The organism is Maridesulfovibrio spiralis (SeqCode), from assembly GCF_048571135.1.
Taxonomy (GTDB): domain Bacteria; phylum Desulfobacterota; class Desulfovibrionia; order Desulfovibrionales; family Desulfovibrionaceae; genus Maridesulfovibrio; species Maridesulfovibrio spiralis.
In genome coordinates this window covers 1-57,671 of record NZ_CP182344.1, presented here as the reverse complement: position 1 = coordinate 57,671, position 57,671 = coordinate 1, and the positions used below count along the sequence as shown (strand labels likewise).

Annotated in this window: 51 protein-coding genes and 9 tRNA genes (1 of these 60 running past the window's edge); 34 read left to right on the top strand and 26 right to left on the bottom strand. The window is 46.9% G+C overall.

Annotated elements, in window-relative coordinates; translation table 11 throughout:
* Window positions 1–502: the end of a TraI/MobA(P) family conjugative relaxase gene (traI, locus tag ACNI29_RS00300; RefSeq protein WP_419780202.1), read on the top strand. 1,112 nt of this gene lie to the left of the window's left edge; the window shows 502 of its 1,614 coding nt (coding positions 1,113–1,614); its start codon lies beyond the left edge, outside the window; its stop codon occupies window positions 500–502.
* A 48-nt stretch (window positions 503–550) separates the two neighbouring features.
* Here traI and ACNI29_RS00295 read toward each other — a convergent pair whose 3' ends face one another.
* From ACNI29_RS00295 to ACNI29_RS00240, 12 genes are all read right to left on the bottom strand, one after another.
* Window positions 551–721 (bottom strand): hypothetical protein, encoded by a 171-nt coding sequence (locus ACNI29_RS00295; RefSeq protein ID WP_419780201.1) that lies wholly within the window; start codon window positions 719–721, stop codon window positions 551–553.
* Between the two features lie 119 nt (window positions 722–840).
* A complete protein-coding gene (locus ACNI29_RS00290; protein WP_419780200.1) occupies window positions 841–4,830 on the bottom strand; it encodes a hypothetical protein in 3,990 nt (1,329 codons plus the stop codon).
* 4 nt (window positions 4,831–4,834) lie between these two features.
* Complete coding sequence (locus tag ACNI29_RS00285) at window positions 4,835–7,525, bottom strand: hypothetical protein (protein ID WP_419780199.1); 2,691 nt, start codon at window positions 7,523–7,525, stop codon at window positions 4,835–4,837.
* 117 nt (window positions 7,526–7,642) lie between these two features.
* Window positions 7,643–8,008, bottom strand: coding sequence for a hypothetical protein (locus ACNI29_RS00280; RefSeq protein ID WP_419780198.1), 366 nt, complete (start codon window positions 8,006–8,008; stop codon window positions 7,643–7,645).
* 305 nt (window positions 8,009–8,313) lie between these two features.
* Window positions 8,314–10,614 (bottom strand): zincin-like metallopeptidase domain-containing protein, encoded by a 2,301-nt coding sequence (locus ACNI29_RS00275; protein WP_419780197.1) that lies wholly within the window; start codon window positions 10,612–10,614, stop codon window positions 8,314–8,316.
* Between the two features lie 4 nt (window positions 10,615–10,618).
* Window positions 10,619–10,828, bottom strand: coding sequence for a hypothetical protein (locus ACNI29_RS00270; protein ID WP_419780196.1), 210 nt, complete (start codon window positions 10,826–10,828; stop codon window positions 10,619–10,621).
* Window positions 10,794–13,010: a DNA topoisomerase gene (locus tag ACNI29_RS00265; protein WP_419780195.1), complete on the bottom strand. Its 2,217-nt coding sequence runs from the start codon at window positions 13,008–13,010 to the stop codon at window positions 10,794–10,796. The genes ACNI29_RS00270 and ACNI29_RS00265 overlap by 35 nt, the downstream gene beginning before the upstream one ends.
* Window positions 13,011–13,030: 20 nt before the next feature.
* On the bottom strand, window positions 13,031–13,405 hold the full coding sequence (gene lepB / locus ACNI29_RS00260; protein WP_419782127.1) for a signal peptidase I: 375 nt from the start codon (window positions 13,403–13,405) through the stop codon (window positions 13,031–13,033).
* Between the two features lie 248 nt (window positions 13,406–13,653).
* Window positions 13,654–14,157, bottom strand: coding sequence for a conjugative transfer signal peptidase TraF (gene traF, locus ACNI29_RS00255; protein ID WP_419780194.1), 504 nt, complete (start codon window positions 14,155–14,157; stop codon window positions 13,654–13,656).
* On the bottom strand, window positions 14,154–15,683 hold the full coding sequence (locus ACNI29_RS00250) for a hypothetical protein (protein ID WP_419780193.1): 1,530 nt from the start codon (window positions 15,681–15,683) through the stop codon (window positions 14,154–14,156). Before ACNI29_RS00250 ends, traF begins: the two co-directional genes overlap by 4 nt.
* A 233-nt stretch (window positions 15,684–15,916) precedes the next feature.
* A tRNA-Leu gene (locus tag ACNI29_RS00245) sits at window positions 15,917–16,003 on the bottom strand.
* Window positions 16,004–16,062: 59 nt separating this feature from the next.
* Window positions 16,063–17,760, bottom strand: coding sequence for a YcaO-like family protein (locus ACNI29_RS00240; protein ID WP_419780192.1), 1,698 nt, complete (start codon window positions 17,758–17,760; stop codon window positions 16,063–16,065).
* Between the two features lie 157 nt (window positions 17,761–17,917).
* Here ACNI29_RS00240 and ACNI29_RS00235 point away from each other — a divergent pair, with 157 nt between their 5' ends.
* Entirely contained in the window at window positions 17,918–18,616 is a 699-nt protein-coding gene (locus ACNI29_RS00235) for a TVP38/TMEM64 family protein (protein ID WP_419780191.1), read from the top strand.
* Window positions 18,617–18,696: 80 nt separating this feature from the next.
* Entirely contained in the window at window positions 18,697–20,754 is a 2,058-nt protein-coding gene (locus ACNI29_RS00230) for a PAS domain-containing sensor histidine kinase (protein WP_419780190.1), read from the top strand.
* Here the strand turns inward: ACNI29_RS00230 and ACNI29_RS00225 are convergent.
* The 5 genes from ACNI29_RS00225 to rdgC all read right to left on the bottom strand — a co-directional run bounded on the left by ACNI29_RS00225 (window position 20,751) and on the right by rdgC (window position 24,950).
* Window positions 20,751–21,968, bottom strand: a complete 1,218-nt coding sequence (locus ACNI29_RS00225; RefSeq protein ID WP_419780189.1) for an ABC transporter substrate-binding protein — start codon at window positions 21,966–21,968, stop codon at window positions 20,751–20,753. The two genes, ACNI29_RS00230 and ACNI29_RS00225, sit on opposite strands and share 4 nt — an antisense overlap.
* A complete protein-coding gene (locus ACNI29_RS00220; protein WP_419780188.1) occupies window positions 21,965–23,119 on the bottom strand; it encodes a patatin-like phospholipase family protein in 1,155 nt (384 codons plus the stop codon). The genes ACNI29_RS00225 and ACNI29_RS00220 overlap by 4 nt, the downstream gene beginning before the upstream one ends.
* A gap of 80 nt (window positions 23,120–23,199) precedes the next feature.
* Entirely contained in the window at window positions 23,200–23,763 is a 564-nt protein-coding gene (locus ACNI29_RS00215; protein ID WP_419780187.1) for an arylesterase, read from the bottom strand.
* Window positions 23,764–23,765: 2 nt separating this feature from the next.
* Window positions 23,766–24,299, bottom strand: coding sequence for a hypothetical protein (locus ACNI29_RS00210; protein ID WP_419780186.1), 534 nt, complete (start codon window positions 24,297–24,299; stop codon window positions 23,766–23,768).
* 33 nt (window positions 24,300–24,332) lie between these two features.
* Complete coding sequence (gene rdgC, locus ACNI29_RS00205) at window positions 24,333–24,950, bottom strand: recombination-associated protein RdgC (RefSeq protein WP_419780185.1); 618 nt, start codon at window positions 24,948–24,950, stop codon at window positions 24,333–24,335.
* Between the two features lie 241 nt (window positions 24,951–25,191).
* On the opposite strand from rdgC, the gene ACNI29_RS00200 reads away from it, so the two are divergent.
* From ACNI29_RS00200 to ACNI29_RS00190, 3 genes are all read left to right on the top strand, one after another.
* Window positions 25,192–25,395 carry a hypothetical protein gene (locus tag ACNI29_RS00200; RefSeq protein ID WP_419780184.1) on the top strand — a complete coding sequence of 68 codons (204 nt, stop codon included), beginning with the start codon at window positions 25,192–25,194 and terminating at the stop codon, window positions 25,393–25,395.
* A gap of 92 nt (window positions 25,396–25,487) precedes the next feature.
* Window positions 25,488–25,865, top strand: a complete 378-nt coding sequence (locus ACNI29_RS00195; RefSeq protein ID WP_419780183.1) for a hypothetical protein — start codon at window positions 25,488–25,490, stop codon at window positions 25,863–25,865.
* A gap of 154 nt (window positions 25,866–26,019) precedes the next feature.
* Entirely contained in the window at window positions 26,020–26,460 is a 441-nt protein-coding gene (locus ACNI29_RS00190) for a response regulator (RefSeq protein WP_419780182.1), read from the top strand.
* Window positions 26,461–26,551: 91 nt separating this feature from the next.
* On the opposite strand, the gene ACNI29_RS00185 is transcribed toward ACNI29_RS00190, so the two are convergent.
* Window positions 26,552–27,514, bottom strand: coding sequence for a D-2-hydroxyacid dehydrogenase (locus tag ACNI29_RS00185; protein ID WP_419780181.1), 963 nt, complete (start codon window positions 27,512–27,514; stop codon window positions 26,552–26,554).
* A 42-nt stretch (window positions 27,515–27,556) separates the two neighbouring features.
* Window positions 27,557–28,102, bottom strand: coding sequence for a PilZ domain-containing protein (locus ACNI29_RS00180; protein WP_419780180.1), 546 nt, complete (start codon window positions 28,100–28,102; stop codon window positions 27,557–27,559).
* 225 nt (window positions 28,103–28,327) lie between these two features.
* On the opposite strand from ACNI29_RS00180, the gene ACNI29_RS00175 reads away from it, so the two are divergent.
* Window positions 28,328–28,471: a hypothetical protein gene (locus ACNI29_RS00175; protein WP_203544513.1), complete on the top strand. Its 144-nt coding sequence runs from the start codon at window positions 28,328–28,330 to the stop codon at window positions 28,469–28,471.
* A 110-nt stretch (window positions 28,472–28,581) separates the two neighbouring features.
* On the opposite strand, the gene ACNI29_RS00170 is transcribed toward ACNI29_RS00175, so the two are convergent.
* Together ACNI29_RS00170 and rfbA are read right to left on the bottom strand one after the other, a co-directional pair.
* Window positions 28,582–29,067, bottom strand: a complete 486-nt coding sequence (locus ACNI29_RS00170; RefSeq protein ID WP_419780179.1) for a hypothetical protein — start codon at window positions 29,065–29,067, stop codon at window positions 28,582–28,584.
* The gene (gene rfbA / locus ACNI29_RS00165; RefSeq protein ID WP_419780178.1) at window positions 29,067–29,948 is read right to left on the bottom strand and encodes a glucose-1-phosphate thymidylyltransferase RfbA; all 882 of its coding nucleotides are present in this window, start codon (window positions 29,946–29,948) and stop codon (window positions 29,067–29,069) included. The genes ACNI29_RS00170 and rfbA overlap by 1 nt, the downstream gene beginning before the upstream one ends.
* Before the next feature lie 134 nt (window positions 29,949–30,082).
* Between rfbA and ACNI29_RS00160 the strand changes: the two genes are divergently transcribed.
* From ACNI29_RS00160 to ACNI29_RS00140, 5 genes are all read left to right on the top strand, one after another.
* Window positions 30,083–30,787 (top strand): DUF1614 domain-containing protein, encoded by a 705-nt coding sequence (locus ACNI29_RS00160; protein ID WP_419780177.1) that lies wholly within the window; start codon window positions 30,083–30,085, stop codon window positions 30,785–30,787.
* Window positions 30,788–30,812: 25 nt separating this feature from the next.
* On the top strand, window positions 30,813–31,589 hold the full coding sequence (locus ACNI29_RS00155) for a MogA/MoaB family molybdenum cofactor biosynthesis protein (RefSeq protein WP_419780176.1): 777 nt from the start codon (window positions 30,813–30,815) through the stop codon (window positions 31,587–31,589).
* Window positions 31,590–31,700: 111 nt separating this feature from the next.
* Window positions 31,701–33,125: a TolC family protein gene (locus ACNI29_RS00150; RefSeq protein WP_419780175.1), complete on the top strand. Its 1,425-nt coding sequence runs from the start codon at window positions 31,701–31,703 to the stop codon at window positions 33,123–33,125.
* Between the two features lie 126 nt (window positions 33,126–33,251).
* Window positions 33,252–33,479 carry a dual CXXC motif small (seleno)protein gene (locus ACNI29_RS00145; protein WP_419780174.1) on the top strand — a complete coding sequence of 76 codons (228 nt, stop codon included), beginning with the start codon at window positions 33,252–33,254 and terminating at the stop codon, window positions 33,477–33,479.
* 16 nt (window positions 33,480–33,495) lie between these two features.
* Window positions 33,496–34,407, top strand: a complete 912-nt coding sequence (locus tag ACNI29_RS00140; protein ID WP_419780173.1) for a lytic murein transglycosylase — start codon at window positions 33,496–33,498, stop codon at window positions 34,405–34,407.
* A gap of 244 nt (window positions 34,408–34,651) precedes the next feature.
* Here ACNI29_RS00140 and ACNI29_RS00135 read toward each other — a convergent pair whose 3' ends face one another.
* Window positions 34,652–35,758 carry a glycosyltransferase gene (locus ACNI29_RS00135; RefSeq protein WP_419780172.1) on the bottom strand — a complete coding sequence of 369 codons (1,107 nt, stop codon included), beginning with the start codon at window positions 35,756–35,758 and terminating at the stop codon, window positions 34,652–34,654.
* A 174-nt stretch (window positions 35,759–35,932) separates the two neighbouring features.
* On the opposite strand from ACNI29_RS00135, the gene ACNI29_RS00130 reads away from it, so the two are divergent.
* Entirely contained in the window at window positions 35,933–36,829 is an 897-nt protein-coding gene (locus tag ACNI29_RS00130) for a glycosyltransferase family 2 protein (protein ID WP_419780171.1), read from the top strand.
* A gap of 27 nt (window positions 36,830–36,856) precedes the next feature.
* On the opposite strand, the gene ACNI29_RS00125 is transcribed toward ACNI29_RS00130, so the two are convergent.
* On the bottom strand, window positions 36,857–37,219 hold the full coding sequence (locus ACNI29_RS00125) for a molybdenum cofactor biosynthesis protein MoaE (RefSeq protein ID WP_419780170.1): 363 nt from the start codon (window positions 37,217–37,219) through the stop codon (window positions 36,857–36,859).
* 29 nt (window positions 37,220–37,248) lie between these two features.
* Between ACNI29_RS00125 and ACNI29_RS00120 the strand changes: the two genes are divergently transcribed.
* Window positions 37,249–39,891 carry a tetratricopeptide repeat protein gene (locus ACNI29_RS00120; RefSeq protein WP_419780169.1) on the top strand — a complete coding sequence of 881 codons (2,643 nt, stop codon included), beginning with the start codon at window positions 37,249–37,251 and terminating at the stop codon, window positions 39,889–39,891.
* A gap of 142 nt (window positions 39,892–40,033) precedes the next feature.
* Window positions 40,034–41,020, top strand: a complete 987-nt coding sequence (locus ACNI29_RS00115) for a VgrG-related protein (protein ID WP_419780168.1) — start codon at window positions 40,034–40,036, stop codon at window positions 41,018–41,020.
* A 283-nt stretch (window positions 41,021–41,303) separates the two neighbouring features.
* Here ACNI29_RS00115 and ACNI29_RS00110 read toward each other — a convergent pair whose 3' ends face one another.
* Window positions 41,304–42,815, bottom strand: a complete 1,512-nt coding sequence (locus tag ACNI29_RS00110) for an NFACT RNA binding domain-containing protein (protein ID WP_419780167.1) — start codon at window positions 42,813–42,815, stop codon at window positions 41,304–41,306.
* A 15-nt stretch (window positions 42,816–42,830) separates the two neighbouring features.
* Complete coding sequence (gene dksA, locus ACNI29_RS00105; RefSeq protein ID WP_015852483.1) at window positions 42,831–43,193, bottom strand: RNA polymerase-binding protein DksA; 363 nt, start codon at window positions 43,191–43,193, stop codon at window positions 42,831–42,833.
* A 368-nt stretch (window positions 43,194–43,561) separates the two neighbouring features.
* Between dksA and ACNI29_RS00100 the strand changes: the two genes are divergently transcribed.
* From ACNI29_RS00100 to ACNI29_RS00010, 19 genes are all read left to right on the top strand, one after another.
* Window positions 43,562–43,636, top strand: a tRNA-Gly gene (locus tag ACNI29_RS00100).
* Window positions 43,637–43,644: 8 nt separating this feature from the next.
* Window positions 43,645–43,719, top strand: a tRNA-Cys gene (locus tag ACNI29_RS00095).
* 4 nt (window positions 43,720–43,723) lie between these two features.
* Window positions 43,724–43,798 (top strand) — tRNA-Gly (locus tag ACNI29_RS00090).
* 67 nt (window positions 43,799–43,865) lie between these two features.
* Window positions 43,866–43,940 (top strand) — tRNA-Gly (locus ACNI29_RS00085).
* A 62-nt stretch (window positions 43,941–44,002) separates the two neighbouring features.
* Window positions 44,003–44,077, top strand: a tRNA-Gly gene (locus tag ACNI29_RS00080).
* Window positions 44,078–44,147: 70 nt separating this feature from the next.
* Window positions 44,148–44,222, top strand: a tRNA-Cys gene (locus ACNI29_RS00075).
* Window positions 44,223–44,226: 4 nt separating this feature from the next.
* Window positions 44,227–44,301, top strand: a tRNA-Gly gene (locus ACNI29_RS00070).
* Window positions 44,302–44,365: 64 nt separating this feature from the next.
* Window positions 44,366–44,440: transfer RNA gene (locus tag ACNI29_RS00065), tRNA-Gly, on the top strand.
* A gap of 261 nt (window positions 44,441–44,701) precedes the next feature.
* Complete coding sequence (locus ACNI29_RS00060) at window positions 44,702–45,103, top strand: hypothetical protein (protein ID WP_419780166.1); 402 nt, start codon at window positions 44,702–44,704, stop codon at window positions 45,101–45,103.
* A gap of 138 nt (window positions 45,104–45,241) precedes the next feature.
* Window positions 45,242–46,300 carry a glycosyltransferase family protein gene (locus ACNI29_RS00055; protein ID WP_419780165.1) on the top strand — a complete coding sequence of 353 codons (1,059 nt, stop codon included), beginning with the start codon at window positions 45,242–45,244 and terminating at the stop codon, window positions 46,298–46,300.
* Window positions 46,301–46,495: 195 nt separating this feature from the next.
* Entirely contained in the window at window positions 46,496–47,215 is a 720-nt protein-coding gene (locus ACNI29_RS00050) for a class I SAM-dependent methyltransferase (protein ID WP_419780164.1), read from the top strand.
* Window positions 47,215–48,942 carry a YcaO-like family protein gene (locus ACNI29_RS00045; protein WP_419780163.1) on the top strand — a complete coding sequence of 576 codons (1,728 nt, stop codon included), beginning with the start codon at window positions 47,215–47,217 and terminating at the stop codon, window positions 48,940–48,942. The genes ACNI29_RS00050 and ACNI29_RS00045 overlap by 1 nt, the downstream gene beginning before the upstream one ends.
* A gap of 199 nt (window positions 48,943–49,141) precedes the next feature.
* Window positions 49,142–49,459, top strand: a complete 318-nt coding sequence (locus ACNI29_RS00040; RefSeq protein ID WP_163349165.1) for a TusE/DsrC/DsvC family sulfur relay protein — start codon at window positions 49,142–49,144, stop codon at window positions 49,457–49,459.
* 310 nt (window positions 49,460–49,769) lie between these two features.
* The gene (gene rpmE / locus ACNI29_RS00035) at window positions 49,770–50,000 is read left to right on the top strand and encodes a 50S ribosomal protein L31 (protein WP_419780162.1); all 231 of its coding nucleotides are present in this window, start codon (window positions 49,770–49,772) and stop codon (window positions 49,998–50,000) included.
* Between the two features lie 260 nt (window positions 50,001–50,260).
* Window positions 50,261–51,196, top strand: a complete 936-nt coding sequence (locus tag ACNI29_RS00030) for a DUF1385 domain-containing protein (RefSeq protein ID WP_419782126.1) — start codon at window positions 50,261–50,263, stop codon at window positions 51,194–51,196.
* Complete coding sequence (gene prfA, locus ACNI29_RS00025) at window positions 51,196–52,266, top strand: peptide chain release factor 1 (RefSeq protein ID WP_419780161.1); 1,071 nt, start codon at window positions 51,196–51,198, stop codon at window positions 52,264–52,266. Before ACNI29_RS00030 ends, prfA begins: the two co-directional genes overlap by 1 nt.
* Before the next feature lie 112 nt (window positions 52,267–52,378).
* Window positions 52,379–53,242: a peptide chain release factor N(5)-glutamine methyltransferase gene (gene prmC / locus ACNI29_RS00020; RefSeq protein WP_419780160.1), complete on the top strand. Its 864-nt coding sequence runs from the start codon at window positions 52,379–52,381 to the stop codon at window positions 53,240–53,242.
* A 173-nt stretch (window positions 53,243–53,415) separates the two neighbouring features.
* Window positions 53,416–54,342, top strand: coding sequence for a UDP-3-O-acyl-N-acetylglucosamine deacetylase (gene lpxC / locus ACNI29_RS00015; protein WP_419780159.1), 927 nt, complete (start codon window positions 53,416–53,418; stop codon window positions 54,340–54,342).
* 165 nt (window positions 54,343–54,507) lie between these two features.
* Entirely contained in the window at window positions 54,508–56,640 is a 2,133-nt protein-coding gene (locus ACNI29_RS00010; protein ID WP_419780158.1) for a methyl-accepting chemotaxis protein, read from the top strand.
* A 55-nt stretch (window positions 56,641–56,695) separates the two neighbouring features.
* Here the strand turns inward: ACNI29_RS00010 and ACNI29_RS00005 are convergent, their stop codons facing one another.
* Entirely contained in the window at window positions 56,696–57,526 is an 831-nt protein-coding gene (locus tag ACNI29_RS00005) for a hypothetical protein (protein ID WP_419780157.1), read from the bottom strand.
* Window positions 57,527–57,671 lie beyond the last annotated feature (145 nt).

Genomic DNA, 57,671 nt, shown 5'->3' with positions numbered 1-57,671 from the left:
CCCGTTTAACCGTTGGAATGACTTTTTGAAATGGAAGGCTGAGAGAGGCGATGAAATAGCCCTGAAGGTTCTGCGGTCGAAAAAAGAACCGATTCAGAGTAATCTAGCTCCTATTATCGATAGCCAGGCAACAAAAGTATCTGATATGAAGATTAAGCAAAGTCAGTTTAGGTCTGACTCAAGCTTGGCGTGGAAGGATAAGCGTAAGCTGTTGTCCATTTCCAAGATGCTCCAGTTGCAGGCTGAAGAAGCTAAGCGCACTGCCGACCCCAGAAAGCGCAATCTTGATAATCTGACTTGGCGCGTCGATTCGTCCGGAAACGTACTTTATACCTTGAAGAATGGTTCCATGGTCAAAGATAATGGAGATAAAATTTTCTTCAGCGTGAATGATCCTGCGGCCGCGCAAGTGGCGCATGGTTTTGCGCGGATGATGTTTGGGCGGAATGTTAAGGTTTCGGGGAATGAGATTGGTAGGAAGCAAAGAGGTGTTGCGCGATAAATTTTTAATTAGGACCTATATAGCCAGCTATGTAAGTCCGAATTCTTCTTAGGGGCGTTCCATAAATAGTATGATGATTTGAATTAAGACGCCTATTCCAGCCATTGCTCCTTTAGGGCAATTTGAAATATAAAAATAGATTGGGTAGAGTATTGATGCAAAAAAGAGAAGAAGAATAATATTAATCAATTGGGCAAATAAACAACCGATAATAGCCATTGCGAATATCACTCCAAACATCAATTTCGTATTTAAAGACAAGATTTATCAAATTATTAAATATTTTTAAGCTGAGCATTAGTTAGTATTGTGCAGAGTTAAGATTTAGCCTTCTGAAGTTAAAAATGTATTATCTCTTCAATATTTAATTGCATGCTGTTTATTTTGTCACCGCAACTGGTAATAAGTTTTTGTACTAATTCAGAGATGCTATTGAATGACGTTTCGTCTGTGAAGACTATTCTGATATCCATTTTTCCATGTAAACTGGACAGTTCTTTTATGGATAATGCGAAATGCTTTTTTAGGCTGGATTTAACTTTGTTCAAACTGCGCGAAAGGTCTCGGCTTTGGCGGATTTGCAGGCAAAGAACTAACTTGAAATTTGAATTAGAAGAAGCCTGACTAATCAATGCTGCTCCAGGCATAGTTTCTACTACTGAAGTTTGATAATCATCAAAAAGAATATCTTTAAGTCTAAATACGTCATTAATTCGACTTGATGGGGTTCCCCTGATTTCAAAAAAAAGATCATTTGATCCATCAGAAAGGTATATTCTATCTGTGTTTTTTAAGCAGCTTGCAATATCAAGGTCACATGGGATTGCATTCAAGTTGTTTAAGTCTGTATTACAAGTTATATTATTGTTTAAATGTATGTAAGATTTTAATATTCGTAGAAGAAAATGGAGTCTCCAAGTGCTGCGGTTCATTCTTATGCATATAAGTGCAATTGTTTCTGTTTCTTGATTGTTGTTTGATTTTATGTCGATATTGGATATTAATATGGGGATTACAGTTTCTCTGCGTATAAAAAAGGGAAACGATTTATTTCTAAAAAGGTTAAGAGTATTTATGCGTACTGGAGAGGGGAAATTGTCCGGAGTAATGGACATAAAGTCGTATTTTCCAAGTACAGGAGTCAATTTCATGAGTGAACTTTCAGTGTCGATATCATTGTAATTATCAAGTTCAATTTTATTTAAGTGCGCAGTTGTTATTTTATTTAAAGTCCAAATATTCGCTCCACCGGAAATTTTTCCTGCATCTAGATTCAGCCCTAATTCCGTTTCTCTGCAAAGGTCTTGTGACATAGCTCTACATAAAATATCGTCACCTAACTCTTCATTTTCATACAGGCAAGATAAGAAAGAGTGTAGTTGGCTTATTTCTATGTGCCATTCTTTATCAATGTGTTGCGAGATAAGGCTTGCTATTTGTTCAGTTATAGCAAATTCTTCTGTTGTAGAGTAGCTTTCTATGTTGTTTTTAATGCATTTTTCTATTTTATGTTGCGCACCATCTTCTTCTGTTTGTAAGGTTATACACTTGTAGTCGCAGCCTATGGATTCTATAATGTCTTTTGCAACATCTTGTGCAAAGGAGTCTGTTCTGTGCTCTGTGAGAAGTGCATAAAGAAAGTTGGCGAGAATAGTGTTTCGGTATTTTTTCCAGTTAGTGGGTGTGTTGGCTGTCAAAAAAGAAAGTTCAGCTTTGATCCGAAAGAGACGCACGTCTACGGATTTATCCAAAGTCCTGAATATATTTTTAAGAATCGCCCTAGTCGTATTTAATATAGTTTGTTGAGCTTTAAATATTTTGTCATTATCCACCAGATAGTATTTGGTATCTAGTTCGTTGGGGTTCTCGTAGAAGTAACGCAGGCTCTCAGTAGTTTTTTTGATGATGTTGTCTATTTCTTCGGAGTGAATACAATTATCATTAATAAAAAAAGATATTGTACGGTTTAGTTCATTTTTATTTGGGTTTATAGCACAATTTTTTATAGAGTCATTTATGTCTTTAAATAGTTTTTGCATCCGTGGTGTAGACTCTGTTTCAGTGAGAGCTGCAAGTTGACTAGTACACTCTTCTAAATGGTATAATGGGTTTTCGACGTTATGATAAAAATAGTCCACTGCAACCTGGTATATTCCGCGTCCAAGGGCTGGGCGCATCAGGGTGTAGGCTAGCATTGAATTGTCTCTTGCTGAGTCTTTTCTTCTTGTAAGAGTTGTAAAGTCAATACCTTTCATTAAGGCGCATTGCCATGGAATATCGTGTAGAAATTTGAAAATGCTTATTTCTTTGTATTTTATATTTTGGGCACCATGTTCATCATCCTCAAGTAAGATTTCAACGCCATACTGCGTATAGAAGAAATTTACTATATCACGAAGAGAATTTAGTTTTTCATCACATTTTTCTTTGAATTTATATTTATGACTTAGAAGACCATTAAACAAAAACTCTTGTGTCTTAGGACTGAAAGAATGTAGTGGTTTAGTTTTGACGTTGGTGGTGTTTAGAGTGTTTTCTTTTTTGATAAGATGTTTTCTAACAAATACGGGGAGTCTGGATGTGGTAATTGTACGGCAAAGTGCTTCTTTTAAATCCTTGTGGTAGTTCCACAGTCGTTGATTTTCTCTGAGTCCTCCTATATTTCTTTCGATCCAGGTTTGAACTTGCTGCAGGAGTCCATCGGCTAAATTTCGAACGCCATCTATGAGTCTAGATGTTAATCCCGTGAATGAACGGTCTTTCATTGTGAAGTTGTCATTGAGAAGTTCTATCCAGGTGCAAACAATATGAAGTCTGAAGTGCCATAGGAAAGCAGTCTCCTCAAGGTCGTAGATAAAAGCTTCAGAGGGATCTAGTTGTTTCTCATAAAGACTATCGATTGTTTTTCCGTACATAGTTTCAATTGCTTCGCCTAGAATTTCAAGAGCGAGGACATATAAATACGATGGACCTTTGACGCTAGCTGCAAGTATATCTACTCCTACTTCTTGTAGTATTAGATTTATGGGAAGCCCACTGCGTAATTCAACGTCATAAGCTTTAAGTATATTTCTTAATCTGATAAATAGAGATGAAAATTGATTATGGTTTGATGAAAAATAGGATTGTTCAAATCGTTTAAACGTTTCATCAGTGAATACATGCCCAACTTCATGTATGATTGCACTTTGTAAATCAGGTCTATCAGGCATCCAGTAGGATGTTTTAAAATAAGAATGAGTCACAATAGAGTGAGGTCTATATAGCGAACTGTATTCAGATGTATATTGATAGTCCCAATGATGTATTAGCGAAACGTCTCGATTTTCAAAATCAATTGTTTCTCCGCAGTCCTTTAGTAAGTGTCCCATTTCTTGAAAAGTGTTTGCGCAAATATCATTAAGAATTCTTGAATATAAAGCTTGATCCTTTCGTCTATTTATTAATGGCCTTGTTAGTTCTTGCTCTCCATGTTCGAAGCTCTCAGCTACACATGATTGGTGTGCTGATACTTTTTGAATGTATCCCTCGCATTTAAGTAAGAGAGCCCTCCTGATGGTTAATACTTCATACATTTTCTCTTCATGGTCAGGAGAGCTTTTGATAAACGCTTCAACCCCCTTGTGGAGCAAAAATATTTTGTCATTGAAAATGGCCCTTTTTAAAGCCTGAGTAGCTCGTAGGTTGTAATAGAGTTGGCGTTGGTCTAAGCTCCAGAAGGTTGCTTGCCAAAATTGAAAAAGGCCCAGGGTCATTGAGCCAGACAAAAGCTCAAGACTTATTTCGCCTGCAGCAAGCCCGTCGGCGACAAAATCATCAATTTGGTCTTCTTTCAATAAATTTCGTACATTTCTGTCTATTTCCCTGGGCCAAATTTTGTTCTTTGTTCCAAAAATTTTTTTTAGTAATTGCGCCTGTTTGGAGCTTTTCCAGTCATCTGTTTTTACTTTGCTACAATTAAGATTGTTTAATAAAGACAGACAGTTCTCCGTGAGTTGTGTCACAAGGCTGGGATGCTCTGTCTTTGCTAGCAGGTCTGTGCTTAAAAACATGCTTTTGAGTTGTCTAGGAGAAGGGAAGTCCGGCATGATTGCAAATGAAAGTAATTTGCGATGTCGTCTGTTGTATTCGTAGAAGTGACTGAACATTTCGTAGTTTGCGTCCAAAAAAGCCTCTTCATATAACCCCATAAGATAGAGGGGTTCAGACCTTAATTGAAAAGCAATATTATACTGAATATGTCTCAATTCCTCGATTAAAACATCGAATCGTTCAAGACAGTCAACCCAGCTTATAAAGGCAACAGCTTTAGCGTTTTCTGATTCCATCATGCTATCCAAATGTTAATATAACACAGTATATTGAGGCAAAAGCTCCAAGTGTTAATTTGATTATTTTCTGTGTTTGAGTTTTGTATATTTCTGAGAAGTCACGTGCTGCTATTACAGCCTGTGCTTTTACCCATAATGGGACAATAGCCTGTCCTTCTTGATTTTGCTCGTATGCAGATAGACTGCTGAGCCGAGACAGTTCAATTGAAATCATTTTATATGAGAGTATTAGCCATAGAACTCCCGTAAAGAGGAAAACATAGCGACTTAGTAGTCGATGTTCACCTATGCGATAAAATAAAGGGTTGCTGACTGTAGCCAAGTGCTGGGTAAAGTAAAATTCCCCAGTAAGGCTTGAATGTGCTATAGTTATAGTTAGTAGTACTATAAAACTTGACCATATAGGAACACAGCAAAACCAAAACCATTTAAGTGAGAGAAAAAAAGAGTAATTATCTCCCTCTTTGGTTAGTCTCGGTCTTATGGGTATTTGGGATGTGATTATCTGATGCAAAGCAATTCTAGTGTAGAGCGATGAACGAATGCTTTGTCCTCCTCGGTAATTTGTAAAAGTGGGTAGAAAAGGTAAACATCTAAAAGGCCAAAAGCGGACTATGCCCGATGTTGTAGGAGTTAAGCTTTCCTCGCCCTCTATAAATCTTTGATAAAAGATTTTTCCTCGCCATAAATCCAATAGCGTTGGTGTTCTTAGCATGCTGTAGATAAACCATGGTATCAAAAATGTAACGAAGAGTATCATGGACATCGCAGGTATCCATCCAAATAAAGAAAGAGGCGCGCTTAACGTTATCCCGAACAGAAGGCTCCATGCTCGGAGGCCTAGTGGCCATAGGTAAATTCCATACTCAAGTTTCGAGGTGCATTCGTGTCTTTTTTTTGTATGAAAATACTTAGGGAAATAGAAAAATAATAGAGCCAATAAAAAAGAAAAAACACCAATATATATAAAAAGAATATGCTGGCATGGTGGCTCCATGTTGAGAAAAATCATAAGTCCACAGTTGAAAGTGACGAGACTCCAAACGTAATTGGTAGGTTTTCTTGTTTTCTTGTTAGGGCTTATATATAATTCTTTTGCGATGAGGCTGATCAGTGTCAAAAGTGACAGTGCAAGTAAAGAGTATGTGTAGGTGTTGGGGAATTTTAAAGAAGCAGCACCTAACAACGAGACACCCAATGAGGATAATCTTATTGGATTTGTTGGTTTATACGGGCTGTCCGTAGTCATCTCGTTTCTTTTTTTGATTTGGAATAGCAGAGTCCAGTCAGTTACTCCATGAAAGGCTAATATTGAAGCTAGTAGGTCTTTGATAGTGGTATTGAGGTGCAGCAATGCACCATTAGCGTAGTATGAAGAACTGTATGCAATAATTTTTATTGCAAAGACACCAATAAGAATGGATATGAAAAGCAATAATATACTATATTCTAAAATTAATCGTTTATTACTTTGTCCTTCGCTAGCTAGTCTTCCAATGCATTTGTCTGCTTTGCTTTCGTTGCATATGTGCGTTTTTTTTGCAGGTAAAGCGGGTACTATGATAACGCATGTTATTAGTGATAGTAGGAGCCATGTATAGAAATTTAAATTTGTATTTTGTATATGTTCAACAAAATTTTGAGTTATTATCTGTGTGTTTAGTAATGTATATAAGATAATGAAAACAATTTTTAGTCTTCTTGACATGGTGTCAATATTTACGATTGCCCATGCTGGGTAGAACGAGGCGATAAAAATAAACCAGATCGTATTGTATAACATTTGTTGTGGACGTAAAAATAGAATAGATAATCCCGGTAAAATGATAAAGCTGAAAATAGCATGAATTATAATTGGTGTTTTTATTAGCGTTTCTTTTTTATTATCTATTGCGCAACAGAATGCGACGGAAAATATTGCTGCGGTCATATATACCAAATTATAAGGGCCAACTTCACGTAAGGAGTGTGTTACAAAAAGAAGTCCAGTCAGAGGGGGGAACAGCCATATTACGGGGGACTTGACTCTGTGTGCAAACATGAGTGGTGGGAAAAGTAGGGCCACTGCAAATGGCCAGAAAGCATAGTGGGGGGGCAGATTCTTACTAGCAAAGATCGAAATTCCCCCCGATATAAGGCCAAGTAACCCATGATAAAAAGCGTCTTTTAGAGATTTTTGGGGAAAAACTAGAATTATGATTAAGAAAAATAGTGGAAGGTAAGCAAAGGATAGTTTGGGTAGTAAGTGCGGATTTAATTGTAGAATGGCGGTGGATGTTCCCATGAAAATAAGGAAAGCAACTGCTGCCAGCCACTTCCACCTCCTTGAATAGGTGGCGAAGACACACGGAAGAAATTGTGTTGTCCCACCTGTATGATAGCCGGGTTTCATAGTATAGTAGTTATCGGAAACAAAGAAACGTCTTGACCATTCCGGGTATGGGTGAACCCAGAGCATGAATGGATTTTGTCTGAATGGAATGCTTAGTGGAGTTGAAAAATTCAGAATTCCAGCTTTTAGCCGGTTCCAGAAAACCTTGAGTTCCGTTTTTAGGATAGCGGTGTTCTTCTCGGTCATTAATGCCAACGAAAAAAGAACAACCATAATTGCTATGACTAATTCTTTGCTGATCGAAAAATTCGCCCATGAAAAAAAAACATTTAATATAGGTGACGGTATGCTTTCTTGCATGCGAAGCCTTTTAGCAAGTTGTAAAATTGTTATTAAATATAATTGATGCTAACCTACCTTTGAATAAAAAAAAACGCCACCGCATTGGTGGCGTTTTTTAAAGATTAAAAAATGACCTTATTTCCATAGCAAAGGACTTTGTCCAAGATTTGAGCGGACGGGTCCTGGCATTCTTGTTCCAAGTGAGTTATAATGGTTTCCGTATTTCTCTCTTGCAAAGCTTATATGGTCGATGCTTTCTTTCATTGAAAAGTAATCGTTTCTTGACGCACGGGTTTGATTTTCTAAATCTTCAATCCGAGTCTCAAGCTTTTTAATTTGATCTTTTACTTTTGTAATACTCTCATCAAAATATTCTTTCAGATTTTTCTCTTGATCTTTCATCATATGGGCCATTTTATGCATTACGATTGAAAGTTCTGGAGTGAGGATTTCCTCTCCGTCGCCAGTGCTGTTGTCAGTGGGTGTTGTTGTGTGTGACATTTTATTTTAATTATTAATGGTTCTATTTAAGGGGTAGCCCTATCTTTTTTTGGGTGGCCGGTCAACTTTTTATTGGCATTTAATATAAAATTATTATCATTTGAGATGCCTTGATGCAAGGGAGTATTCATATTTGTATCATATGTGAGTTTGTTTGAAGTTATGCTGTGCCTATCCGCTTTGAGTGTTTCCTATGAAATTCCTTATATAAGTAGGAGGTAGGATCAGTAACTGCTTTAATTTGGATTGTTTCATCTGTAATATCCTTGCATTTAAGCGGCCCCCCTCAGACCCGCTTTGTTAATTTACATCGCCATAGCCTTGGCAGCCTGCTGCTTTACAACCCTTTTCCGGGGCTTGAATAATCCGTCTATCTGGTTTTTCACTTCTCCCAGACCGCTGGATTGATGCAGGTCGTTGAAGTCGCTTAAGCCCTGCCCGCGCTGGGCTTCGGTGAATTTGGGTGTCAGTGCTGTTCCGTCCACTGCTTTGGCGGCTTTCTCGGCTTTTTCAACGCCGACGTTGTTTTTTAGATGGTGGTCGTTGTCACCGAGTATGGCTATTTTGCTGTCTGGGTATTTCTCTTTCAGTGCCTTTGCGACCGGCTCAAGGTTTGAGGCGTCGAAGGCAACTATTGTAGGTTCGTTGGTTGCCATGTGCACGCTTGCTGCGGTGGCGTAGCCTTCGGAGATAAGGATGTTTTTGCTTTGTCCGAGTCTTCCGTCCGGATCAATGGCGTGGAACATTCCCGCCTTCAGACCGCCTTTTTCAAAGAGCTTTCCGTCCGGAGTGATGGTTTGCAGGGTGTGGATATGGCCGTTCGTATCGCGTCCCGGTACAAGCAGATCTCCGCGTTCATTGACCTTGACCCCGTAGCCCGGAACACCTTTTTTAGTGAGGTATTCCTGCTGCTGGGAGGCCCATTTGGCATTGGTCCACTTGGCGAAAGAACGTTTTGAAGCCTTTTCGCGCTGCTCGGCGAGGGCCTTTTCGCGTTCAATTCTTTTCTGGGCTGCTTGCGCCTTGAGCTGGGCTTTCTGTTCGCCAGTTAGTTCAAGTCCATCAGCTTTCCAATTCATTTTCAGCCCGGTTTTGTGATTCTGAATGAATCCGGCGGGGCGGGCATCCAGAAATCCTTTGTATGCGCCGTCTTTTGAATTGGGCTTGCCATCGATGACCGGCACGCGCTGGAGCGTTCCGTCCATGATCGGCTGCTGGCCTTGAAGATCGAGGCCGGCTTCCTGCAATGCCTTGGCGAATTCCTGCACCGCGTTTGTTTGCGGGGCATTGACCTTTTCCTTGGGCAACCATTTGCCTAAAGGCGTGAGGTCTGTTCCGGTGGGAGCAAACCACAGCTTCTCGGATTTATCCCAGCGTGCGCCGAGCTTTTTGGCCTGTCCTTTTTCACGATATGGAACATTGAGATAGGTCTTTTCTGTGGCAAGCCGGGGTTCCTGCGGTGTTTCCTTTTGCTGCGCAACGGCTTTGTTTTCCGGAAGCCATGCCGCGAATTTTTGGACGTCTTCTCCTTCAGGAGCAAACCACATTTTTGCCAACTGATCCCATTTGGATCCGAGTTGCTTTGCCTGATTTTTTTCAGAGAAGGGAACCTTGAGCCATGTCTTACCGTTCTCTGGAGCTCCATATTTTGATTCACGTTGTTCCAGCTTTGCTTTATCCGGTGCCGAAACCGACATGCCTTGCTCCTTGGTTTGTTCCTGAGCGCGTTCTTTTTCCAGACCGAGTGTGTAATCCTTAATCTTTTCCGCGCTCTGACAGGCGCGGACGATTTCGTAAGGATCTTCTTTCAGAACTTTGACCCAGCTTTTCACATAACTGGCATGTTGTTCCGGATTATGGCTGATGCCGAGTTCTGCACTGGTCATCCAGCTTGCTATCTCGGCACGCAGTTCTTCCTTGGCGTAGATTTCCGAACCGAACGGGCCGAATTCGCGGTCCAACCGGGATTCATGCCCGGTCCAATGTCCCAGCTCATGCAGGGCAGTGCTGTAGTATTTGTCGGGACTGTCAAAGGCCGCGTGCGGGGGCAGATGGATTTCATCTTTAGCCCTGGTATAGAAAGCCCGGTTGCGCTGATCGTGTGAGATGCTAGCGCCGGAATTTTCTAGAATGGCTTCAGCCCGTTCATCCGGGTTCCATGAGATTTCACGGCCTTCCCATTCCGGGATTCCGTCAATCTGGCTGGCGTGGAAAACATTGGAAAAGCGCAGGATCGGTTTCTGAAGCTGGATCTGTTCAGCCTTCACATTCCCTTCTTCGTCCCGTTCCGGCTTGCCGTCTTCGTCTTTTACAACGCTGATCTGTGACATCTGCCAAAAGACTATGATCTTCGACTTTGAACCCTTGCGAACCTGCCAGCCCTTTGATTCAGCCTGTTTGTAGGTCATGAATCTGGGATCATTCAGTCCGTCAGAACTGAGCATGATCTGGTTGATTCCCCGGTAGACTGCTCCGGATACCGGGTTGAAAGCCGGCTGAAATTCTCCAGCTTTCCAAGGTCGTTGCCAGGGCGCGGTTCCTTTCTCCAGTTTATCAATGATTTCTTCAGCAAAACGTTGATAGTAATGCGTTTTATCCTTAGCCATGTGCTCATTCCTCCGGTTCTGTGTCTTCAGGATCAAAGGGATCGAATGATGCGTCCTCTGCCTCTTCCGCTGTGAGCGCGTCTTCTTCAAAGGCTCCCATGTAGTCGGCCAGTTCCGGATCTACTTCTATGGTCGCACCGGGATTTTCTTCCAGTTCATCGGTGAGCTGGTCGGCCTGTTCAGTGAGGTGTTTTCTGATCTCGTCTTGGCTCATTTGTTCTCCTTGGGTTTGAGGGGTAGCTTTCCAGTTTCGGTTTTCCTTTCTCATCAAAGCAGCGGAATTTACAGTCCGGGAACCCGCTGCACCCCCACCAGAACAATCCTTTGCGCTTGGCAGGTCTGCGTATCAACCCTTTTCCGCAATCCGGGCATTTATACTCAGCGGAAGTTTCCAGCTTTTTGGCAGGATTTGCGTTAAGATCCGGTTTGCCGGCTTTGTTGGGAAAGGTGGCGGTGCAATCGGGATAGTTGGAGCAGCCCCAGAATTTTGTCTTACCTTTGCGGGGCTTTAGGAATCCTGTTTTGCATTTGGGGCATTGCACAGCATTGCTTTTGATGTTCAGGCCTTCACGTTTAACGCGCTCGATCTCCTGTGCGACCGATTCATCAACTTCATCCATGAGCTGGAGATAGTTCAGCTGCCCGGCTTCAATCTGTTTCTGCTTTTCATGCCAGAGGGCGGTCATATCCGGCTTAACTGCGAATTTCGGCAGGGCATCGTGGAACTCCCGGCCCAGCTCGGTGCTGATGACCTTCTTGTCCTTCTCCATGACAAAGCCACGTCTGAAGAGCGTTTCAATATGGGAATCTCGTGTGGCCGGAGTTCCGATTCCACCGGACTCGTCCTGCTTGTCACTATCCTTGTCCATGAACAGCTTTTTGATTTCAGGGTCGGTCACATACTTAGCGACCGCGGTTAAATCCTTAAGCAGTGTTTTCATGGTATAAAGCGCCGGGGGCTTGGTGAATGATTTCACTGACTCAGCGGATTCAACCGTGCCGGAATCATCCTGCTGAAGCTTATGCAGCTCAGGCTGCTTCTCGGCTTTTTCGTAATCTTTGAGATATTGCTCATCCAGTAGCCGCCAGCCCGGGGAGTTGTTCAGCCTGCCTTCCGCCTTGAATTTGTGGCCGGCGATTTCCAGTTCCACTTTTGTGGCCATAAATTCTGCCGGGGGATAGAACTGGGCAATATAGAGCTTTACGATGAGCTCATAAATACGCCGTACGTCTTCGTTCAGTTTGTCCAACTGCGGCACATTCATGGTCGGGATGATGGCGTGGTGTGCGGTGACTTTCTTGGAATTGAACGCCTTTGATTTGCGCTCCGGGGCGGCGTATTCGGCCATATCTCCGAAAGCCGGGGTTAGAGCCTGTAACAGCTCCGCTGCTTCTTCGTGCCGTTCATCGTTGAGGTAACGGCAATCACTGCGGTTGTAGGTGATCGCCTTATGCTGGTCGCGCAGCCGCTGGGTGATCTCCAGAACCTTTTTGGGTTTGTAGTTCCAGAGTCCGGCGGCATCGGCCTGCAATGCAAGCAGGTTGTAGGGCAGGGGAGGATCATTCTTGCGCTCGGAAGTCTGCACGGAAAGAACCGTGGCCGGTTTGCCTTGAACCTCGTTCGCAATCTTTTTCCCAAATACCGCATCCGCAATCCGGCCTTTTTCATCCACCGGTGCATCATCGGCGGGAATATGTTCGGCTTCAACCAACTGGCCCAGCATATCAATCTGTGCTTTGACCGTATGATATGCCTGCTTTTCGTGTCCTTCGTGGGCGCGGTCGCGGGCAACGACCAGGCCTAGAATGGGAGTCTGGACCCGGCCCACCGAAAGCACACCCTGATAGCCTTTTTTCTGGGCCAGCGTGGAATAGCAGCGAGTCAGATTGTAACCAAATCGCTGGTCGCATACTGCACGGGCCAGTGCGGACATGGACAGCCCGTGGAACTTGCTGTTGCTTTCCATGTTTTTAAGAGCCTTGAGGATGGCAGAGCCGTTGTTGTCGTTGATAAGCAGTCTTCTGGTCGGTTTTCCCAGCAGACCTGCAAACTCGATAACTTCATCGACCAGCCGTTGACCTTCCGGGTCTGGGTCTCCTGCGTTGACCAGTTCGTCAGCCTGATGGGCGAGAGCGATGATCTTTTTGAGATGGTCGGCATGCCTTGGTTCCGGGGCGTAGGTCACAGGCCATTTCATAGGTAGACTGTTCAGATCCCAGAGCTTGTAACGCTCGTCGTGTTCTTCCGGATCAGTCAACCGCAGCACATGACCCCAAAGCCAGGTGATACGATCGCCGTTTACGTGAAAGGCTGCTCCGGTCGGCCTATCTGGGCCGCCCAGAGCTTGGGATATGGCTAAGGCCACATCTCGTTTTTCCGCGATGAATAGACGCATTTTTTACTCCTTGTGGTGTGTTAGTTAAAAGTTAAAATGGGGTTAATTTTTTTGAGCATATAGACTGGAACAAGCCCGAAGTATCTTGAGTCAAAAGAGTTTTTGTCGTTTTTTGAAAGGACAAGGGTTTTGCCTTTAGGAATAGTTCCGGCAGACAAGAGCGAAAACATTCTGCGATCGTGGGCATCTTTTTTTAAAATTTTGGAATTTGCCCAGAGTTTTGAATTGATACGGATTCCATCTGTTGTAATTTCAATTCTATCTCCAGCATGAGCAGCAAAGTATCGAATGAAATTACCTTTTGTGTATGATCTATCAGTTAGAGGGTAGTATTCGTTACATCGGCAAAGGGAGAGAGTGACAATGTCCCCTTTTTTAGGTGTGTCAGAGGAAATTTTATATATGCCTGTATGGATTGACTCATTGAAATAGAATCGAAAACCGCAGCCAGCTAATATTATGCAGATAAATAATGATACAGCCGCAGTTACGGCAAAACGATCAAGGTAGTAGTTGAAGGGGTCTACTTTTCGCTTCCATGCTCTCTCTTTTTTTTGAAACTTTTTAATTCCTTGTGGAACTCGATACGGCTCTTTATCTCCGCAATTAATTCATGGAGTTGATTCATGATGTTCTCGTTTTTTTAGAAGGTTAAAACAGGTACAACCCTCCGCATCTGATCCATGTCCACTAGTCCGAAGTAACGGCCATCAAAGCTGTTTTCGGTGTATGTGGACAGAGCCAGACCTTTGGCAGAGGGGATAACAGTGGATTTCAGAAAAATTGGAAGCTGCCTGCCGTGGTGATCGCTGATCTTGGCTTGCGTGTGCGGAAGCAGTTCGGAATTTATGCGAACACCGTTGTCAGCGATTTCAATGGAATCACCGGGCAGGCCTTCCAGAATCTTAAGCAGTGGCCTGTTACCGTTCAGGCCCAGATAGTGCCGCTCAAGAGAAATTTGGTAATAGGGATTATCTTCAGCAAGACTGAAGGTGACCAGATCACCGCGACCAGGTTTGCCGGGTACGATCTGATAAATTCCATGGGGCATGGAATCGGTAAGATTTATCCGATATCCCAGCCCATGCAGCAGATAGACGACTATCAGCGCATGAAGAAAGAAAAGGATCAGCAGCACATTTTTCATGCTGCGTTCCTGCTGATGTTTTTGGTCCAGTATGATTTACGCCATGAACGCTTTGTGGCTTCAGTGCTGACGCGCATGGAGCAGAGAGCGTCAATTGCTTCCAGATCTTCAGGAGTCTGTGTTTTTAACCATGCTTCAAATTTTTCATTCTGTGCAGCTTGATCAGCTTCCTTGGATTTCTTTCTGTCCAACTCCTGTAATTCACGGATGACCGCTTTTTCCTTTTTGGCATTGCCAAGGGCCTGCTCGTTGGGAGTCATGAAACCCACGGGCCTGCGCCACGTTCCTTTGCCTTTCAGGGTGGCAAAAAGATAATTGCAAGGGCCTTTGCGGGCTTCCGGGAAAGTGTCGTGTTCCAGTTCCCATTCTGCGGCGTGCAGGGAGTTCTCGATATCAAGAATTGTTTCGTTGAAACTCAGGCGGTGCTGAACGATCTGGCGGATTTGGTCCGTCCCGAATCTCTCATCATGGAGTCGGGGCCAGATAATTTGAAATTCATCTGCGCTGATTGAAAGCAGCCTGCGCGCCCAGCGTTCCTCTTCATTTTCTTCAGAACCAGATAGATTTTTAATCTGTCTATCTAATAGTACCGGGTTTTGATACCGATCAGCATTGGTATCAGGTTGTTGCGCGGAATTGCTGTCAGCCCTTGATTGGCAGGGGATAACAGCTTGTTTGTGGCCTAAAATAGCATTGGTAACAGGATACCGGTCAAGTTTGGTATCAGGATCGGTATCATTACGCTCATGATACCGGTCATGTTTGGTAACACCTGCCTGATACCGATCAGCATTGGTAACATCCTGCACTGGAAAGGCTTGCAACAGCTCCAGCATGCGCTTCATGGGGGTGCTGTTAAGCTTGAGGATGATACCAAAACGAGGGCCGCGTTGGTGCTGTCTTTTAGTGTAAAGCCCGGCTTCATGACCTTGTTTGATGACCCTTCGCGCTGTGACTTCGCTGCACGCTGCATCTCTGGCAACAGATTGAATTACAAGGGATACTTCGTCTTGTTCAGTCTGCTTTGCAATTGAGAAAATGATACCGAACACACGCTTGCCCTGATCGGATAAGCGCGAAAAGAGCAGGTCTGTATGGTCGGTTAAATTTAATGATTGGGAGGTTGGTTTTACTGTTTGGTGTTGGTTGTTACCGAAATTGATCTGATATCGGTCAGCATTGGTAACATCTCGTACTTGATACCGATCATGATTGGTATCAGTCAGCAGTCCGTATTCCTGCTTGTAAAGACTAAGGAAATATTCGCAGCGTTCATTATATAAAGTAATGATGCTGCCATGTCTGCGACCGGACTTATGGTTTTTACGCTGGAAAAGTCCTGCTTTTTCGCCCTTGGGAATGGTGCGCAGAACGCTTAATTTACTGCATTTGGCATTGTGTTGCAGACTGGAGATCACAAAAGGAAACGGCTTGGCTGTGTTCGGTGTGGATTGGAACAGTGTTGCAAGAATTATTTTACTGGTCGGGGAAAGAGAATTGTAGAAATCAGTTATAATGACTTGCATAGTGATAAGCGTCTATTGGTATCCTTAGCAGGTATTAAAATTAGAGAAATATTGGGCTGTCCTATTATTATAGTTGCGGAAGGTACGGACACGGAACAGCTTGTTAAGGTCCGGTATGGTGAGGAGCTAATAAGCTTATACCGGGATGGTGAGGTAGGGTTTTTGGTGAAAAAGGCACAAAAAAAGGACCCACGCACAATCCTAAGATTGTTCGTAAGTCCTTGATTTCTTTTTGGTACCCAGAGCGGGACTTGAACCCGCACAAGCGTAAGCTCGAGGGATTTTAAGTCCCTTGCGTCTACCAATTCCGCCATCCGGGCACGGAAAGTAATGCTTGATATACTGTGTCTTTTATGTAGTCAAGCTTATAGTCAACATATTACAGAAGATTTTTAATGTCGAGATAGTTCCTGTAGAGTCTTTTGCTGATGCGCGAGAATTTGTCGAGGTCGGAAACTATTTCGAGGCCGGGAACAATTGCCCGTGTTACGGGAATCTCCAGATCCTTGCGGGTCAGGTCCACGTAGTAGGGGGCAAATCCGTTGGCGGCAAGGGTGTTTTCGATGACCATAACATCGCCGTCTGCGCTTCCGGTGCTCAGGTCGGGCAGGTCTTCCAGCTTGCGTACCGGCAGGCCTTCAGGGGTTTCCTGAGAGAGCGGTCCGGGGAACGGATAAGGAATTTCTGTCAGTGCTGAGAGCAGGGCCCGTTTACCGGAGAGGTTACAGCCTCCACCGTTGTTGATGTCGCCGTGCCTGCCTACTGCAAAGGCAGTGTAGCAGGGAACGCCCAGCTCTGATGTCTTGTCCTGAAACCAGACATTGATGCCGCTTTCTTTTAACGCGTTGAGGTGCTTCTGCACTTCTTCATCATCGGATTCAATGGTGAAGCACTTTTCCTTGTCAAAAGGAATAGTGGCATCGGAATCACGCTCAAGAACCTCCAGAAGTCCGCTGAGGCGGGCTTCGGCAACAGTATTGCCGGAAGCTAGTCCGGTGGAGCTTAGGCCGCTGAAAAGGTTCTGTTCATCAAGGTTGCAGAACAGGAATACGTGCTGCACCGGAACCTGTGCCTGAACATGGTTTTCGCCGTCGAATTTCTCGGCAGGCATCCACCAGAGCTGCTGGCCTTCGTAAGGAGCTTCAAGGCCGAGGTCTGCCGGGTTTATGGCTGGACATTTGGCGGAAATTTCATCGTAACTGCCTTTGATTACGGGCAGGGAAGCGGTGCGGTTTCCAACACCGTTTTTGCCGATGCTGGCGTAGGAACTGACCCTTTCAGCCACTTCCATTGTACAGGATACGCAGGCCTGCTCAAAGGTGAAGCCGCGACCGTAGCTGGTCTGCATGGCGCGAAGGGAGTTGCTCAGGCAGCCGTTGTCCGTGCGGTTGTCGACCATCCAGTGGTGCAGCACGGCAAAGGGGCTGAGGCAGCCTTTCTGGCGCATCTGGGGTCCCATGTAGACACCGACTGTTTCGAGCTTTTTGTGGGCGTTTGCGGTAACTTCCTTAATGGGAGCACGCTCTTTCGCCGGAGGCAGCTTGTCTTCGCTTTCCAGTTTTTCACGAATGGAGGAAGCAGTTGTAAATTTTGCTGAAGGCAGCTCTTCTTTTGTGTAAGGCGGCTCGATTCCGGCTTCATCCGGGTTGGGCAGTTCAGTGTGCCAGCCCATATTGGCTGAGAAAATCTCGCTCCATTTGTTGTGCAGAGGCTGGTCTTCCAGTAAATGGGAACGCAGGTGCAGAGTGGGGGTGAATTCTTTCAGCTCTTCAGCATCGAAAAGCCCTTCTACCTCGGCTCGCAGTGACTCGAGGCGGGGATGGGTGATAACTGCCTCATAAATCAGGGCGGCCAGTACTTTCTTTTTGGGGTCACCCTTGATCTCTTTGATTATCTTCTGAATTTTGCGGGTCCGGTGCTTGCCGAGCTGGTCAAGCATGTGCCGGTGCATGAATTCATCATAAGGGTGTGCTTCAAGGTGGGCCAGTACTTCGGAAAAGCTCAGGTTCGGTCCGGGGAAAGCGGCAAAGCACCCGGTTCCTGAAATGGTATCCATTAATTTGAGTTCGTAGCGCATATTCTTTCCTGATTATTGTTTTCTGAAATAAAAAATTTCAGTATTTAACGTTGCGTTGGTCAGCGTTTGTTATCCTTATCTTTAAAGGATGTCACGTCAGGGACAGATTCAGACCGATATGGTAGGGTATTTAGAGCTGCAAGTGAAGGGAGAAAATATGCACCGGAAAAAAATATATTCTAAAAAAATAATTGTACATGGTGCTTTGATTATTATGTTGGTGGGCGTACTGTCTTTTGCCGCAGAGCATTGGGGGGAAGGGCATCTCTCGGTTATTGCGGATTGGATAAAAGCCAGCGGAAACTTCGCGCCCTTCCTGTTTATGGCGATTAATGTTCTCGGCATGGTCATAATGATTCCGCAGACTCTGTTTACCGTGGTGGCCGGGGTTCTTTTCGGTGCGGTAAAAGGGACGGGAATGTGCCTGCTCAGCATGGCGGCTGGTTCAGCGATATCATTCTTTCTGGGCAGATTTGTTTTCCGGGGACGCGTGCTGAAGCGATTCAGGCACGATCCCAACTTCATGAAAATGGAAATGCTCAGCCGGGAGCACCCCATTAAAGTGCTGGCGTTGAGCCGGATCGTACCTGTTGTGCCTTACTCTGTGGCCAACTATCTCTGGGCGGCGACCGGGGTTCGTTTTCTGCCTTTTCTGGTCATGAGTGTGGTCTGCCTGATTCCCGAGACGGTTTTTCTGACTGCCGGAGGGCATCTGCTTTCCGCAGGAGTGCGTAAGGGAACAGTGAACTGGGAAATGATGGGGCTGGCCGGTGTTGCGGCCTTGCTGATCTTTTTCCTTGTACGTGCTGTGCAGCGGAGTATTGAGAAGGATACTTCCGCTCAAATAAATGAATAATAAAGTTGGTTATAGAGGTCTCTGGTATGCATTTTCGGCGTTTCTTCAGTTGGGACTGGATTCAAACTGTTTATCTCCCGATGTCGTTGCTTTTGGGGATTCTCATGTTTGTTGTTGCCCACCGGGATGCAACCGTGCGAATTGACCAGTTTCATAAGAATGAACGTTTTTATGTTGATTCCGCTGCGCTGAGTCTTGATCTGGAGATGAACAAGGTAATCTCGGGGATTAAGTTTTTAAGTGGACATGAAGCACTTCATAAACTCTGGGATGAACAGGGGGCTGCCGCTATTTCCGAATTGCAGAAGGAGTTTTCCCATTTCTCTGATATCTCCGGTAAATTTGATCAGATCAGGATTTTAGATAAAAGCGGAATGGAGATGCTGCGGGTCAACAAAGGTGCGCATGGGGCGGAGATTGTGCCCGCTAATAAGCTTCAGGACAAGAGCGATCGTTATTATTTTAAAGAGGCGATCGGTCTTTTGCCGGAGCAGATTTATATTTCACCTTTCGATTTAAATATTGAGCATGGCGCGCTTGAATATCCCTTGAAACCAATGCTGCGTGCAGCCACCCCGATCATCGGCTCTGAAGGGGAGACAAAAGGGTTGCTGGTAGGTAACTTTCTGGGCCGGACAGCCATTGAGAATCTGGTTGACATTTCCCGCGAGGCCGACAGCTCACTTATGTTTGTTACTTCCGACGGAGCATGGCTTTACGGCGGTCCGCTTGGCTGCGACTGGGCATTCATGTTTCGGGACCGCAGGCAATGTTCTTTTGAAGATTGGAGCCCTGACGCATGGGCCCAAATTTATGGCAATAAAAGTGGACAGTTCGAAGGGAGAAGAGGGCTGTATACTTTTCAGACCATTTCGCTTTCTGCCCAAGGCAGTGATTCTGATCCGGAGACTGTCATGCAGCATACGCCATCAGCACCGGGCAGGTCATGGAAACTGGTTTCTTTTGTTTCTGCAAGTGACATCTGGAAGATTTCAAAACTTCCGTATTTTGTTTCCGCAGGTGTATATGCTTTCCTGCTTATCCTGCTTGGTGTGATTACTGCCGCCAAGCGACGCAAGGACCGGGAATTAAAGATTGCTTTGTCGGAATTTGAGGCTTTGTTCGAGAACAGTGCCCTTGGTTTTGCCCTGCTCAAGGGCGATAGGGTTTTTCATCGCGTAAACTCACGGCTCTGCAAAATTCTCGGTTATGCCGAGCATGAGCTGTTGGGTGAAACAAGCCGCAAGCTGTACGTTTCGGATGAGGCTTTTGCCGAGGCGTGGCAGGGAACAGACATCATGCTCAGCACCGGTGAGGTTGTTCAGCGTGAGGTGCAGTTCCGTCAGAAGGCTGGCGATTTAATCTGGTGCCGTATCTCCGGGCAGGCGATAGCCCCCGGTGATTTGCATGAGGGAATTATCTGGACTCTGGAGAATGTTACTGAACGCAAGGAGTTTGAAAACCTCAGTGAAGAGGTGGACCGCATCATGCGTCATGATCTCAAAGCTCCGCTGACCGGGGTAATCAATCTGCCGATGATTATCGCCGCCGAGGGCAACTTGAGTGAAATGCAGATCGAAAGTCTTGATCTGATTGAAGAGGCCGGGACTCGGATGCTTTCCCAGATCAATTTATCCCTGAATATGTTCAAGATTGAATCCGGTACTTATGAACATATTCCGGAGCGGGTTGATATCGTTCACCTGCTTACCAAGCAGGTCCGCTATTTCAAACGTTCAGCTCTTGCCCAGTATCGCGGGATTGTCCTGCTTTTCGATGGTGAAGTCGTTGCTGATTCTGATTTTCTGGTAGTCAGTGCGCGGGCAGACTTCTGCCATATCGTTTTCTCGAATATTATTAAGAATGCACTTGAGGCAACACCCAAGGGCGAAACTGTGACAATTTCCATTGAGCAGGGGCCACCGCATTTAGTGCGGGTTCATAATGTGGACAGTGTTCCGCTTAAAGTGCGTGATGCCTTCTTCGATAAATATTCTACGGCAGGAAAAGCGCATGGTTTAGGGCTCGGAACCTACAGTACCCGCATGCTCATGGAGGCCCAGCACGGTTTTGTGCAGATGGAAACCTCCGAAGAAAGCGGGACAACAATTACCGTGGGATTTGCTGTTGAAGATTAATCAAGCACTGTTGCCAGCGATTTCTGTCCTGATCCGATCCGGATGATGTAGAGCGGCTTTTCTGCGCTGCGGCCTTGAAAGGATATTTTCCCGCAGACACCTTCGAAATTTTCAATTCTCATCAGTTCTTTTCTGATGGCGGCTGATGTTGGGGTTGTTTTTCCTGCCGCAGCCAGCAGCATGATGGAATCAAAGCCCAGAGCCGCATATCCGGTTTGCGGGCTGCTGCCGAACAGATTTTTGTATGATTCAACAAAGGAGCGCACCAGCGGTGCTTCACGGTCCATGCCGGCTTGTGAGGCATGGTAGACCGTTGCCGGATACTCCCGCATTTCTTTTTGCATAGAGACGGTATCAAAGCTTGTCCCGCCCAGAACAGGGTAGGGTTGCTGCGACAGCTTCAGATGCTTCAGCAACTTGGCGGCGATACTTGGCGGTGCGAAGACTACGATGCCTTCAATCTGGGGCTTTGCCGGTTCCGTTTCCCTTTTCTGGATGGTCATGCCGGCCACGTTGTCAGCAAAGTTTCCTGTCTCCAAGCTTTCATCGATGACGGTGCTGTTGGTCGCTTGGACCGGGGCCAGTTCAACAAGTTTTCGGGTGACGTAAGATAAATCAGGGTCCGGTTCGGTGATGCGCATTTCAGCCATGATCCTGCCGCCGTTTTGTTTGAAACGGCGGGCGAAGCTGTCCGCCTGTCGCGCGGCACTGTCGGAAAGATCGGAGCGGATCAGCATGATATTGTTGGTCTGCATGGTGTTTGCTGCAAATTCTGCCAGCAGTTGTCCGGTTCTGATGTCCGGAACAGCAAGGGTAAATATGTTGCTTCCGGTGTGGGAAAGGGAATCGGATTGCGCTCCGGTGCACAGAAAAGGCAGGTTCGCGGCCTGAAAAGCCGGCGCGGCTGTCAGGGATGCATCTTCGGATATAATGCCTGTTGTCGCTATGATCCCTCTGGATTTAGAAATTTTGTTCACTCCGTTGAGAACCCCGGTGGTATCTCCGCTGATGGATACGACCTCAAGCCTGATCTTGATCTGTTTTCCTGATTCATTTATTTTTTTCACAGCCAGCAAAGCACCGTTCAATGCCTCCTGCGCCGTAGGACCCTGACTGCTTTTAAGTTCGAAAAGAGTGCCCAGCACCATTTCCCCGGCAAAGGCCGGAGAACCGGCGACACAGATAAAATAAAGCAGAAATGCTAAAAGTCTCACACTCCGGTCCTCTTTCGTTCTTTGCGGTTCTTGATAATTTTAAAAGTCCTTTTCTTTTCATCCTTAGGTTGTTCCGTGGGAGTCGTTTCTGTCTTTGTGCCGGTTGCAGCATTCTCTTTTTTCAAGTCTTCGGCTGTCTGTTCCCGTTTTTCTTCTTCCCCAGCCCTTGATTTGGCGATTTGTTCTTGTTCTTCCTTGCGCTTACGTTCTTCTTCGCGCAGCTTTCTTTTCTTTTTGAATTCTATGACCGCTTCTTTAAAATCAGCTTTCTTATTGGTGAAGGCTACCTTCCCGGCATGCACGATTTCAGTCAGCTTGTTAACCTCCCAAAGCTCGATGGGCCGTGGGTGCTTGATGTAGACCGGGATAATTTCATGGTGGTGCAGGTCGATGGACAGGGGCAGCTGGCTGGTAAGAATTGAGCGTTTAAAAATCCGTGAAGTGTTCAGATAGCTGGAAACAAAGCTGTCCGGTTCCGGGTTGCAGGCATCATCAAAGTAGATGGCGATGATTATATCGATCTGCCTTTTTACGCATTCCATAATCGGAACAGGTGAGGAGAATGCACCGTCGATGAGTCGCTTGCCGTCCACATTACCCGGAGGCATGAGCGGATAAATGGCACTGCTGGCATAGATGGCCTGCGCGAGGTTGCCTTCTTCGAGAATCACCGGTTTTCCGGTTTCCAGGTCGGTGGTGGAGATCAGCGTTTTGGGCGAAAGGTCCGAGATGTCGGTCTTTTTGAACAGGGTCTCGTAGGTCCGGCGCAGACAGTCGGTTTTCAGGATTCCCGACTCGGCAGTGAACCTGCCCATTCCGGTGCTGGCGATTTCCAGCACGGAATTGTAATCCACGTCGGTGTAAAAGCGGGGATCAACAGTTTTTGAGAAAACTTCCTGAATCTGTTTCAGGTCATACCCCGCCCCCATGAATCCGGCCAGCAGCGCACCGCCGCTAACCCCGATTACAAGGTCTATGTCTATTTTTTCAGCTTGCAGGTACTCAATAAAAGGCAGAGCACAAAAGGATTTGATTCCTTCTGAACCGAGAATCAATGCAACAGACGGACGTTCAGGAGCTTTGGGCTTCTTCTGTTTTTCTGTCTGCTCTTCCTGCTGCTCAGATGGGATGGGCTGATTGTTTTCTTCCATTCTTTCTCCATGCTTTGTTCGAAAAGATACATGGCCCGGAGGAAAAAAACAACAAGGATTGCAGTGTTAAAGGAGTTGTCCTACTCGGGGATGGATTCCAGAAAGGCCTTGAACTCCGGAAACATATTGCTGACCATAACAGTGACTCCTTCGCTGTTCGGGTGCACTCCGTCCGGCTGATAATATTCGGGTTTTTCCCCAATGCCTTTGGTCAGGTCCGGGTAAAGGGGTACTTTGAACTTGTCAGCAACCTCGGCGAATATTTTCTTGAATTCAGAGCTGTAGGATTGCGGGGTGAAGTTCATGGGTTTGAAACCGAGCAGCAGAACCGGGATACCGGCTTCCTGAAAGGCTTCGACCATGCGTGCGAGGTTGGCTTTGGTCTGTTCCGGGTCCATTAGTTGAAAGCAGTCGTTGGCCCCGAATTCGATGTAGGCTGCATCCGGGCCGCTCTCAATAACGTCGGCAAGGCGGAATAGCCCGTCCGCGGAAGTATCCCCGGACAGGCCGAAATTGTTGATTTCCACATGGAAGCCTTCTTCCAGCAGCCAGCGTTCAAGCTGGGCCGGAAGGGAACTGTATGCCGGAAGTCCATATCCTTCAGTAAGGCTGTCCCCGAACGCCGCCAATGTGATTTTTGCCATTCTTATTTTTCTCCCTCGCGCAGCCAGTTCTGAAATTTCGAAACCTCATCTTTCCACTGGTCGGAGATACGGATGGTGATGAATTCTTTGAAAACGTGATCAAAGAGGGTGATGCATTTTTCTATCAGATAAATCTTCTCAAGAAATTTGGAATCCGGGTCGTCGCCTTCTTCATCCTTCATATCCACTTTGGGAGTTTTCAACCCGCTCATGGTGAAGTCTTCGGCTTTGACCTGCATCTGCCAGAGGTTTTCATCAATTTCCATTTTCAGCTGGCAGCGGGTTACTTTTTTCCCGGTGCGCAGGCCGTAGAGGACTTCGGTCATGTCTCCGCTGGCGGAGTTTACGGTAGCGGTATCGACGTTTTCACCGTCGCCGCCCTGCACGGACATGCGCTGTTCCATGTAGAGCATGAAACTTTCACCGTTTTCAAGCTGGAACATGCCATCCTGTTTTTCACTTTTATACCAGAGCCAGGTCAGGAAGTCCTGACCCAGAAGAGTGTTTTCCCTTTCGGCAAGCATCATGAGGTCCATAGCGTGTGCTCCTTTGCGTAAATTCTTTTGGCCCTAGCCTACGAAGTAGGTGGGATCGAGCGATTCGAGTTTTTGTACAGCCTCTTCGCCGAGCATTTCCATGGCCAGAAAGAAGGGAGTCAGCGGTTCAAGGGTCAGTTCAAATGTTTCGGAAAAGTGGTCGGTAAACAGGTCCATGACCTTGGTGTTGGTGGCCGCAAGGTACAGGCGGTTTTCCGGCACATTCCATACGACATCGAAAACCGCCGGGATGGGCAGGGAACGGGCGCGCAGTTTAAGGGTAACTTGTTCCTTAATTTCCCTTTTGCGGTCGCGGGAGATGAAATTTTTTCCTTCTTTCTTGGCTTCGGCAAGCTCGTGGTTCAGCGCGATCTGGAAGTGTTTTTTCAACACTGCGGGCTGGATTCTGCGGGTATCAAGGCGCAGTGAAAAGGTGAAGTAATGGGCTTTTTCCGGCGGGGAAACGGCCCATTTGTCATCCAGCATATCGTCCATGTTTACCCAGCCGAAGGATCTCTCCTCGGCAGTGTGGTCGATGTCTTTGAATGCGAATTTAGCTAATTTTTCAGGTATTTCCCTGATCAGTTCATCGCTGACCTCTTCCAGAATCCTGTATCTGGTGATCCCTGTGCTGGCTGAAAGTATAGGCAAAGTATGCTCCTTGAACCGGCTGTCATTTTGTTGGCGCTGCCGGATTTATTTCGCTGTGATGATAAACACAAACGATATTTGTTATGACCATTTGTTCCGTATGTAAAGGGAAGAATTTCCTATTACGCAAGTATGGCATATTAGGTGCATAATATATTTCAGTTGTAGAAGATTGTAAATCAGGCAACCCCCAAAGGAGGATCTAGTCAGTGTGAGCTGATGTAAGCCGGTGGAGGTCATTATGACTCTCATAGAAGTTCGGACCGAAGGAAATTATATAATAATTGGTAATCAGCGCAGAAAGAAGCTGACATCCGACGGCTGCAACGAGCCGTTTAAGGACCGTTTCTGGTGCCCGCGTAAAAAGTGGTTTATGAAAAAAGCATGTCCTTTCATGAATAGGCTTGAGTGCGGAAACTACCGGCATATGTGCGGCTCGCTATAACAGGTCGCTGTTGATAGATTATCTTTTTTCCTTGCCATTTATCAGTCAGGGGTTTTAAAAATGTACGGTAATTCAATTTAACGGGAGAAAATATGAATTCCGAGAATCCGTACATACTTCTGACTGAATGGCTTGAAAAGGAAGCGGCTGAAATCCGCAGTATTGAGAGTGAGGCGCATGCGGCCCTTCATGAACGCAATGATGATTCAGCGTACAGGGATCTGATGCGCAGCAAAGCCATGAAGCTCGCTTCGCTTGCGGAGCAGAGTGGTGATATCGTTGATGTTGTTGAAAATAATGAATTGAGACCTTTTATAGAGAAAATTAACCGTTTTTCTCAATCCGCAGCACAATCCCTTGAAGTCGGCAGTGTTTTTTTTATGTCCGCCCTGCTTTATCCTGAAGAGCATAAGGAAGGTGATCCGAATGACCTTGAGAATTTCATTGATGAACTAAAATCTTTGACATGATTTTCAGGCAGTTGCCTTTGCGCTTTGTTTGATATGTGTTATTTATTCCGTAGGGTGGTTGATTTTGAGTGATCATTGTAATAATACATGTCGCCGTAACGTAGGGAGTGTCTCATTTTTTCGTTTTTTTTTGACTTAAGTGTAAGGTAAATTAATGCTGGATTCAGGAAGAGTCGTTGGCGGCATGGAATATATTGAAGGAGCTATTAAGCCTTTGAAAATTTTGCTTGCAGAAGATTGTGAAAACAATGTTCTTCTGGTGCAGCTGTACCTGAAGAAGTTCCCGTATTTCATCGATGTCGCTGAGAATGGTCATGCTGCTTTTGAGCTGTTTCAGCGTAATGAATATGATGTCGTGCTCATGGATATTGAGATGCCTGTTACCGATGGTTACGAGGCAACTACTCTCATTCGCGGGTATGAGGAGCGGAATAGCCGAGCGAAGACCCCGATTGTTGCCGTTACAGCCCATGCCCTGCCTGAAAATGAAGACCGGGCCTATGAAGTCGGTTGTGACTATTTTCTGACCAAACCGGTCCGCAAGGCGGATCTTATTTCAACTGTGCAGAAATACGCAAACATCGAACCAGCTTAAGATTTATCCTCAAGTTACCAAATGAAACGGGCTGGCATAGTTATCTATGTCAGCCCGTTTTTGTATTTATGCGCAGTTGCAGGAGGCTCAGTTAAACCCCGTTGACTACGTTTACGGCTTTGCCTGCCATAAAAGCTTTTACATTTTCAACGGTGGTCGCGGATAAACGGGAGCGGGCTTCTAGTGTGGCCCATGCAATGTGCGGGGTAATAGTCAGGTTAGGTGTGCCGGAAAGAGGGCTTCCGGGCAGCATTGGTTCTTCTCCGACAACATCAAGAGCTGCTCCGGCGATAATGCCTCCCGTCAATGCTGCGGCGAGATCAGCTTCATTGATCAGCGGACCTCGCGCGGTGTTTATCAGGTAAGCATTGGGCTTCATGGTTGCAAGCAGCTTTTTGTTGATAAATTTTTCATTGTCATCAGTCAGCGGGCAATGCAGGGATACAACATCAGCTTCCCGGAAAAGTTCCCCCAGCTCAACAAAGCTGAACGGGGCGTAATCCGGTTCCGGCTTCGGTCTTGGAGCATAAGCGAGGACATCCATGCCGAAAGAGTTGGCGATGGTTCCGACTTTCCTGCCGATATCCCCAAATCCGACAATGCCCATTTTTTTCCCGGCCAGTTCGATGAGCGGTGCATTCCAGAAACAGAAATCTTTTTGTTCGGCCCACTGACCGTCTTTGACTGCACGGTCATGCATGGCAACCCGGTTGGCGTGGCTTAGTAGTAGTGCAAAAACGTGCTGAGCGACAGAAGGAGGAGAATAGCCCGGAACATTTGAAACCGGGATATTACGTGCTCTTGCCGCGTCCAGGTCAACAACATTGTAGCCTGTAGCCAGCACGGATATGAATTTCAGATTCGGCAGTTCGTTGATGATTTCCGCACCAAGCAGGGTCTTGTTGGTCAGTATAATGTCTGCATCCTTAGCCCGTTCAATGGTTTGCCCGGGGTCGGTACGGTCATAAACTGTAAGATCGCAGATTTTTTCCAGCCCGGTCCACGGGTTGTCGCCCGGATTTAAAGTGTAGCCGTCAAGGATTACTGTCTTCATAGCTGTTTCCTGTTGTTGCCAGCATATTGGCCGGGCTAGAATTTATAGCTTAATTTTTTTGCGTGCTGCAGGTGCGATGCCTCGTTTCTTTTGCGCTTCAACTTCTCTTGCGATTTCTTCTTCGGTCTTGTCCGGGTGTTTGCCGGAATGTTTTTTCTGGATCATGCGCTTTTGCGCGGCCAGCACAATTTTGCTTATGATCTTGTCCTGAGAACGTTCAAGGTCTGTAAATTCACAGCCTACTATTTTAGGCGTCCGGCGTGTGATTTTCAGCTTCAGGTGTTTGAGTACAGGTTTTCCGGACCAGAGGAGAACTGCTTCTATTACAGTACCGACAGGAAATTCTTTGGAGCTGGAAAAGCCGATTCCGCTTGCGCTGATATCGTGTACTCTGCATTTTACACGCGGAGTTCGACAGATCACGTGCATGTTGTCTACATCGATTCTAAAAGCCCGGCGGGCTGCTGGAACCTGTTTTTGAGGGCAATAGTCGATGCCTAGCGATTCTGCATTTTTTCTGCCCAGCATGCGGTCCAGCTTGGCTTTAAGCTTGCTGACCAGCCCTGACTTGTTATTATCTTTACCCATTCTTTTCCCCTGATGAAAGGTATCCGGATAATTTCAGTATTAAGATGTTCAACTCGTCAATATTATTAATGTAAATAATAAGTGCAAGTTGTTGTTATCATATCGTTCTGTTCTTGTTTGTCAATATTTATACTGAAACTAGCGCTTGACATTATTGCAAATAATAGCGAAGAATAATCAAAATTTTGGTAATAAATCGGGTTAAATACTTGGAGGTATTTGGGCATGATCGGTGAACTTATCAGTAATATGGGCCACAGCACAACTGCTGGCTTTGTAGGTGTATCCCTCATTTTTGGTTATCTTGCATGGATGTTGTTCATGATTTTCCGCAGGATTGAGGAAGGCAAAAAAGAAGGTCACCATTAGGAAAATTTTTGAAATGGACGCAAGTCCTTTCAATAGAAAAAGGCGCGGATTCCGCGCCTTTTTTTTGTTCTTGAAATAGAAGCAGGTTTCGGAAAAAACGGAATTCAAGTTCATTTCAATTTATTGTTGATGGCTGTCAGCTGTTCCAGCACAATGTTGAGTTGTGCGTCAAAAATGAGTGCCAGATCCCTCAACTTCTGTTCTTTGGCTTTAGCCAGGATATCGCGCACAAAATTCTTGCGGCGGTTGAAGTCATTGTATGCGTATGCGCATTTACGCTTCAGCAGTTCCGCTTCGTGACTTTGAAATTTTGAGTCCCGCTTTACGAGATTTACCACCGAGTAAAGTGAAGTCAGGCTGTGAATCTGCATTTTACTTGTTTTACACAGTCCGGACATATCCTGCAGGGCGTAGACCCGGTCCGGTTTGGTGTCGGCTCCGGAAATTTTATCAAATTTCATGCTTAATGTTCTGAAAGAAGCTTCTACGCCTGAGATTTTGCCGAATTCTTCAGCAAGTTTATTTTCCGCACAAAAAGCCGCAGCCGGAAGCATCAGAGCCAGAATTGTTGTCAGGATGATGACTGATTTTTTCATTATTCTTTATCCCTTGCGTCGTTATAAATTCCCATCAGATATTGACCGTAGTCGTTTTTCATCATGTCACTGGCCATGTTTTTGAGTTCATCAAGAGAGATATAGCCCATGCGGAAGGCGATCTCTTCCAGGCAGGCGAGCATGAAGCCCTGTCTTTCCTGAACAGCTTCCACATATGACGCCGCCCTAAGCAGAGACTGGTGGGTTCCCATGTCCAGCCATGCATATCCTCGTCCGAGCAACTCCACGTTGAGTTTGCCCCGTTTGAGGTATTCGTTGTTTACATCGGTGATTTCCAGCTCTCCACGCGCGGAGGGCTTGATATTCTTGGCGATCTCAATGACTGAGTTGTCGTAGAAATACAGCCCGGTAACCGCAAACTTGGATTTGGGGACTTCCGGTTTTTCCTCAATACTTATGACACTTTGGTTCTTGTCGAACTCGACTACACCGTATCTTTTGGGGTCTTTGACCGCGTAAGCGAAAACTGTCCCGCCTTCTTTGAGTCCGGCTGTCTTCTGCAGGATGTGAGGCAGGTCGTGGCCGTAAAAGATGTTGTCCCCGAGGATGAGGCTGACGCTGTCGTCACCGATGAAATCTTCCCCGATGATGAAGGCTTGTGCCAGACCTTCCGGCTTGGGCTGTACTTTGTAGGAAATGTTGATGCCGAGGTTTGAGCCGTCACCAAGCAGGTCTTCAAATCTATGCAGGTCTTCCGGGGTGGATATGATCAGGATGTCCCTGATGCCTGACATCATATGGATGGAAAGCGGGTAGTAGATCATCGGCTTGTCGTAAACCGGAAGCAATTGCTTGCTGACAACTCTTGTCAGGGGATAGAGTCTTGTGCCGGATCCTCCGGCCAGAATAATTCCTTTCATAATAATTAACCTTCCTCACGCTGATTATCTCTGGTAACCCGAAATTAAATTAGCAATAAAATCTTGAGGTGTCTGCATTTATAGCATTAAATGGGTTGAATTTGTCCACACTTGCAAAAAAGGAGTTTCGTCCGATGCGCGGTCCCATGTTTTCTCTGCCCACTGTGATGTTTTTGGGCGTCATTTTTTTTGTTCTCATATTCTTTTTGTTTATATTTGTACAGGTTGGTCTGGTTACCGTGGCTTTCTCAAAACTGGGCCTGACTCCGGGACAGGGATTTTTGCTGCTCATCGCCACTCTGCTCGGAAGCGGGGTCAATATTCCGGTTTTCCGTTCGGAAAGACTGGTTCCGGATGTTCGCATCAGGCAGGTGCGCATGTTCAATCCGTATTCTCCCATGGGTGCACAGCGTGATGCCGCAACCCTGACCAATCAGGTGGTGGCTGTGAATTTCGGTGGCTGTGTGATTCCGGTACTGCTCTCACTTTCCCTGCTTGGAAAGTACGGATTCGATTTCTCCATCCTGCTTTGCATTGCGGTGGTCAGTGCTGCTGCCTACGCCCTTGCCCGGCCAATTCCCGGAGTCGGGATCGGTATTCCGGTACTCATTCCGCCGTTGATTACCGCGCTTGCGGCCCTGATTTTCGTGCAGGGTGAAATGGCACCTATAGCGGCCTATGTTGCAGGTAGTCTCGGAACATTGATAGGTGCGGATCTGTTGCATCTCGCCACTCCTGCTACGCGGCGGGTGCTCGATGCCCCGTTGGTCTCCATCGGCGGGGCCGGGACTTTTGACGGAATTTTTATTACCGGAATTCTGGCCGTACTGCTGGCCTGATCATTATATTAAGGAGTGATTCCAGATGATGAAGTGTGATTTTTCTACGATAAAAGTTGCAGGTGCAGGCAGCAGGATTGTGTTAGGTGATCCGGGTTCCCAACCGGAAGGGTGTTTATGCGCTTCTCTTTCCGGCAATCTTTCCGGGCTGCGGTCCGGGATGATTCTGGAGGAGGGCGGTAAAAGCCTGCTGCGTATTCTTTCGGGAAGCTGGACTCCGGGCGTTCCCGGAGCGAGGTCATGGACAGTTGAAGTTCTTGGCGAACTTCCGCAGGGGAAGATTGAATTGTCTCCGAAAAAAGATGGCTACTCCCTTGCTTATGTAACCCTCAGCGACAAGGGTGCAGCAGGGCAGCGTGAAGACGAAGCCGGGCCTTTAATTGCGGAAATGATAAAAAATGCACTTCCTGTTTCCATTGCACAGGGTTATCTGATTGCGGATGAAAGTGACGACCTGAAAGCCTTGCTGATGCATCTGGCGCATGTGTGCGGTTTTGATTTGATCATGACTACCGGGGGAACCGGGGTCGGGCCGCGTGATGTCTCCCCCGAGACAACCCTTGCGGTGATTGAAAAAAGGTTGCCCGGTTTTGAGCGTGCTATCACAGCAACGGGACTGGCTAAAACCCCTCATGCCATGATTTCTCGTGCTGTGGCCGGAACATTGGGAGAGAGTGTAGTGGTAAATTTTCCGGGAAGTCCCAAAGCCGTTCGGGAAAGTCTTGAAGCCGTTATTCCCGCTCTTAAGCATACCGTTGATAAGTTGCAGGGAGATAAAACGGATTGTGCGCAGGTTTCATAGTGTTTAAAACAAATTGAGACTTGATTCCTTGCTCAGGAACATCTATATAAGATTTGATTTTTGTATCTCTAATTACTTGCAGAATAAAACCACACGTTCAGGATGTGTAGAATGAAGCGCAATATTACGTTTTTTGTTGTTTTGATTTTAATGCTCTCTTTCGCGTCTTTCGCCAGCGCACAGCAGGATGCTGAAGCTGAGAAAGGCGAAGCCAAGGCACCGGTTTCCATGGAGGAAGCCACCACTCAGGTTCCGCAGGCTGAAACCGAAGAAGAAAAAGAAGCCGACATGACCCTCACTCTTGAGGAATGTGTTGAACTCGGCCTCAAACAGAACCCGACTATTATCGCCGCCCGTAAGAGCCTGCTGGCCGCGGAAAGTGATGTGAAAAGACAACGCGGTGCATTCGGTGCTCCGGTGACTACTACTTACGGCTACACCCACAACGGTGATCAGCCCCGCTCCGGAAATACTCCGGCAGACTATCAGGATAAATGGGCTTTCACCGTAAACGTCAGCCAGCCGCTGTTCAAAGGTTTTGAGCTGCTCTCCAAGTACCAGAAGACCAAATTGCAGCGTGCTTCCACCGAAGCAAGCCTCTACAATGCAGAGCTGACCCTGATCAGTAACATTCAGACTTCTTTCCTGACCCTGTTGCAGGGCCGCATGGAAGTTAAGAGTAAGCAGGATTCTGTTGCTCGTCTGCAATCCCAGCTTGATGTTATTCAGGCTTTCTACCAAGTTGGTCTGAGACCTCGCGTTGACGTACTGCAGGCTGAGGTTGAACTTGCCAATGCCGAGCAGGATCTGCTCATTGCCAAGAACTCTGTGGACTCCAAGGTTGCAAGGCTCAACACCCTGCTTAACCTGCCCATCGAGAAGAAAGTCAATTACTCCGGCGAACTGACCTATCTTCCTTTCTCCATGAACCTTGATGAATGCATCGCTAAAGCAGATAAAGGACGTCCCGATCTCGAGATTGCACGTAAGTCTGTTGAAATAGCAGAAGAAGATGTAACCATCGCTGAAAGCGGTTTTTATCCCGACATCACTGCTGATTTCAATTATGGAAGCTCCGGCGGTGATCCTTCCGTAAGCAAAAATAAGTATAACTATCAGGATCGTCCGGACTACTGGAATGTCGGCGCGAACCTGAACTGGCAGGTTTTCAGCTGGGGACAGACATACTACGACGCTAAGCGTGCCGAAGATAGTGTCAAAAAAATCAAGTCCGAATACGACAACACCAAGCTGGAAGCTTCCTACGAAATCAAGGACCAGCTGCTCAGCCTCAAGGCTGCTGCAGACCGTATCGGTGTAGGCCGCAAGTCTGTTGAAGCTGGTCGCGAAGGTTACCGTATGGCTATGGCCCGCTATCAGGCTCAGGTCAGCACAAACAACGAAGTGCTTAACGCCCAGTCCCGTCTGAGTGACAGTGAAGCCCAGCTTATTCAGGCTCTGTCTGACTATCAGGTTGCACTTGCAAGACTCTACGTTGCAATGGGTGATATGAATCCTTCCCTCAAAACAAACTAGGGGTTGGATCAGCCTTAAGCTGAAGTAAAATCTTTATCCGGCAGATTGCGTCCAGCAGTCTGCCGGATTTTTATTGTGGACATTGAGTTGTGATAAATTTTATATTGCTTACTGTTGGAGGGGCCGATGTTTAGAGCCAGAAACCTATTCAATAAAACCGCGCAGGGTGCTAAGCATGACCAGGAAGGTCGATGCAGCAGTTGTGGTGGTGATCTGTACACTCATCGCGAGTGACGGGGCGTATTTTTACGCTGCGGGTCTTGCGGTAAAAAATTTAATGTTGCTGACTATTCGGAATACATAGACGACGATTTTGAAGAAGAGATGGCCAATGTGCCTATGAACAGGCTTTAACGGAGTTCCAGATTCTATGCGCAGGAAACTGTTGATATTATTTTTTATTTTCATACTTGGAAGCACTTCTCTCGCTTCGGCTGCAGATTCCCACAGTTGGGACGGGCTTAAAGCCAGACTGGTAGCTGACGGTTTCAATAAGGAATATGTGGATGCGGTCTTTTCGGCCAGTTCGCTGGAATACAGTTCCGCAATGATGGCCCGCAAGATGCGGGTGCTGCTTAAGCGCAGATTCGAGCCGCCTGCGAAAAAAGTGGCCCGCGAAAAAGAATTCGATGAAAGATATGTCGGCCCGATCATGCTTGCCGGGGGCTACTCCTATCTGCGTGAGCATTATGAATTGCTGCAAAGAATAGACAAACGTTACGGTGTTGCACCATCTGTGCTGGTTGCGCTTTTACTGGTGGAGACCAAGCTCGGTTTCACTCTCGGCGATGCTCCTGCATTTAATAATCTGGCGAACATGGCCGCAAGTTCTGATCCGCTCAAATTTTATGACGAACTTGGTTACGAAAAGCTGGAAGAAAAAGATATGGCATGGCTCAAGAAAAGGACCAAAAAGAAGGCGGATTGGGCCTACAAAGAGCTTTCCGCGCTGCTGACTTTCTCTTCCCGGAATTCAATCGTACCTACCGAGATTCCCGGATCTCCTTACGGTGCTTTCGGGATCTGCCAGTTCATGCCCAGCACTGCTATTCATTACGCAGTGGATGGGGACGGCGATGGACGTATAGACCTGTTCGGGCGCGAAGATGCACTGTTCAGCATGGCCAGTTTCCTTAAAAGGCACGGTTGGAAAAATTCGCTGAGCAAGGAGAAGAAACTCAAGGTCATCTATCGCTACAACCATTCCATGGTCTATGCACGGACGATCTACGAAGTTTCGCGCCAGCTTGAAAAAATCCGCTCCACCTTCGGACCTGATTAGTTTTCTATGCCTCCTCATCCCCATTCTTTCAAAGACGTTTTAATAAGCTTCGCCGGGATAATTTGTCAGATTGAAAATAAACAGCCCCGCAATATTTTCATAAATATTGCGGGGCTGCTTTTTTGATGATCTAGAAACGAAGAGGCGAAGCCCCGATGAAAAGTTTTGAAGAGTCCAGAGAAACTTTTGCCAAAAGTTTTTTTGGCCCCCGGAGGGAATCACGGTAGTGCCGCCGGAACCATCTTTAATTCAAGACGCTCTGATATAAAGTCATAGTCCGTTTCAGGAAATCTTCGCCCGAAAGTTGCGACATGGTGCGCTTGTGTTCTTCGAGCAGCTTTTCCCGGAACTCGGGATTGTTGATTGCTTCGGTAAGTTTAAGGGCCAGCAGGTTCACGTCTCCCGGCGGGAATAGTGCTTCGGCTGGCAGCAGATCGGGCATTACGCCAACGGAAGAGGATATCAGCGGGATTTCACAGGCCATGATTTCGAGTGCTGCGCGGGCGATGGTTTCCGACCAGAGTGATGCGATAACACCGATATCCATTGCAGAGATGCAGGCGGTTACGTCTTCACACTTACCGCTGATGGTAGTGATGTCGGTCAGGTTGTTATCGGTCAGCCAGGTATCAATTTCATGCTGGCTGGTGGCGGTAGGAAAGCCGATCAGGAAAAGTTTAACACTTTTACCCTGTGTGTTATTACGTGCCTTGGCAAGGGCTTCGATCAGCTCTTTCTGCCCTTTAACCCGGTCGAATCTGCCGAGCATTCCGACAACTATATCATCGTCAGTGAACCCGAATTGTTCACGTATTTTGAGCCGACCTTCGGGGGAGAATGTGAATTTTTCCTTGTCCACTCCGCCATGAATCAGCCAGAGGCGGTTTTCGGCCAGCTCCATTTTTTTAAGGAAATGGTCGGCCATTTTTTTGTTGGTAACTACCACCGCGTCGGCTACCTTGGAGTGCAGGTAACGGTTGAAAAAGTCGCTTTTGGGCAGCCTTTGGTCCCCACGTGTCCTGATCAGTTTGTAGCCCATACGTATTTTACGCAGTATTCCCCACCAGAAAAAAGCTTCCCCGCGATGGCAGTTGACTACATGCGGACGGTGTTTTTTGACCAGTGACAGGACCTGTGCACACGCCTTGACCAGCTTGTGAGGGTGGGCGGAGTTCAGTTCAATTGTTTCCACATTTAAGCCCATTTCACGGGCTTTTGCTTCTGTTTCTGTACCGGGAACTGTGATTAGCAGCACTTCATGGCCGGCATCCTGCAGCAGTTTACTAAGGTACAGGGCGTACCATGAGGTGGCATTGAACCAGCGGACGTTGATGACTTGGAAAATTTTCATGTGGGTAAATGGCAATCCGTAAACTAATGGGTCAGCTAGAATGGCCGATAACAATGTGTATCAGCGTAAAAAACAACCTTGGGCAGCTATACATAGCCTATGTTTTTTTATTAACATGATCAAATAACATTTGGCTTGGACATTATTTTTTATTGTAATAATACAGGTGATTAATTGGATATTTCTAACGATGGACCCAAAGTGTCCGTAATTATACCCACTTACAACAGGGCGGAGCGGATCTGCCGGGCGGTGGATTCGGTTCTGGCCCAGAAATTTGTCGATTTTGAGTGTCTGGTTGTTGATGACGGCTCAAGAGACAATACTGCTGATAAACTGGCGAAGTATGATGATCCCCGGCTTAAGCTGTTTTGGCGCGAGAACGGGGGAGTTTCGGCTGCACGTAATTTTGGGATTGAGAAATCATGCGGTGAGTTCATTGCCCTGCTTGATTCTGACGATGAATGGGTTCCGGAAAAGCTGCTCAAGCAGATTCCGTTTATGGAAAACGGTGGATTTGAAATCAGCCAGACTGATGAAATCTGGGTTCGCAAGGGCAAGCGGGTCAATCAGTGTAAGAAACATGAAAAACCTGAAGGAATGTTTTTTGACCGTTCACTTGCAATGTGTATGGTCAGCCCGTCCTGTGTGATATTCAGCCGTAAATTCTGGGATGAAGTGGGGCCTTTTGATGCTAAGATGCCTGCCTGCGAGGATTATGATCTCTGGCTGCGTGCCGGGACGAAGTATCCGGTAGGCCTTTTGCGTGAACGGTTGACCATCAAATACGGTGGCCGTCCGGATCAGCTTTCAAATAGCGTAGGGTGTTTGGACTTATACAGAATCTACGCTATAGTGAAGTTGTTGAATGCAGGAATCCTTTCCAGCGAAGAACGGGGGTTGGCTCTTGATGAATTGCAGCGTAAGTCCGGTTTTTATATCGGAGGATGCAGAAAAAGGGGACGTGATGATCAGGCGGATAAAATTGAGCGTTTGATCCGGGATATTTTGGATGGAGAACCGGTTCCAGCGGCTGCAGTTATTGAAAATTATAAGGGCCGGAAAGCTTAAAGCTCCCGGCCCATGAAATGGTCTTTATCAGGCCATGATTTCTTTTTTACTGAAAGCTTCGGCCTTTACCCTGTCAAGCAGGCTGGAAAGGCAAGCCTTAACGTTTTCGCGGATGTCTCCTGCTACGATGAGAAAGAGCACGTCGTCACCGGGTTTGAATACGCCTTCGTTGGCATGGGTGACGATTTTATAAATCCCGGGGAGCTGTTCATGTTCCTGACGGATCTGTTCGATTTTATCGTGGTCGGCTTTGATTTCAATACCGGTGACTTTTTCACGGCTTCCCCGGGACCAGCCACGGACAATACCGTTGTGGATCAGAATCATGCCTACGTTGTTGGCAAATTCCGGGTCTTGTTTAAGCTCTGCAATTTTTTTTGAAATGTCCATAATTCCTCCGTAGGTAAGGAGTTGTTGTTTTGTATTCGGTTTCAAGCTTATTTGAAAAGTTTCCCGTTGTCAGCCATTCTCGTATGGTAAACCGTGGTTTTGGTGTCTGGATGGTCTGGGGCGCCTCTCTTGAAGACTCCATTGTGCGTAGTATGCGTGACTTTGGTGGCATGCTCATGAGCGAGGAATCAAACCAGTCATACTGGTTTTTCTTCAGCGATGATGTCTTCAGGGTAGTGGCCCGCCTTGAAATCTGGGCCCGTTTAAATCCCATGCCGGTTTTCATGCAGGTTATGCCGGCAACTCTTCTGGTGGACTACAATCTTGATCTTTCCTTGAAGGTTGATGATGAATTCACCAATCAGCAAACCGCACTGCCCACTGAATTTGAACTGCTCATCCATCCTAAACTTGCTGATTCAGTTAAATCAATCGTCGGGTTGAATCTTGAAGACGTCAGGACGCCGACAGGTATTTCAAAGTCCGGCTGGTTTTCATTGGTTCCTGATCAAGGTCTCGGATATGACTCCTTGCAGAATTGGTATTTTATTATGATCCCGGTGGGAAATCCTTCTGATAAAGATTTCATTAAAGGCTGGCGTTCTTTCTTCTCGGAAGTTCAGGTCATGCTTCAGAAGTTGGGGATCCAGTATATCACCTCGGAAGTGAAGGTTATCCTGCCGATTACCTCTTTCTCGTTACTCAGAACATTTTTGCGTGAGTTGCTCATGCTCATCTCCCGCGTCAGAAACAGTGAAGAGGGTGCAGATGTTTCTTACTGGCCGTCAGTTATGGCTCTAGTTCCGCAGAGGAATATGAGTTTTAACGATGAAGTCATCCGGAAAGTCAATCTTGACTGGGATAAGCTTACACCGGATTGCCCGCACCTGCGCTATCGCGATGCGTTTTTACTTGGCAGCGATTTCGCAGTTAATGAGGTCCGTTTCGGCAGCGAGCAGGAGAATGTGGATGGTTGGTGTCATGTAAGTTTGCAGCATGGCGTGCATGATTCAGCCTCTTCCGCGATGGCGGTAACCATTTCGCGCCGGGTTTCAGTGGGGGAATATGAGGATTGTTTTTATTGCGGAATGAAAAACCATCCTCCTGAACTCTGCCCCAGCCGCACTCTCGTCGGGCTGGACCCTGTGGTCTGGAAGCAATTGGCGGCCGTTGATAGTGATAAATTTACTGAGGGCTTTCAAAGTATCGATATGCAGATGCAGGGAAAGGAAGACGTCATTGAAGATTTTTCCAGTCTTCTGCATAAGGGTAAGGGCTATGAAGGTATAGTCACCCGGGCTTTGTTTGCGATCAACTCAATTTCACAGCTTCGAACTTTGTATATGGTCTGGCGCAGCCGGGGTAAGGACTGGCCGCGTGGTATTAAGGACCAGGGGCCGGAAGAGGGTGAGCTTATCTGGTCTGCACTGGAAGCTTTGCGACTTGGGTCACGCAATGAAGCTGAAATTCTTATCAAGAATGCCATGATTCGTTTCAGCCGCAGTTATCAGCCAAGATCTCTGATGGCTTTTTATGAGCTGGAGATGGGGAATCAGGAGCAGGCTTTCTTTTATTGGCAGGAGGCAGAAAGGCTTTGTTATTCGCCCCTGCAACAGGGCTATTTTATATATTTGCAGGGCCGGATGAAGGAAATTCTGGGCGAATTCGGCGAGGCCAGTGATATTTACAGAAGAGCGCAGGGAAGGTGTCCCGAGTGGCTGGAACCGCATTACCGCCGTGCGGTTTGCATGGTTAAGATGGGATTTGCGGAACAGGCGATCTCTTCTTTTCAGGATATTGTATTGAAAGATCCCCATTATTTTAACAGGCTGGCAATTGACCCGGAGTTAGATCGCGGTCGTTTGACTGTCCTGCAGGAAATGGGAGAGCTATGGGACGTTGCAGAGGCTGAAGCTAAAGAAGTTGCCGCAGGCATGGATACGCTATCTGCAGACCTCGCTCAGTGGTTTGAAGAGGGGCATGAGTTTGCGGATGAAGCCACCCGGTTTATGGATCGTATGAATAAACTGGCCAAGATTAAAAACTATGTTGCTTTTCGTCAGCTCACAGCCGGTATTTCGAGACTTACGGAAGAGATTGAAAAGCGCGTTGAGTATGAAATTAAGGTTATCAACAAAAAGCTGGAAATATATCGCGAGGATTTACTTGATGTACAGCGTGAAGCTTCATGGTTCCCATTTCCGAAGCTGCTGACCGAATTCAACAGTGATTTCAACTATTGCGCAGATAAGATTTATTGGATTAAAACCCAGCAGCTCAATGCCGCGGAGACATTCCGCAAGACCCAGCGTTATCTCGATCGTATTGAAGAACGCTTGAGAAAGCTTCGAAAACGGCTGGTCACACTACGTGTCATCCGAGATTCCACTTTATTCATCATGTTGCTGGGCAGGAGCTTTGTATGGTTGGAGGTGGTTTTTCTCGGTCTGGCACTGTTGTGCATCCCATTGCTGATTTACTATTCCAATAATTTCCCACCGAATTTTATTGTCGATATGATTATCAGGCAGAAGTGGGAATTTCAAAAAGGTCTGATCCTGATCCTGAGTATTTTGGCCCTTGCGATTTCTGCATTCAGGGCTGCAGTTGTCTTTGAAAAGAAAAAGAGGGAACTTTTTCTCATTAATGACGGTAAAGATGAAGAAGATTGATTAGTGCTGTTCTAAAACGATTACAGGCTCTTTCGGTAATATCCGGGAGAGCCTTTTTCTTTGTGTGCGTGTTCATGATTGCGGTTGGTACACTTGGTGCAGTTCTTATGTCGAACAGATATTATTTTGACAGAGGGAAGCCATGACCAATGTGACCAACGATATTGCCACGATGATGAAGATGCTGGGGAATGTTTCCGGTAAGCCCGGGAACTCAGCACCGAACCCTGCCGCCGTGAAAGGGCAGGCCGGGGCTTTTGACATGGAAATGATGATGGCTAATAAGCTGTTTTCAGGTGGTTCCGGCGATGAGATGTCCAACAATATGGATATGGGTGTTATGAATGACCTGCTCATGCTGGAGGCGCTTAGTGCGCTGAATTCCATAAAGGGTCTGCAGGGATCGCAGGGCGCAGGGAGAACACAGAATCTAAACTCATATCGAGCTAATCCGGTTTCCGCTCAGGAGACTTCTGTCAAAAAAATGGACATGCCGCTTGTGTCCGGTGATCTTTCCGCAAAATTTGAGTCCGGTTCAAAAGGTGTTTCCGCCATCGGCTATGACCGTGTAGGTGGTACCTCCTATGGCAAGTACCAGATAGCATCCAAGACCGGGACTATGGATAAATTCATTCAGTTTCTTAAAGACAAGGCCCCGGAAATAGCCAACAAGTTGCTCGGGGCAGGGCCTGCCGATACTGGCTCCAAGGCCGGGACTATGCCCGATCTCTGGAAGCAGATTGCCAATGCCGATCCCAGTGGTTTTGAAAAATTACAGCACGATTTTATTCAGGGTAGCCACTACGATCCCGCTGCCAAGATGATTTTCGCAAATACCGGAATCGACATGAATTCCCTGCCCGCTCCGGTGCGTGAAGTTCTCTGGTCCACCTCTGTGCAGCACGGTCCCACCGGTGCTTCCAAATTGATATCAAGAGCCATCGATAAGCTGGCAGCCAATGCTGAAAGCAAAGGGTTTCCCGCTGATCTGGTCAAAGAAATTTACGGCGAACGAAAAGGGCAGTTCTCGTCTTCAACTGAACGAGTACAAAAAAGTGTCGCTAACAGATTTGAGCAGGAACAAAACAAAGTACTCGCCATGCTTCAGGGAATTTCCCGGACGGCTTAGTGTTGATGCCTCATCCCCTTTTCCTAAAAGACGTTTTATTAAGCTTCGCCGGTTGATGTCTAAAAGCAAACCCAAAAACATGGCCCGCAATATAAATATTGCGGGCCATGTTTTTGGGTAATTCTTAATGCGAAGCGGCGAAGCCCCGATAAAAAGTTCTGGGATTCTTGCATTAGCCGTTAGGCGAGAGCTTCTTGCTCGAGTCTTACGGATAACGACAGTGAAACAAACCCTTTTCCCAAAATGGTTTAAGCCTCCCTGCAGGGACCGCCGGTAGGCAAAATTATTCCTTAGCCAGTTTGTCTTCCAGTGACTGATCTATATCGACGTGCAGGTTTTGCAGCACGCTGTCTACGGCGACTTGCCCATGTGCCCAGCCTTTTACCTTGCGTACATCTTTTACCAGCGCGCACATGACATCCGCTTTGGAGTCGTTGGTGCGGTAGCTTTTGAGTGCAGCAAGGACAGCTGCTTCGCGCAGGGTTTGTTCCGGAACTTCCTGACTGGGATGATCCCGTTTGAGTACGACATGTGAGCCGGGTCCGCCTTGGACGTGGAACCAGTAGTCGAAAACAGAGGAGACCTTACTAAGAATTTCGTGGTTGGCTTTGCTGTTCTTGCCTCGGATCATAAGAAAACCGTCGGAAGAAATGAACAGGGCTGCAGCGATGTTCTTATATTTTTTGGGTATCTCGACGTTTTTCTTTTTCTGACCTTTGTTGGAAGAGGGCATTAGATTCGCTTTGAGGAATTGTTCATGCTCGGCTTCCACTTCCAGCCTGCGTCGTTCCATGTGCTTGAAGCCTCGCTTGGCTTTGGCTGCAAAGCGGAAGATCTTTTCCATGTTTTCAGCAGGGGTCAACAGCGGGTCTAGTTCGACTTCCATTTCGCCATGTTCGGGATGGTTAACCGTCACTCTATCCAGCTCACGCAAATCCTTCAGACGGTACATTTCCGCTTGCAGGGCTTCGGCTTCGATCTTGCGGTCCTGAAGTTTGCGTAAGCGTTCCTCTTCCTGTTCAATGCGCTGGAAAACCTTTTTGAATTTTCTTTTACCGGATTTGAGTGTGCTGCGTTGCTCAGCATTTTCCATACGTTCCATGACCGGGAAAAGAACCTTTTCTCCATAAATGGAAGCCGCATCAATGGCGGAATCGTATGCCTGCTCGGTAGCCTTGGGATTTGCCCAGACACGAGGCGGGCTGAGTTCTCCCTTCTTTTCCACAATATAAAACCGGTTGCTGGTGCCTATTTCAAGGCGGTCCAGCAGGGCGCGTCCGTCGTCTTCGGAAAGCGCGCTTAAGGTCTTGCGCAGGGGAGGGGAGATCTGTGGATACTCGCGCCAGATGTCTTCATCGCTGCGGGCTGCATCGTATGAAGGCCAGTTTACGGGCGCAGGGAATCCTTCCGGCAGGTCATGAATCAGGGAAACACCCTTTTTCATGTCCAGCAGCAGATAGCGGTATTTGTCGCGTTGTTTCCATGGGGAAAGGGTAAAGGCAACCCGCAGGTTGATCCAGTCGTGGTGGGCTTCAAAGAGCCTGCGTCCGGCCAGTCGTTTGCGCAGCCACATGACCTGTGCTGGCGGACTGGGGGGATTGACCGGTTTTACCCTTGAAATAAAGAGCAGGCCCACCGATTTGGCGGGCCTGAAAAGAAGATATTCCTTACCTCCCTTTGACTGGAGCGCGAAAGTCCACACTCCCTCAGCGGGGGCAAATATTTTTTCCACCCTGCGGCCTTTGAGGTTTTCCTCAAGTTCGCCGGTCAGGGCACGAAAGAAGTGTGCATCCATTTAGTTGATCCGGACTTAGTCTCCGCGGTTTTGTTCCTCTTCTTCCTGCTTGCTTTTGCAGGCGATACAGAGGGTGGTTACCGGGCGGGCCTTGAGCCTGGGTACGGAGATGTCGTCGCCGCATGCATGGCATACACCGAAGTCACCGTCATCAATACGCTGGATGGCCTTCTGAATTTTTTTAATAAGTTTGCGTTCCCTGTCTCTGAGTCTGAGAGTGAAGGCACGGTCGGACTCAGCGGTTGCACGGTCTGCGGGGTCAGCATATGTTTCCCCGGATTCAGTCATGTCTTCGATGGTTTCCTGACCCTTCTGAAGGATGTCATCAAGCATCTTGTTCAGGGTTTCGCGGAAGTATTCAATATCTTTCTGTTCCATATTGATAACCTCTCTTTGTGTATAGGAGGTGGGGTTACGAGTTTTCCTAAACAACTCCAACATATTTTAAGATGAATGGTATTAGCCTAAAGTAGGCATAGAAGTAAAGGGCATGATAAAAAAAAATAAAAAAATAAAAATTTAAAACGGTTGACAAAAGTTTTTGCCTGCCCTAAACACTCTTTCAACGACGCAGAAGTCGGTTCTTTGAAAATAGTTGTTTGGCTTTTCGGGTCAAAAGTAAGCAAAATGATTGACCATTTTAGTTTGCTGTTGAATACGTTGAGTGAAACAAGAAATTTAATAATTTTAAAAAAAGTGTTGACAGTTTTCGTACATAAAGTTAAAAACTGCTTCGCTTTTCGTGAGCGGGAATAACTCAGTGGTAGAGTACAACCTTGCCAAGGTTGGAGTCGCGAGTTCAAATCTCGTTTCCCGCTCCAAAAAAAATGGCGGCATAGCCAAGTGGTAAGGCAGAGGTCTGCAAAACCTCCATTCTCCAGTTCAAATCTGGATGCCGCCTCCATTTCGCGGGAATAACTCAGTGGTAGAGTACAACCTTGCCAAGGTTGGAGTCGCGAGTTCAAATCTCGTTTCCCGCTCCATGTTAAAAATCGGGCCGACCGAAATCGGCCGGCCCGTTCTTCGATCCACTTCGAAGGTATATATCCTGCGGGAATAACTCAGTGGTAGAGTACAACCTTGCCAAGGTTGGAGTCGCGAGTTCAAATCTCGTTTCCCGCTCCATATTTTTCCGGGCCGATCAAGATAGGTCGGTCCAATTCTTTTCCGTAGCTAGCTACGCTTCAGCGGGAATAACTCAGTGGTAGAGTACAACCTTGCCAAGGTTGGAGTCGCGAGTTCAAATCTCGTTTCCCGCTCCAGAATTTTCCGGACCGATCTAATCGTCGGTCCAACTCTTTTCAGTTGAGTTGCTTACATTGCACTCAATTAGGCGACATGGCCAAGTGGTAAGGCAGAGGTCTGCAAAACCTCCATTCTCCAGTTCAAATCTGGATGTCGCCTCCAAACCGCGGGAATAACTCAGTGGTAGAGTACAACCTTGCCAAGGTTGGAGTCGCGAGTTCAAATCTCGTTTCCCGCTCCAGAATTTATACGGACCGTTCTTTACAGGGCGGTCCGTTTCTTTTATGTAACTCATAGATATTTCAGCGGGAATAACTCAGTGGTAGAGTGCAACCTTCCCAAGGTTGAGGTCGCGAGTTCAAATCTCGTTTCCCGCTCCAGAATTTATACGGACCGTCCTTTACAGGGCGGTCCGTTTCTTTTAAGCAGAGTTCTGATTTTTTGAGATATAATTGAACTGTACGACCTTTTCCGCATGAGAATTCGGTTGCCTTTAAGATTCCGCAATCCATTCCGCTTTCTGACCGTATCTGATGGTCGGATTTTTTTGCCCTTTGTTTTCATTGAAGTATCTCATGTTTTGATTGCAAACCTACAATATGGTCTGTATGTTATTTTGCAATTAATAACAGGGGAATTGTATGAAAGTTTATAGATTGTCGGTTCTAATGGTCGTACTTGCCTTCATTCTGATGTCTGCAGGTACATGTTTTGCGTTTGAAATTACAGCAGAGGATGTTGCCACCCCGATTCCTGATAAAGCTGTGGTTGAGGTTGTCAGTGCCCCTAATCCGGGTTTGGTCGGATTCTTTAAAGCAAGAAAATTTGCGTATGCTTTGGTCGAGAAGGATGGGCGCTACGGAATCTATGCGCGCTGGAAAAAAGGCAGTAAAGGTGCGCAGTGGATGTGGGGCAAGATTGATGGTGACACCATCAAAATCGGAAACAGCGTTAAAGTCTGGATTACCGATAACGGTTCAATTTACAGAACCTACAAAGGCGAAAAGAAAATCAGCCTTAAAAAAGTTGAAATGCCAAATTAATTTTTGAGGGTTAAGGGGGCTGGCTGGGCCGGTCCCTTTTCTGGGCCATAGAATTGGAAAATCAGTGAGTGTCTTTTCAATGCTGGGTTTTTATTTATCAGCGGCAGGCTTGCGGCCGCAATGTGCAAGGTATGTGATATGAAAATTTTAGCACTTGAATCCGATTTTTTGGCATCTGCATTTAAGGAACTGGGGCACGAGGTCTTTCTTGTCCGTTGGAGCAGTACCCCCGATGAAGGGGATCATTTTCTGCAGGTCAACCGTCCGCTGTTTTACCGCGATCTGATTTCTCTTTTCGAAAAATATTCATTCCAGCCTGATTTCGTGTTCTGGCATGACGTAGGAAATATTCCGCGTGTCTGGGGCTTGGAAGCCCTTGAGTGTCCCACCGTAGGTTTTTTTATCGATACTTATTGTAACCCGTGGCATGTGCCGTATTCATATGGCTTTGACTGTTCATTGGTTGCGCAGAAGAATGCTGTGCCGCTTTTCCATGAGGGCGATTACCCCAAGAGGAATGAGTGGTTTCCGCTTTTTTATAATGAAAGAAGGGCCTTTAATGACTCTACTAGCCGGGAGATTCCGGTCTGTTTTGTCGGCACTGTGGGGAATAAGCAGAACCTTCCGCGAAAGCAGTTTCTGGATAAATTTGCCAGGTTTTGTCCTATTCTCGTGAAGCAGGGTGCTTATCAGCCTCTTTTTGCCCGTTCAAAGATAATTCTGAACCAGTCTGCTGCCGGGGAATTGAATTTCCGTACTTTTGAAACAGCTGCCTGCGGAGCTGCTGTGTTGACCGAAGATTGCGACAACGGTCTTTATGATCTGTTTACTCCCGGTGAAAACATCCTGCCTACATATGAGCGGGGTAATGCGCAGCATGCAGCCGAAATCGCGCGTGAAATGCTCTGTGATGAGAAAAAACTTTTAGAGATTGCGCGCGAAGGCGAGCGGCTGGTTAATGAAAAACACAGTGCAAAAGCTCGGGCGCAGGAAGTGCTCGACCTGGTAAATGGTTTGTCCGGATCAGTCCAAAGGCGTCGGGAGAGCGGGGACTTTATACGTGCAAAATTGGCTCTTGCCTGCATGTTCATATGTGGTGAATCCCAGACAGCCCTGCCGCCGCAGATGATCAGCCATTACACCGAGATTGCCCGGACCTACCGGGAACTTTGGGATAAAGTCGGCCGGGGATTTTAAGCAACTCTATACCTGTTGTCGTCAGAAGTCCGCTCTTAGCTTCATTATCTGTATTAAAGCTTGAGATTCAGCTGTTGACCCGTTGCAGGTTAATGATTACTCCTCTTTCTTCGCGGAAATTATATTTCATAAAAACCAGTCTTCACCTGCCCGGCAGGATGAATCGAATTTCAAATAGTCCTTCAGGAGGTCTCCTTGAAAAATATAGCGTTGAAACCCGCTGCGACTTTTGATGAGCTGCTTGCGGCTGCCCGCAACAAGTTTGGTGCAATTCAGTTTGAAGAAGTCAAAGTAGGCGATCAGATTTTTGAACTGGCGCAGATTGCGGATATGCCCGCCTATCTCGATAAGCTTGTGAACAAAGCCAGAGGCGGAAAGAAGATTGATCTGCCTCTGTGGGCTAAAATATGGCCTTCCTCCCTTGTGCTCGGTTTTTATGCTTTGAAATTCAAGGCAGCCGAAGGTGCTAAATTTCTGGAAGTAGGCACTGACGGCGGACTTTGCGGCATGGTTGCTGCGAGCCGTGGTTACGAAGTCGTACTCGCTGATACTGACGATGATGCTTTGCTGTTTGCTCGTTTGAATGTCTGCCGCAACAAGCTTGATGATAAGATCAGCATGCGCAAGGTTGATTTTGCCGAGACCGACCTTGAAGATAAATTTAACTACATTCTAGGTTGCGAGATACTGCACCGCGACGATGTTGCTGAATCGCTGCCCGGCTTCATTGCCAAGCATCTGGCGGATACCAAGGGTTCCGAAGTACTGCTGGCTATGGATAAAAAACGCGGCGGTAAGAAATTTTTCGAGCAGACCAAAGACAGCTATCGCCTGATGCGTCAGGAAGCGACTGTTGCCGGTGGTCCCGGTGAAGGTAAATCCATCGTTTCTCTGGTCCGCATGGGGGTTAAATAATGCTTGAACTTAAATCTTGCCCCAAAGTTTACTCCAAGGATCAGGATAAAGCGGTCAGCCCGGAGGAGACCGTCAGCCGTGTAAAAGCGTTGCTGGATGAAAAGTGCAACGGTGTGCTGAAATGCACCCGTAAAGTTGACACCGGACGCCTCGGTATCCCCGTATTCATCAGTGAATGCGGCGATAGTGCCCGTGAAGTTATGCCCACCCGTAAGCAGATGGGTAAGGGGGCCTCGGTCGCGCAGGCCGAAGCTTCCGCACTAATGGAGCTGGTGGAAAGGTTCAGCTTTTTCAGCTTCTGGTCCAAGCCTGAGAATTTCACCCTTGCTACGTACAGCGAAGCAGAAGAACTCTGGCCCGGTAAAGTTATTTCCATCGAGAAAATCCTGCAGTCCGTGGGCGAAGAAATGGACCCCGGCAAGGCACGGGTTATTCTCGATCTGGTACGTTGGCATTTCTATCCCGCACTGAATGTTCTCACCGGGGAAGAAGAATATGTGCCGCTGGATTGGTTCAAGATTCTTAACGAGTTCAACGGATCTTCCGCAGGTAATTCCCCCGAAGAGTCAATTCTTCAGGGAGCGAGTGAGCTGGTTGAAAGGCACGTCTGTGCAGTGATCGACCGCGATCGTCCTGAAGTTCCGGTTATTGATCCTGCTTCCTGCGAAGACGAAGTGCTTGCTGATCTTTGCAAATGTTTTGATGACAATGACATCAAATACATCATCAATGACTTTTCTTTTGGCATGCCTCTGCCCACCGTTGCGGTTACCGCTTGGGACCCCGCGACATTTCCGGGCATGAGTGAGATCGTTTTCACCGCCGGTACATCCGCCTCCCCGTGCAAGGCTGCAATCCGTGCCTTTACCGAAGTCGCGCAGCTTGCCGGAGACTTTGAAACCGGACGTGTTTACGAAGCTTCCGGGCTGCCCAAGTTCACCGAGATCGAACAGACCGGTTGGCTCGGAGCAGGGCAGTGCGTGAAAATGAATTCCCTGCCGTCTGTTGAAAGTGATGATATTTATGACGAACTGAAGACCTTTGCAGCACAGCTCGAAGAAAAGGGGTACACACTGTACACTGTGGATACCACCCACCCTGAATTGGGCGTTTCCGCAAATTACAACTTCGTACCCGGGTTCCAATTCCGCGAGCGTACCCCGCACGCCAGCCTCGGTCTCTTTGTCGGTCGCATTCTCTCTGAGAAAGTGGCTCTCGACATCGCCGGGGACGGACTGGACGTGATCTCCGACATTTACGACGGGCCTTACTTCATTCCTTTCTTTGAAGGCATGCTCGCTCTGCGTGGCGGTGATACTTCCCGCGCTGTTGATATGTTCAGCATTGCGGTTGACGTTCAGCCCGCGGATGAAGAGAAGGCGCTTTCCGCTTTCTATACCGCCTATGCGCTGTCTCTCGAAGAGCGCTGGCCGGAAACAATTCCTTTTCTCGACCGGGCTATTGAGCTTGATGACGAGGCCAAAGAGTATTTCAACCTGCGCGGTGTGGCCAAGTTCAAGGCCAAAGATTACGCGCTGGCTGCTGTGGATTTCAAAGCAGCTCTTGCACTCGACAGCGGATCAGCTTCAGACCTTGCCAATCTTGGCTTGTGTCATAAATTCATGGGTGAAGATGACGAAGCTATCGAGTATCTGACAACTGCTCTTGAACTCGATCCTTCCCTCGAGTATGCGCAACCCCACTTACAGGAATTACTCGACAAATAAGTTTCTGTTTTGAGTAGTTCTGTTAAGAACTTGATTGACAAGAACGCGGTTAAAGGCTTATCTCAATTTAAGCAAAAAACGCGTGACGTTTTGTGCTCCAAAATAGTCGTGAAACAGCGGATCGCTGTTTTTGGATATGGCAGGTTCGACACGGTCTGGACCTAAAGTAATAAATATATATATTCCTAGGAGTATTATTATGGCTATCGTAGAATTCATGGGCAAGAGCTTTGACGTTGATGAAGACGGTTTCCTCCTGAAGTTTGAAGACTGGTGCCCTGAGTGGGTTGACTTCTGCAAAGAGTCCGAAGGCATCAAAGAACTCAACGAAGAACACCAGAAAGTTATCGACTTCCTGCAGGACTACTACAAGAAGAACGGTATCGCTCCTATGGTGCGTATCCTCTCTAAAGTAACTGGTTTCAAACTGAAGCACATCTACGAACTGTTCCCCTCCGGTCCCGGTAAGGGAGCTTGTAAGATGGCTGGTCTGCCCAAGCCTACTGGCTGCGTTTAGTTCCAGACGGCTTTCAGATATTTGGGCGGGATCCTCGCGATCCCGCCTTTTTTGTTCGAGTTTGGTAGATAGGTGACTGTTGACGGTCCGGTTATTAAGATTAAATGGGTAAAGTATGTTCACCCGGCTTGATAGCTGAATTGTCAGTAGGCATCTGGTTGTCTGCTCAACCCGGTCGCTTGACGGAAGTCCGGCGAGCCTGTTAACTTATTGCACCAAAAATTGCGGAACTGGGCAAAAAAAGCTTGCATATTATTAAGCGCAGGTGTACTTGGCCTTGTTTTCACGGTTAACAAAACAGGAGAAAATCATGAGAAAAGATATCCATCCTAAGCTTTATAAAGCAACTGTCCGCTGTCACTGCGGTTATGAGTCTGAGCTTTACTCTACCATGGGTGAAGAGGTGAGCACTGAAATTTGTTCCAACTGCCACCCTTTCTACACCGGTAAGCAGCGCTTCGTTGATACCGCTGGTCGTATCGATCGCTTCAAGAAGAAGTTCGGTAACTTCAGCGCAGCCGACAAAGTTAAGGGCAACTAGCTCATATTTCTGCGGTTTTGCCGCGTGAACATGCCTCTGCCGTATTATACGGTAGAGGCATGTCCTTTTTTTAATATTTAAAGTCCTGCATCGTAGCCGGGTGGGACATTTCAAATCCCTCCCCGCTGTATTTTTCGTAATGATATTCAATTTCAGTCTTGCTTGACGGCTGTTAATGATTATTCTACTGAGAAGCATTATTATTTTACTGGCCGTAAGGCTTTTTCAGTGAGGAAACGGATTTGAAATTATCTCTTCTGATGTCCGCAGCTAAATCAGTTGGCGGACAGGCTGTTATCGAAGGCGTTATGATGCGCGCAAAGGACAATCTTGCCATTGCTGTCCGTCGTCCTGACGGTGAAATCAAAGTTGAACTCAGACCCTGGTTTTCTTTGACACCCGCGTTTATGAAAAAGCCTTTTCTGCGCGGTTTTCCTATTTTTATGGAGACCATGGTCAACGGTGTTAAGGCTCTGAACTATTCCGCTACACAGGCTCTTGATGAAGAGGAAGACGGCGAACTGACCACATTTCACCTTGTGCTGACCATGGTCATCGCACTGGGCGCAGCGCTGGGCCTTTTTGTTGTGTTGCCACACTTTTTTTCAGTAGCCATGAAGTGGTGGGGCTATTCCGGCGGTGTAGACTCATTGAGTTTTCATGTCTGGGATGGTTTTTTTAAGATGCTTATGTTTATCGGTTACATTGTTTCCATTTCATTTGTGCCGGATATTAAACGCGTGTTCGAATATCACGGGGCAGAGCATAAAGCCATCTGGGCCTATGAAGCCGGGGGCGACCTCAATGTATGCGAGATCAAAAAATTCAGCAGGCTCCATCCCCGCTGCGGAACAGCTTTTCTGCTGTTCGTATTGGTGGTGAGTATCCTGCTTTTCACTGTGCTGGTCCCCATGATTGTTGCTATCTGGGCACCGCAAGGGTTCGTGCTTAAACATTTATATATAGTCGGTATCAAGCTGCTGCTGATGGCTCCGGTTTCTGCTGTAGCCTATGAGATGATCAAGGCTTCCGCAAAACACGAGGACAAGGCCCTGTGCAAGGCCGCCTGCCTGCCAGGAATGGGAATGCAGCTGTTGACTACCCGCGAGCCGGACGAAGAGCAGATTGAAGTTGCTCTGGCGGCACTTAATTCCGCGGTTGCTGCCGATGTTGATGCTGATGGAGGAAACAGCTGATGTTTGCCAAATTGGAAGGGATCGAACGTTCTTTCATGGATCTGGAGCAGGAGCTTGCAGACCCGGAAGTTTACAATAATCAGGATCGTTACCGCAAAGTAACCATGGCCCATGCCGAACTCGGCGAAGTTGTGACCGCTTTTCGCGAGTACAAACAGCTGTCTGCCGACCTTGAAGATAACAAGGAAATGGCTAAGGATTCTGATCCCGAAATCCGCGAAATGGCCGAGATGGAAATTGCTGAAATCAAGGCTCGCCTGCCTAAGCTTGAGGAAGAGCTTAAGCTTCTGCTGCTGCCCAAAGATCCCATGGACGGCAAGAACATCATCCTTGAAATCCGTGCCGGTACCGGCGGTGAAGAAGCGGCTCTTTTTGCGGCTGACCTTTTCCGCATGTATTCCCGTTTTGCGGAATCCAACGGTTGGAAGGTTGATGTCATGAACTCCAACCCCACCGGAACAGGCGGTTTCAAGGAAATCATTGCTGCCATCAGTGGTAGCCGTATTTACTCCAAAATGAAGTACGAGTCCGGTACCCACCGTGTTCAGCGCGTTCCCGCTACTGAAACTCAGGGCCGCATTCATACTTCCGCAGCGACTGTTGCGATTATGCCTGAAGCTGAAGAAGTCGACGTTCAGGTCCGTAACGAAGATTTGCGTATCGACGTGTTCCGTGCTTCCGGTCCCGGCGGTCAGTCCGTTAACACCACTGACTCCGCTATCCGTATCACTCACCTTCCCACCGGGCTGGTTGTTATCTGTCAGGATGAAAAATCCCAGCACAAGAACAAAGCCAAGGCTATGAAGGTTCTCTGTTCCCGTCTGTTACAGGCAGAGCAGGACAAACAGCATGCGGAAATGGCTGAACAGCGTCGCGCACAGGTCGGGTCCGGTGACCGTTCCGAACGTATTCGTACCTACAACTTTCCACAGGGAAGGGTGACTGATCACCGTATCAACCTGACTCTCTACAAGCTTGATGCTGTAATGGAAGGGGATATGAACGAAGTTGTCGATTCTCTTGTCGGTCACTACCAGTCTGAAGCCCTGAAACAACAGGCTCAGGACTAGACTTCGGCGATCTTGCGGGGGCCGTAAACCCTTTTGTTATGCTTCGCTGATTAGATTTAATCGGAACGGGATATTTCTTAATATCCCGTTTTTTGATTTTTGGAGATTGATTTTGGCTGATTTAAAACTCAAAGATGTTCTCGCCGCAGCTACAGCTACTTTGCGTGAATCAGGGGTTGATTCCCCTGCTTTGTCTGCGCAGTTGTTTGCGGAAAAGGTTTTTAACTTAAGCCGGATTCAGTTGATCACGGAGCAGGGCAGTGCTGTTGAGCCGAAACTTATTTCCGAATTTGATGAGCTGGTGAAACGCCGCGCTTCCGGCGAACCTGCGGCCTACATTCTCGGCGTAAAGGAATTTTACGGTATTGATTTCAAAGTCGGTCCCGGTGTTTTGATTCCGCGTCCTGAGACAGAAGAGATTGTCGAAAAGGTGCAGGATTTGTATGCTGCGGACGATGGATTTTTCTTTGCTGATTTCGGGACCGGGTCGGGAATTCTGGCGGTCACAGTGGCTAAACTTTTCCCCAAAGCCCGTGGCGTAGCTGTTGATTTGAGTGCCGATGCCTTGGCCATTGCGCAGCAGAATGCGCGGTTTCATGGCGTGGCGGATCGGGTTCAGTTTGTGCGGGCTGATTTTAATGAGCCGATTCTGGCTGACGGGTACTATGACCTGCTGCTGGCTAATCCTCCTTATCTTTGCGAAGCTGAGCTTTCAGAAATTAGCCCGGAAGTAGCTGCCTTTGAACCAGTCTCTGCACTGGTTAGCGGACCTGATGGGGATGAAGATATTAAAAAGAGCGCACCTAGAATCGGAGCAGCTCTGAAAAAGGGCGGGACTGTGTTCATGGAGATCGGCTATCTTCAGGGGCAGGCGGCTCAGGATATTTTTGAATCATGTTCGTTTTTTTCTGGTCGGGTGGAGGTTCATAAGGATCTTTCAGGTCATGATCGCATAGTAGTGGCAAAAAAGAGATAGCTTTGCCGGATGGTTGTAAAAAAACCACACTGTATGTTTAGGGTTGTTGTAAAAATACAACTGGTTACGTTGCAGAAGAACAATATATTTTAAAATATCAATAAAAACAGATGCTTAGCAAATGTCTTTATGTGGCATAATATTTGCTTTAAAGAAAGGCAACAGGAGATTATATGCTACAAACAACTATTCAGAACACAGTAAGATGCAAGGGGATCGGGCTCCATAGCGGGAAACAGGTGGAAATTGTGCTTCGACCCGCAGTAGAAGATACCGGAATCCTTTTTTCACTTCACACAGGTTCTGGAAGCTCTTTTATTACTCCCAATCCCAATCTGGTTGTAGCCACCGGACTTGCTACCACTCTCGGTAATGGACAGGATTCCGTTTCCACAGTGGAACATCTGCTTGCCGCTGTGCGCGGAATGGGCATTGATAATATACATGTTGAAGTAAGAGGTAATGAACTGCCCATCATGGACGGCAGTGCCGGACCTTTCGTATACCTGCTTCGTCAGGCGGGTGTTCGCGACCTTTCCAAGCCCCGCAAGGTTCTTGCTGTCAGCAAGTCACTTAATTTCGAACAGGACGGCAAGTACGTCAGGGCTTTCCCCCATGATGGTTTTGCTGTTGATTATACTATTGATTTTGAACATCCCCAGATCGGTAAACAGACTCTCTCTTTGGAAATCACCCCGGATGTTTTCATGGATGAGCTGGCAAAAGCCAGAACTTTCGGTTTCCTGAAAGAGGTAGAATACCTGCACGCCAACGGTCTTGCCCTGGGCGGTTCTCTCGATAACGCAGTTGTCCTTGATGACTACGGTATCCTGAACGACGGCGGTCTGCGTTTCGCTGATGAATTTGTAAGACACAAGATCCTTGATTTTATCGGTGATATGGCTGTTCTTGAAATGCCCCTGCAGGGTCGTTTCGAAGTATACGCCTCCGGTCATGCGCTTAACAACGCATTCCTCAAATACCTGCATGCTAATGCTGTGGATTACCTTGAAGAGCGTTCTCTCGAATCTCTTCCCGGCAAGGCTGCAGAAAAAGGGTTTACTCCTGTTGCACCGGAAGCAGTTCCTGCTCCTGCATAGCTTTCAATTTATGTCGATTCTTAAGGCTCTCCGTTTTACGGAGGGCCTTTTTTTTGGTTCTATGCCAGATATTTTCGGCACAAGCTTGACTCTACAGGGTGCAGCGGTAAATATGGGATATTAATTTTAAGAGTCTGCAGGTATTTATATATTCAAGGAGAATTCATGTTCCGCTCAATCAGTACTAGAATTTCATATATTGTGGCAGCTGTTGTTGTTGCTGCTACGCTGGCTACATTAATTTTTACCAGCTCCACTCTTGAAGAAGATATGATTGAGGCCCAAGGGCGCACCGCTCGAAATACAATCAGAATGGGTATGCTTTATCTGCAGGAGGGGCATCAGTCTCTGAACCGTTACCGCAAGCATGCTTTTGAAGATCGTAAACAGGCAATCAAGGATGCAATGACAATCTTTATTGCTCAGGTTGATAGTTGTTATGCTTTATATAAATCTGGTGAATTGACTGAAAAAGAGGCTCAGGAAGCAGCTCTTAAACTGGCCCGCAAAACCAGATATTTCAACAACGATTATTTTTTTATTTATACAGATAAGATGCTGGCTCTGGCACATCCGGAACGAAGTATTGAAGGTCGGGACTTGTCAAAGATGGTGGACAAAAACGGCTATGCTTTCGGTCCGGATATGATCCGTAAGGCCACCCGTGAGGGCGGGGGATATCTTAATCTTTTGTGGCCCCGGCTGGGTGAAACAGACGCAAATTCCAAGATCCTTTATGTAAAGGGTTACCCTAAATGGAACTGGTTGATCGGAACAGGGACATATGTAGATGACATTGAATCAGCGGTCGACAGGCAACGTAAAGATCTGCTTAAGGAAATGCGCAAAGGTTTTTCCCAGATCCGTCTTGCTGAGACAGGACGTCTTTTTATCTTCGACAACGAAAAGAGAGTATTAGTGCCTCCTCTCGGGTCTGGGCCTGATTTTGATAAAGCCATCAATCTTAATACCGGAAAGACACTCATTCATGATTTGAAAGAGGTCGGTAAGCTGGGCGACTGGCGCCTTGATTATAAGGTGCGCCGGGCTGACGGCAGTATTGTCGAACGGCAGTCCTATGTTCGCTTTTTTCCGCCTCTCGGCTGGTATGTTGCGTCTACTGTGCCCATGAGTGAAATATATGGCCCGGTTGAAGATCTGGTCTTGAAGCAGGGCGCAATCAGTTTTATCATTCTGCTGCTGACTATCGGTGTTATTTATTATGTAGTCCGCAGAATATGTCTGCCGATCCGCAGTGTATCCAAGGTAGCCTATCATGTTTCCAAGGGTGATCTTCGCGAAGCCCGCAAGGTATTTGCCATGGCTACAGACAAGGGCCATCTGAAGCGCGTGGTGGATTCTTTTGAGACCGGACGCGAGAAGCGTTTTGATGAGGTGGATCATTTGGTTAAGTCCATTCACACCATGTTGCAGACATTGAATTCGTTGGTAAGTCAGGTGCAGCGATCCGGGGATCAGGTTACCGGGTCCGCCTTGAAGCTGGGTACAGCAATCAATCAGCTTGAGGCTGCTGTAGAGAATCAGGCTGCAGCAACTCAGGAACTGGGCAGCTCCTCTCGTGAGATCTCCGCAACTTCCCAAGAGTTGGCCCGCACTATGAATGAATCGACCACTGTAGCTGTTTCTACAGGCGATCTTGCCGCGCAGGGAGTGCGTGATTTGAATGAGATGGGAACAACTATGGATGCAATGCGGGATGCTTCCGGTGGTATCTTTTCCAAGCTTTCAGTGATTAACTCCAAGGCCGCAAATATCAGTTCGGTGGTTACATCAATTTCCAAGATTTCCGAGCAGATCAACCTGCTGTCACTGAATGCAGCCATTGAGGCAGAAAAGGCCGGTGAGTTCGGACAGGGGTTTTCTGTTGTTGCCCGTGAAATTCGCAAGCTTGCTGACCAGACCGCGATGTCTACCCTTGATATTGAAAAGATTGTGGCTGAGATGCTTTCGGCGGTATCTGCCGGGGTTATGGAGATGGATAAGTTTCGCAAACAGGTGGAAACCGGCGTTAGCAACGTGGCTGTACTTGGTGACGGTATTTCCGGTGTGGTAAATCAGGTTCAGACTCTCTCACCGCGCTTTGAGTCAGTGAATGAAGGTATGCAGAATCAGAGTGAAGGAGCGGAGCAGATCAGTAAGGCCATGATTCAGCTCAGCGAAACCTCCATTCAGACCAAGGATGCACTTTCTGAATTTGTGGTTATCACCGAGCAGCTGGCTAATTCTGTCGCTATTCTCGAAGAAGAAGTAGCTACTTTTCAGGTTGAACATGATTAGGAGGATTTGCCTCTCCGCCGCAGGCTAAGTCTATTCACTGAGAGCTCGAAGCGTATCAAATAAGTAATTCTGCCAGAACGCCGCCTGCATTGTGGGGCGGTATGTGTTCTGTTCCCAGATATTCAGAAAAATTCTCTTTAAATTTGTTTTCGAGAAGGGCTTTTACGCGCGGATCGTCAGCCAGTAATTTGAACCCGCATTGTGGCTTTTTGTACATAATCTTGAAGCGTGCAGGCATAGATGGCGGTAGGTCAAGTGAGAAAAGAAGCTCGTAGAATGAGTTGTCGGTGTTTTCTTTATCCAGCCTTGTTTTAAGTACTATCTCCTGATTCAGGCCGTAAGGAACAAGCCACGGCATGTAGTAGAGCCGCGTTGTGCGCAGTACGGAATTCAACTTTGATGCGGACTTGAGTGTTTTAAAAAAAAAGACTGCGGTTTTCACATCTTCTTCTAGGAGAGCCAGAAATTTTCTTTTTCTATTTTCAGCTTCATTTATGTTTTCATTAGCCAATTTTCTGAAAATTTGATTCGCCTTGGATTCAAAGGCAGCCCTGTTGCTGATAAATTCTCGTGTAACATCCGCAGGATTGATGTAAGCTCCCTGACCGGTTAAGTGATCGGGATTGATTTCCTTGAGGATGATGTCCGGGTAAAGCTGTTGGACGTGAAAAGTGAGGATGTCGTCGGGGGCTGCGTTGGTTTGAATGTTGGCCAGCAATTCAAGATCCTGAATGATAACCCATCCCAGCTTGGGCTTATACCATTTGAGCAGCTTGCCTTGCAGAATGTCCCCAACCGCAAATTTTTTGCGGAACATGGCAGAGCGGGCTGAAGATTTGTTGTCTCCGCCACCGGAGCCTCTATTTCCGTATCTAGAAATTTTCATAAACTACCCGCTACCCCAATCCATGCCGGCGCAGCCCAATAAAAAGTTCTAAGAGAGTCCAGAGAATGGGTTCATACCTATAAGCCGTTAGGCGAGAGTTTTTTTGCTCGAGTCTTACGGATATAGAGAGCAGCGCTGGACCTCG

Excerpts from the sequence above, each read along its gene's own strand:
- ACNI29_RS00295 (WP_419780201.1), bottom strand. The coding sequence starts at position 721 with ATGGCTATTATCGGTTGTTTATTTGCCCAATTGATTAATATTATTCTT.
- ACNI29_RS00290 (WP_419780200.1), bottom strand. The coding sequence starts at position 4,830 with ATGGAATCAGAAAACGCTAAAGCTGTTGCCTTTATAAGCTGGGTTGAC.
- ACNI29_RS00285 (WP_419780199.1), bottom strand. The coding sequence starts at position 7,525 with ATGCAAGAAAGCATACCGTCACCTATATTAAATGTTTTTTTTTCATGG.
- ACNI29_RS00280 (WP_419780198.1), bottom strand. The coding sequence starts at position 8,008 with ATGTCACACACAACAACACCCACTGACAACAGCACTGGCGACGGAGAG.
- ACNI29_RS00275 (WP_419780197.1), bottom strand. The coding sequence starts at position 10,614 with ATGGCTAAGGATAAAACGCATTACTATCAACGTTTTGCTGAAGAAATC.
- ACNI29_RS00270 (WP_419780196.1), bottom strand. The coding sequence starts at position 10,828 with ATGAGCCAAGACGAGATCAGAAAACACCTCACTGAACAGGCCGACCAG.
- ACNI29_RS00265 (WP_419780195.1), bottom strand. The coding sequence starts at position 13,010 with ATGCGTCTATTCATCGCGGAAAAACGAGATGTGGCCTTAGCCATATCC.
- traF (WP_419780194.1), bottom strand. The coding sequence starts at position 14,157 with ATGAAAAATGTGCTGCTGATCCTTTTCTTTCTTCATGCGCTGATAGTC.
- ACNI29_RS00250 (WP_419780193.1), bottom strand. The coding sequence starts at position 15,683 with ATGCAAGTCATTATAACTGATTTCTACAATTCTCTTTCCCCGACCAGT.
- ACNI29_RS00240 (WP_419780192.1), bottom strand. The coding sequence starts at position 17,760 with ATGCGCTACGAACTCAAATTAATGGATACCATTTCAGGAACCGGGTGC.
- ACNI29_RS00235 (WP_419780191.1), top strand. The coding sequence starts at position 17,918 with ATGCACCGGAAAAAAATATATTCTAAAAAAATAATTGTACATGGTGCT.
- ACNI29_RS00230 (WP_419780190.1), top strand. The coding sequence starts at position 18,697 with ATGTCGTTGCTTTTGGGGATTCTCATGTTTGTTGTTGCCCACCGGGAT.
- ACNI29_RS00220 (WP_419780188.1), bottom strand. The coding sequence starts at position 23,119 with ATGGAAGAAAACAATCAGCCCATCCCATCTGAGCAGCAGGAAGAGCAG.
- ACNI29_RS00215 (WP_419780187.1), bottom strand. The coding sequence starts at position 23,763 with ATGGCAAAAATCACATTGGCGGCGTTCGGGGACAGCCTTACTGAAGGA.
- ACNI29_RS00210 (WP_419780186.1), bottom strand. The coding sequence starts at position 24,299 with ATGGACCTCATGATGCTTGCCGAAAGGGAAAACACTCTTCTGGGTCAG.
- ACNI29_RS00200 (WP_419780184.1), top strand. The coding sequence starts at position 25,192 with ATGACTCTCATAGAAGTTCGGACCGAAGGAAATTATATAATAATTGGT.
- ACNI29_RS00195 (WP_419780183.1), top strand. The coding sequence starts at position 25,488 with ATGAATTCCGAGAATCCGTACATACTTCTGACTGAATGGCTTGAAAAG.
- ACNI29_RS00190 (WP_419780182.1), top strand. The coding sequence starts at position 26,020 with ATGCTGGATTCAGGAAGAGTCGTTGGCGGCATGGAATATATTGAAGGA.
- ACNI29_RS00185 (WP_419780181.1), bottom strand. The coding sequence starts at position 27,514 with ATGAAGACAGTAATCCTTGACGGCTACACTTTAAATCCGGGCGACAAC.
- ACNI29_RS00180 (WP_419780180.1), bottom strand. The coding sequence starts at position 28,102 with ATGGGTAAAGATAATAACAAGTCAGGGCTGGTCAGCAAGCTTAAAGCC.
- ACNI29_RS00175 (WP_203544513.1), top strand. The coding sequence starts at position 28,328 with ATGATCGGTGAACTTATCAGTAATATGGGCCACAGCACAACTGCTGGC.
- ACNI29_RS00170 (WP_419780179.1), bottom strand. The coding sequence starts at position 29,067 with ATGAAAAAATCAGTCATCATCCTGACAACAATTCTGGCTCTGATGCTT.
- rfbA (WP_419780178.1), bottom strand. The coding sequence starts at position 29,948 with ATGAAAGGAATTATTCTGGCCGGAGGATCCGGCACAAGACTCTATCCC.
- ACNI29_RS00160 (WP_419780177.1), top strand. The coding sequence starts at position 30,083 with ATGCGCGGTCCCATGTTTTCTCTGCCCACTGTGATGTTTTTGGGCGTC.
- ACNI29_RS00155 (WP_419780176.1), top strand. The coding sequence starts at position 30,813 with ATGATGAAGTGTGATTTTTCTACGATAAAAGTTGCAGGTGCAGGCAGC.
- ACNI29_RS00150 (WP_419780175.1), top strand. The coding sequence starts at position 31,701 with ATGAAGCGCAATATTACGTTTTTTGTTGTTTTGATTTTAATGCTCTCT.
- ACNI29_RS00140 (WP_419780173.1), top strand. The coding sequence starts at position 33,496 with ATGCGCAGGAAACTGTTGATATTATTTTTTATTTTCATACTTGGAAGC.
- ACNI29_RS00135 (WP_419780172.1), bottom strand. The coding sequence starts at position 35,758 with ATGAAAATTTTCCAAGTCATCAACGTCCGCTGGTTCAATGCCACCTCA.
- ACNI29_RS00125 (WP_419780170.1), bottom strand. The coding sequence starts at position 37,219 with ATGGACATTTCAAAAAAAATTGCAGAGCTTAAACAAGACCCGGAATTT.
- ACNI29_RS00115 (WP_419780168.1), top strand. The coding sequence starts at position 40,034 with ATGACCAATGTGACCAACGATATTGCCACGATGATGAAGATGCTGGGG.
- ACNI29_RS00110 (WP_419780167.1), bottom strand. The coding sequence starts at position 42,815 with ATGGATGCACACTTCTTTCGTGCCCTGACCGGCGAACTTGAGGAAAAC.
- dksA (WP_015852483.1), bottom strand. The coding sequence starts at position 43,193 with ATGGAACAGAAAGATATTGAATACTTCCGCGAAACCCTGAACAAGATG.
- ACNI29_RS00060 (WP_419780166.1), top strand. The coding sequence starts at position 44,702 with ATGAAAGTTTATAGATTGTCGGTTCTAATGGTCGTACTTGCCTTCATT.
- ACNI29_RS00055 (WP_419780165.1), top strand. The coding sequence starts at position 45,242 with ATGAAAATTTTAGCACTTGAATCCGATTTTTTGGCATCTGCATTTAAG.
- ACNI29_RS00045 (WP_419780163.1), top strand. The coding sequence starts at position 47,215 with ATGCTTGAACTTAAATCTTGCCCCAAAGTTTACTCCAAGGATCAGGAT.
- ACNI29_RS00040 (WP_163349165.1), top strand. The coding sequence starts at position 49,142 with ATGGCTATCGTAGAATTCATGGGCAAGAGCTTTGACGTTGATGAAGAC.
- rpmE (WP_419780162.1), top strand. The coding sequence starts at position 49,770 with ATGAGAAAAGATATCCATCCTAAGCTTTATAAAGCAACTGTCCGCTGT.
- ACNI29_RS00030 (WP_419782126.1), top strand. The coding sequence starts at position 50,261 with ATGTCCGCAGCTAAATCAGTTGGCGGACAGGCTGTTATCGAAGGCGTT.
- prfA (WP_419780161.1), top strand. The coding sequence starts at position 51,196 with ATGTTTGCCAAATTGGAAGGGATCGAACGTTCTTTCATGGATCTGGAG.
- lpxC (WP_419780159.1), top strand. The coding sequence starts at position 53,416 with ATGCTACAAACAACTATTCAGAACACAGTAAGATGCAAGGGGATCGGG.
- ACNI29_RS00010 (WP_419780158.1), top strand. The coding sequence starts at position 54,508 with ATGTTCCGCTCAATCAGTACTAGAATTTCATATATTGTGGCAGCTGTT.
- ACNI29_RS00005 (WP_419780157.1), bottom strand. The coding sequence starts at position 57,526 with ATGAAAATTTCTAGATACGGAAATAGAGGCTCCGGTGGCGGAGACAAC.